This window comes from Antarctobacter heliothermus, assembly GCF_900188425.1.
GTDB lineage: Bacteria > Pseudomonadota > Alphaproteobacteria > Rhodobacterales > Rhodobacteraceae > Antarctobacter > Antarctobacter heliothermus.
In genome coordinates, this window is sequence record NZ_FZON01000002.1 from 114,818 (window position 1) to 171,007 (window position 56,190).

Annotated in this window: 55 protein-coding genes (2 of these 55 only partly in view); 32 read left to right on the forward strand and 23 right to left on the reverse strand. The window is 64.2% G+C overall.

Annotated elements, in window-relative coordinates; genetic code table 11:
- Nucleotides 1–140 carry the end of a hypothetical protein gene (locus tag CHB90_RS01690; RefSeq protein WP_089276115.1) on the forward strand. The gene continues 2,491 nt to the left of window position 1, outside the view, so the window shows 140 of its 2,631 coding nt (coding positions 2,492–2,631); its start codon lies off the left edge, out of view; its stop codon occupies nt 138–140.
- 127 nt (nt 141–267) lie between these two features.
- Here the strand turns inward: CHB90_RS01690 and CHB90_RS01695 are convergent, their stop codons facing one another.
- Together CHB90_RS01695 and CHB90_RS01700 are read right to left on the reverse strand one after the other, a co-directional pair.
- Nucleotides 268–1,428 carry a beta propeller repeat protein gene (locus CHB90_RS01695; RefSeq protein ID WP_089276185.1) on the reverse strand — a complete coding sequence of 387 codons (1,161 nt, stop codon included), beginning with the start codon at nt 1,426–1,428 and terminating at the stop codon, nt 268–270.
- 73 nt (nt 1,429–1,501) lie between these two features.
- Nucleotides 1,502–2,503: a hypothetical protein gene (locus CHB90_RS01700; protein ID WP_089276116.1), complete on the reverse strand. Its 1,002-nt coding sequence runs from the start codon at nt 2,501–2,503 to the stop codon at nt 1,502–1,504.
- Between the two features lie 96 nt (nt 2,504–2,599).
- Here CHB90_RS01700 and CHB90_RS01705 point away from each other — a divergent pair, with 96 nt between their 5' ends.
- Complete coding sequence (locus CHB90_RS01705) at nt 2,600–3,178, forward strand: hypothetical protein (RefSeq protein ID WP_089276117.1); 579 nt, start codon at nt 2,600–2,602, stop codon at nt 3,176–3,178.
- Nucleotides 3,179–3,531: 353 nt separating this feature from the next.
- Here CHB90_RS01705 and CHB90_RS01710 read toward each other — a convergent pair whose 3' ends face one another.
- Nucleotides 3,532–4,224, reverse strand: coding sequence for a metal-dependent hydrolase (locus CHB90_RS01710; RefSeq protein WP_089276118.1), 693 nt, complete (start codon nt 4,222–4,224; stop codon nt 3,532–3,534).
- A 110-nt stretch (nt 4,225–4,334) separates the two neighbouring features.
- Between CHB90_RS01710 and CHB90_RS01715 the strand changes: the two genes are divergently transcribed.
- From CHB90_RS01715 to CHB90_RS01735, 5 genes are read left to right on the forward strand one after another with little or no spacing between them, the layout of a single operon-like run.
- Nucleotides 4,335–4,985, forward strand: coding sequence for a ceramidase domain-containing protein (locus CHB90_RS01715; protein WP_089276119.1), 651 nt, complete (start codon nt 4,335–4,337; stop codon nt 4,983–4,985).
- A gap of 35 nt (nt 4,986–5,020) precedes the next feature.
- Entirely contained in the window at nt 5,021–5,308 is a 288-nt protein-coding gene (gene gatC / locus CHB90_RS01720) for an Asp-tRNA(Asn)/Glu-tRNA(Gln) amidotransferase subunit GatC (protein WP_089276120.1), read from the forward strand.
- Nucleotides 5,305–6,792: an Asp-tRNA(Asn)/Glu-tRNA(Gln) amidotransferase subunit GatA gene (gene gatA, locus CHB90_RS01725; protein ID WP_089276121.1), complete on the forward strand. Its 1,488-nt coding sequence runs from the start codon at nt 5,305–5,307 to the stop codon at nt 6,790–6,792. The genes gatC and gatA overlap by 4 nt, the downstream gene beginning before the upstream one ends.
- Before the next feature lie 32 nt (nt 6,793–6,824).
- Nucleotides 6,825–7,529, forward strand: coding sequence for a hypothetical protein (locus tag CHB90_RS01730; protein WP_089276186.1), 705 nt, complete (start codon nt 6,825–6,827; stop codon nt 7,527–7,529).
- Nucleotides 7,530–7,535: 6 nt separating this feature from the next.
- A complete protein-coding gene (locus CHB90_RS01735) occupies nt 7,536–8,231 on the forward strand; it encodes an N-acetylmuramoyl-L-alanine amidase (RefSeq protein ID WP_089276122.1) in 696 nt (231 codons plus the stop codon).
- Here the strand turns inward: CHB90_RS01735 and CHB90_RS01740 are convergent.
- Nucleotides 8,228–9,628: a helix-turn-helix domain-containing protein gene (locus tag CHB90_RS01740; protein WP_089276123.1), complete on the reverse strand. Its 1,401-nt coding sequence runs from the start codon at nt 9,626–9,628 to the stop codon at nt 8,228–8,230. The two genes, CHB90_RS01735 and CHB90_RS01740, sit on opposite strands and share 4 nt — an antisense overlap.
- Nucleotides 9,629–9,687: 59 nt before the next feature.
- On the reverse strand, nt 9,688–10,914 hold the full coding sequence (locus tag CHB90_RS01745) for a multidrug effflux MFS transporter (protein WP_089276124.1): 1,227 nt from the start codon (nt 10,912–10,914) through the stop codon (nt 9,688–9,690).
- Between the two features lie 177 nt (nt 10,915–11,091).
- On the opposite strand from CHB90_RS01745, the gene CHB90_RS01750 reads away from it, so the two are divergent.
- From CHB90_RS01750 to CHB90_RS01790, 10 genes are all read left to right on the forward strand, one after another.
- Entirely contained in the window at nt 11,092–12,624 is a 1,533-nt protein-coding gene (locus CHB90_RS01750) for an acyl-CoA carboxylase subunit beta (RefSeq protein WP_089276125.1), read from the forward strand.
- Nucleotides 12,625–12,743: 119 nt separating this feature from the next.
- Complete coding sequence (locus tag CHB90_RS01755; RefSeq protein WP_089276126.1) at nt 12,744–13,085, forward strand: hypothetical protein; 342 nt, start codon at nt 12,744–12,746, stop codon at nt 13,083–13,085.
- Nucleotides 13,086–13,240: 155 nt separating this feature from the next.
- Nucleotides 13,241–13,582 carry a DUF6497 family protein gene (locus tag CHB90_RS01760; protein WP_141135782.1) on the forward strand — a complete coding sequence of 114 codons (342 nt, stop codon included), beginning with the start codon at nt 13,241–13,243 and terminating at the stop codon, nt 13,580–13,582.
- A 214-nt stretch (nt 13,583–13,796) separates the two neighbouring features.
- Entirely contained in the window at nt 13,797–13,940 is a 144-nt protein-coding gene (locus CHB90_RS26455; protein WP_162846276.1) for a hypothetical protein, read from the forward strand.
- A gap of 132 nt (nt 13,941–14,072) precedes the next feature.
- Complete coding sequence (locus CHB90_RS01765; RefSeq protein ID WP_089276128.1) at nt 14,073–14,435, forward strand: hypothetical protein; 363 nt, start codon at nt 14,073–14,075, stop codon at nt 14,433–14,435.
- A 358-nt stretch (nt 14,436–14,793) separates the two neighbouring features.
- Complete coding sequence (locus CHB90_RS01770) at nt 14,794–15,012, forward strand: hypothetical protein (RefSeq protein ID WP_089276129.1); 219 nt, start codon at nt 14,794–14,796, stop codon at nt 15,010–15,012.
- A gap of 138 nt (nt 15,013–15,150) precedes the next feature.
- Complete coding sequence (locus CHB90_RS01775) at nt 15,151–15,357, forward strand: hypothetical protein (protein WP_089276130.1); 207 nt, start codon at nt 15,151–15,153, stop codon at nt 15,355–15,357.
- Between the two features lie 129 nt (nt 15,358–15,486).
- The gene (locus tag CHB90_RS01780; RefSeq protein WP_089276131.1) at nt 15,487–17,487 is read left to right on the forward strand and encodes an acetyl-CoA carboxylase biotin carboxylase subunit; all 2,001 of its coding nucleotides are present in this window, start codon (nt 15,487–15,489) and stop codon (nt 17,485–17,487) included.
- Between the two features lie 3 nt (nt 17,488–17,490).
- Nucleotides 17,491–17,904, forward strand: coding sequence for a hypothetical protein (locus CHB90_RS01785; protein ID WP_089276132.1), 414 nt, complete (start codon nt 17,491–17,493; stop codon nt 17,902–17,904).
- Between the two features lie 81 nt (nt 17,905–17,985).
- Nucleotides 17,986–18,495 (forward strand): hypothetical protein, encoded by a 510-nt coding sequence (locus tag CHB90_RS01790; protein ID WP_141135783.1) that lies wholly within the window; start codon nt 17,986–17,988, stop codon nt 18,493–18,495.
- Nucleotides 18,496–18,565: 70 nt separating this feature from the next.
- Here the strand turns inward: CHB90_RS01790 and CHB90_RS01795 are convergent, their stop codons facing one another.
- Nucleotides 18,566–19,006 (reverse strand): DUF4174 domain-containing protein, encoded by a 441-nt coding sequence (locus tag CHB90_RS01795; RefSeq protein ID WP_245823117.1) that lies wholly within the window; start codon nt 19,004–19,006, stop codon nt 18,566–18,568.
- Nucleotides 19,007–19,181: 175 nt separating this feature from the next.
- On the opposite strand from CHB90_RS01795, the gene CHB90_RS01800 reads away from it, so the two are divergent.
- From CHB90_RS01800 to CHB90_RS01830, 7 genes are all read left to right on the forward strand, one after another.
- Nucleotides 19,182–20,108 carry a hypothetical protein gene (locus CHB90_RS01800; RefSeq protein ID WP_089276134.1) on the forward strand — a complete coding sequence of 309 codons (927 nt, stop codon included), beginning with the start codon at nt 19,182–19,184 and terminating at the stop codon, nt 20,106–20,108.
- The gene (scpA, locus tag CHB90_RS01805; RefSeq protein ID WP_089276135.1) at nt 20,077–22,215 is read left to right on the forward strand and encodes a methylmalonyl-CoA mutase; all 2,139 of its coding nucleotides are present in this window, start codon (nt 20,077–20,079) and stop codon (nt 22,213–22,215) included. The genes CHB90_RS01800 and scpA overlap by 32 nt, the downstream gene beginning before the upstream one ends.
- Before the next feature lie 119 nt (nt 22,216–22,334).
- Nucleotides 22,335–22,817 (forward strand): MAPEG family protein, encoded by a 483-nt coding sequence (locus CHB90_RS01810; protein WP_245823118.1) that lies wholly within the window; start codon nt 22,335–22,337, stop codon nt 22,815–22,817.
- A 63-nt stretch (nt 22,818–22,880) separates the two neighbouring features.
- Entirely contained in the window at nt 22,881–23,492 is a 612-nt protein-coding gene (locus CHB90_RS01815) for a VOC family protein (protein WP_089276137.1), read from the forward strand.
- Between the two features lie 120 nt (nt 23,493–23,612).
- Nucleotides 23,613–24,302, forward strand: coding sequence for a molecular chaperone DjiA (locus CHB90_RS01820; RefSeq protein WP_089276138.1), 690 nt, complete (start codon nt 23,613–23,615; stop codon nt 24,300–24,302).
- Nucleotides 24,303–24,312: 10 nt separating this feature from the next.
- Nucleotides 24,313–25,323: an endonuclease/exonuclease/phosphatase family protein gene (locus CHB90_RS01825; protein WP_089276188.1), complete on the forward strand. Its 1,011-nt coding sequence runs from the start codon at nt 24,313–24,315 to the stop codon at nt 25,321–25,323.
- Nucleotides 25,324–25,363: 40 nt separating this feature from the next.
- Nucleotides 25,364–25,765 (forward strand): hypothetical protein, encoded by a 402-nt coding sequence (locus tag CHB90_RS01830; protein WP_089276139.1) that lies wholly within the window; start codon nt 25,364–25,366, stop codon nt 25,763–25,765.
- Nucleotides 25,766–25,773: 8 nt separating this feature from the next.
- On the opposite strand, the gene CHB90_RS01835 is transcribed toward CHB90_RS01830, so the two are convergent.
- From CHB90_RS01835 to CHB90_RS01860, 6 genes are all read right to left on the reverse strand, one after another.
- Complete coding sequence (locus CHB90_RS01835) at nt 25,774–27,321, reverse strand: Ppx/GppA family phosphatase (RefSeq protein ID WP_089276140.1); 1,548 nt, start codon at nt 27,319–27,321, stop codon at nt 25,774–25,776.
- Between the two features lie 130 nt (nt 27,322–27,451).
- Nucleotides 27,452–28,750: a flagellin gene (locus CHB90_RS01840; protein WP_089276141.1), complete on the reverse strand. Its 1,299-nt coding sequence runs from the start codon at nt 28,748–28,750 to the stop codon at nt 27,452–27,454.
- Nucleotides 28,751–29,156: 406 nt separating this feature from the next.
- Entirely contained in the window at nt 29,157–31,331 is a 2,175-nt protein-coding gene (locus CHB90_RS01845; RefSeq protein ID WP_089276142.1) for an RNA degradosome polyphosphate kinase, read from the reverse strand.
- 59 nt (nt 31,332–31,390) lie between these two features.
- Nucleotides 31,391–32,104: an HdaA/DnaA family protein gene (locus CHB90_RS01850; protein ID WP_089276143.1), complete on the reverse strand. Its 714-nt coding sequence runs from the start codon at nt 32,102–32,104 to the stop codon at nt 31,391–31,393.
- Nucleotides 32,101–33,189 (reverse strand): AI-2E family transporter, encoded by a 1,089-nt coding sequence (locus CHB90_RS01855; protein WP_089276144.1) that lies wholly within the window; start codon nt 33,187–33,189, stop codon nt 32,101–32,103. Before CHB90_RS01855 ends, CHB90_RS01850 begins: the two co-directional genes overlap by 4 nt.
- Before the next feature lie 196 nt (nt 33,190–33,385).
- A complete protein-coding gene (locus tag CHB90_RS01860; protein ID WP_089276145.1) occupies nt 33,386–34,900 on the reverse strand; it encodes a pentapeptide repeat-containing protein in 1,515 nt (504 codons plus the stop codon).
- A gap of 235 nt (nt 34,901–35,135) precedes the next feature.
- Between CHB90_RS01860 and proS the strand changes: the two genes are divergently transcribed.
- The 4 genes from proS to CHB90_RS01875 all read left to right on the forward strand — a co-directional run bounded on the left by proS (nt 35,136) and on the right by CHB90_RS01875 (nt 37,799).
- Nucleotides 35,136–36,485, forward strand: a complete 1,350-nt coding sequence (proS, locus tag CHB90_RS01865; protein ID WP_089276146.1) for a proline--tRNA ligase — start codon at nt 35,136–35,138, stop codon at nt 36,483–36,485.
- Nucleotides 36,486–36,519: 34 nt separating this feature from the next.
- Nucleotides 36,520–36,981 carry a hypothetical protein gene (locus tag CHB90_RS01870; RefSeq protein WP_141135784.1) on the forward strand — a complete coding sequence of 154 codons (462 nt, stop codon included), beginning with the start codon at nt 36,520–36,522 and terminating at the stop codon, nt 36,979–36,981.
- A gap of 20 nt (nt 36,982–37,001) precedes the next feature.
- On the forward strand, nt 37,002–37,169 hold the full coding sequence (locus tag CHB90_RS26460) for a hypothetical protein (protein ID WP_170940962.1): 168 nt from the start codon (nt 37,002–37,004) through the stop codon (nt 37,167–37,169).
- Nucleotides 37,170–37,259: 90 nt separating this feature from the next.
- Nucleotides 37,260–37,799, forward strand: coding sequence for a DUF2937 family protein (locus tag CHB90_RS01875; protein ID WP_089276148.1), 540 nt, complete (start codon nt 37,260–37,262; stop codon nt 37,797–37,799).
- Between the two features lie 56 nt (nt 37,800–37,855).
- On the opposite strand, the gene glmM is transcribed toward CHB90_RS01875, so the two are convergent.
- The 8 genes from glmM to CHB90_RS01915 form a co-directional block, all read right to left on the reverse strand.
- Nucleotides 37,856–39,199: a phosphoglucosamine mutase gene (glmM, locus tag CHB90_RS01880; protein ID WP_089276149.1), complete on the reverse strand. Its 1,344-nt coding sequence runs from the start codon at nt 39,197–39,199 to the stop codon at nt 37,856–37,858.
- Nucleotides 39,196–40,209, reverse strand: a complete 1,014-nt coding sequence (gene folP, locus CHB90_RS01885) for a dihydropteroate synthase (protein ID WP_089276150.1) — start codon at nt 40,207–40,209, stop codon at nt 39,196–39,198. The genes glmM and folP overlap by 4 nt, the downstream gene beginning before the upstream one ends.
- Before the next feature lie 39 nt (nt 40,210–40,248).
- On the reverse strand, nt 40,249–41,187 hold the full coding sequence (locus tag CHB90_RS01890) for a dihydroneopterin aldolase (protein ID WP_089276151.1): 939 nt from the start codon (nt 41,185–41,187) through the stop codon (nt 40,249–40,251).
- 106 nt (nt 41,188–41,293) lie between these two features.
- Nucleotides 41,294–41,983, reverse strand: a complete 690-nt coding sequence (locus tag CHB90_RS01895) for a cell wall hydrolase (protein ID WP_170940963.1) — start codon at nt 41,981–41,983, stop codon at nt 41,294–41,296.
- Between the two features lie 172 nt (nt 41,984–42,155).
- Nucleotides 42,156–44,666, reverse strand: a complete 2,511-nt coding sequence (locus CHB90_RS01900; protein WP_089276190.1) for a putative PEP-binding protein — start codon at nt 44,664–44,666, stop codon at nt 42,156–42,158.
- A gap of 466 nt (nt 44,667–45,132) precedes the next feature.
- Nucleotides 45,133–47,358 carry a glycine--tRNA ligase subunit beta gene (gene glyS / locus CHB90_RS01905; protein ID WP_089276152.1) on the reverse strand — a complete coding sequence of 742 codons (2,226 nt, stop codon included), beginning with the start codon at nt 47,356–47,358 and terminating at the stop codon, nt 45,133–45,135.
- Entirely contained in the window at nt 47,359–47,895 is a 537-nt protein-coding gene (locus tag CHB90_RS01910; RefSeq protein WP_342744937.1) for a DUF6446 family protein, read from the reverse strand.
- Nucleotides 47,892–48,818 (reverse strand): glycine--tRNA ligase subunit alpha, encoded by a 927-nt coding sequence (locus CHB90_RS01915; protein WP_089276153.1) that lies wholly within the window; start codon nt 48,816–48,818, stop codon nt 47,892–47,894. The genes CHB90_RS01910 and CHB90_RS01915 overlap by 4 nt, the downstream gene beginning before the upstream one ends.
- Nucleotides 48,819–48,990: 172 nt before the next feature.
- Here CHB90_RS01915 and CHB90_RS01920 point away from each other — a divergent pair, with 172 nt between their 5' ends.
- Nucleotides 48,991–50,829, forward strand: coding sequence for a serine protease (locus CHB90_RS01920; RefSeq protein ID WP_089276154.1), 1,839 nt, complete (start codon nt 48,991–48,993; stop codon nt 50,827–50,829).
- Between the two features lie 293 nt (nt 50,830–51,122).
- Here the strand turns inward: CHB90_RS01920 and CHB90_RS01925 are convergent, their stop codons facing one another.
- On the reverse strand, nt 51,123–51,686 hold the full coding sequence (locus CHB90_RS01925; RefSeq protein WP_089276155.1) for a hemerythrin domain-containing protein: 564 nt from the start codon (nt 51,684–51,686) through the stop codon (nt 51,123–51,125).
- Between the two features lie 185 nt (nt 51,687–51,871).
- Nucleotides 51,872–52,894, reverse strand: coding sequence for a ketol-acid reductoisomerase (ilvC, locus tag CHB90_RS01930; RefSeq protein WP_089276156.1), 1,023 nt, complete (start codon nt 52,892–52,894; stop codon nt 51,872–51,874).
- A 150-nt stretch (nt 52,895–53,044) separates the two neighbouring features.
- Between ilvC and CHB90_RS01935 the strand changes: the two genes are divergently transcribed.
- From CHB90_RS01935 to CHB90_RS01945, 3 genes are all read left to right on the forward strand, one after another.
- Nucleotides 53,045–53,500 (forward strand): Lrp/AsnC family transcriptional regulator, encoded by a 456-nt coding sequence (locus tag CHB90_RS01935; RefSeq protein ID WP_089276192.1) that lies wholly within the window; start codon nt 53,045–53,047, stop codon nt 53,498–53,500.
- Nucleotides 53,497–53,952: an Lrp/AsnC family transcriptional regulator gene (locus CHB90_RS01940; RefSeq protein WP_089276157.1), complete on the forward strand. Its 456-nt coding sequence runs from the start codon at nt 53,497–53,499 to the stop codon at nt 53,950–53,952. Before CHB90_RS01935 ends, CHB90_RS01940 begins: the two co-directional genes overlap by 4 nt.
- A gap of 85 nt (nt 53,953–54,037) precedes the next feature.
- Nucleotides 54,038–55,162 carry an aminotransferase class V-fold PLP-dependent enzyme gene (locus tag CHB90_RS01945; protein ID WP_089276158.1) on the forward strand — a complete coding sequence of 375 codons (1,125 nt, stop codon included), beginning with the start codon at nt 54,038–54,040 and terminating at the stop codon, nt 55,160–55,162.
- A gap of 184 nt (nt 55,163–55,346) precedes the next feature.
- Here the strand turns inward: CHB90_RS01945 and CHB90_RS01950 are convergent, their stop codons facing one another.
- Nucleotides 55,347–56,190, reverse strand: the 3' portion of a protein-coding gene (locus tag CHB90_RS01950) for a UbiH/UbiF family hydroxylase (protein WP_089276159.1). 350 nt of this gene lie beyond the right edge of the window; 844 of the gene's 1,194 nt are visible here — the last part of the coding sequence; the start codon falls outside the window, past its right edge; the stop codon is at nt 55,347–55,349.

The window sequence follows — 56,190 nt, forward strand, 5'->3', positions numbered from 1 at the left end:
TCGAACTGTACCAGCATCAGCTTGAGCGCCACGACATGCTGCCTGCCGGGTACAACCAATATCAGGACGGCAAGACCTCTGCCCTGCGCGCCGCCATCGGGCGCTGCGCCTCTGATCCGGCCTGCTATACGCTGAAGTGAGTCCCGGAAATGGCCGGTCCAGGCGGTGCGCCCGACCCGGCCAATCGTTACCCAAAGGTAAAAACGTCTCTGTAACGCATTGATTTTTATGGGGCCGACTTCTGTCCACGCGTGGACAAAGGCAGGATCACCCCGCCGTCACCGTCTCCACACACAAGACCGTCGGCAGATGCCGCGCGATTTCGGACCAGCTGTCGCCCTCGTCAAGGCTGGCAAAGATCGACCCCGAATTTGTCCCGAAATAAACCCCCGGCGCGGCGGTCCGATCCGTGGCCATCGCCTGCCTCAGCACGGTGAAAAAGCAATGCGCCTGCGGCAGCCCCTCCCGGCACGCCTCCCAGCTATCGCCCCCATCCCGCGACCGCCAGACCACCGCCGAGGCGTCGGGCGGGAACCGCCCGGCACTGTCCCCGTTCAGCGGCAGCACCCACAGCGTCCCCGCCTGATCAGGATGCACCGCCACCGGAAACCCAAAGGTCGAGGGCAACCCCTCGGTGATATCATCCCAACTGCGCCCACCATCGGATGAGCGCCAGACCCCGTGGTGATTTTGCTGGTACAACAGGTCGCCGTCCCCTCCGGCGCGCACCAGGTTGTGGACGCAATGCCCGGTCTCACCGTCCCTCGGGGCCGCCGGGTGGGGGTGATGGCCGCAGGCCTCGGCGTTGGACAGCCGGTTGCGCCGGTCCCAGCTTTGCCCGCCGTCCTCGGTGGCAAAGACCCCCGCCGCCGAAATCCCCAGCCACATCTTGTCCGGGTCGGTCGGGTTCGCCACGATGGTGTGCAGGGTCAGACCGGCCGCGCCGGGGTTCCAACTGTCCGATGACGGATGATCGGTCAGGCTCTCGACCGCCTCCCAGGTCTCGCCGCCGGTTTCACTGACAAAAAGCGTCGCGGGTTTGGCCCCGGCGTACAGCCTGCCGTTGGCCCGGCCCAGCGACCAGATCGACTCCACCCGCCCACTGAAGGGGGCGGGTGGTTGCGGGTCCGCCCCGAAAAAAGCCGCCGTGTCCGGATCATTGCGGATCCATTCGTCCATGGTGCCGTCAGCCAGCTTGGTCAAAGCCCAGCTTTCGCCGCCATCGGTCGATCGCCACACGCCAGCCCCGTGAAATTCGCCGCCGCCCGCGGCCCAAAGCGCGCCGGTCTCGGGATCGCCAATCGCATGGTTGATCGTCCAGCCTTCGCAAAGCGGCCCGCTGACTGTCCAGTCGGCCCGCGCCGCATCTGAGCGAAGCAGGAACAATCCCTTGGTGGTGCCCGCAAGTACCGTGACAATATCCGACATGAAATCACCTCGTTCTGATCGCAAGGGCAGCATACCACGGTCGCAGGCGGGCAGAGTGTAAAATCCGGCGACCCTAGCGCATCCAGAAGCCTTCGCGCTTGATCTTGTTGCGGATCGCTTGTTCGCGCCGGGGCAGGTCATCGCGGTCAAACAGCGCGCGCACCTTTTGGCCGCGCCCCTGGTAGATCATCCGCTTGAAGGCATCGTATTCCTTGAGCACCTTCTTGATCCGGTTGGGGGCTGTGACCTGTTCCAGCACCTCGACCACACGGTCCGCCTCGCGCGCATAAAGCAGGGGCAGCACCCGGTAGTGACAACTGACCGCGCCATCCAGCAGGCCCTCGGGCAACGTGACCCGGGCGCCGCCCAACCCATGGATCACCAGCGGCAGGACCACCTGATCCAGCCAGGGGTCAAGGCTCTGGCAGACAAGCTCCACAGGGGGATCGTCGCGAACCGACAGGGCGTAGTCCAGAAACAGATCCCCGAACACCTTGGGGCACTTGTAGAAAAAGAAACCGGCGTTGAAATACAGATAGCGTTGCCAGTATTCATCCGGCCAATTCAGGTCGAGGCTGCTGTCAAAGTCCAGTCCGAAGCGGTCGTACAGCGCCTTCCAGGTTTGCGTGTAGCCCGGCCCGTACAGTTCGATCTGCGGCCATGTCCCTTCGCGCCGCAGCGACGCGGTTGGCCGGTCAAAATCGAACGGCACCCGCGACAACGGATCAAGGATCAGCGTGTCGGTGTCGAAAAACACAAACGGCTCTCCCTCGGGGAGCACGCGCAGCGCCTCTATCTTGTTGCCATAGGGGTAGGCGGCGCCGAATTGGCGGGCCTCAAAGGGGCGGATGTCTGCGCCCAGATCCTCCAGCAGGGCGCGCACCTCTGGCTGGCGAATGCGCGGATCGGACTCCCATAGCGGCCCCGGCGCAGGTTCGGCGACAATCAGGCGAAAGCGGTCCTCGCCCTGCGCCTGCAACGAGGCCGCAAACAGCACCGCCTCATAGGAGAGCCGCCCGGCCTGCGCCACGATCAGGATATTTACAGTTTGAGCCGCGCTGCCCTCGCGTGTCATGGTGAACCTGCCCGTTGCCCTTTTGTCGGCACTATAGGCGGGCGTGGCGCGCATCGAAAGCGGCCAACTTGGGGATTTTCAGACAGGACACGCCTTATGCTCGATCTCATTCTAGTTGTCATTGCCATTGCCATTGCCATTGCCACCGGCGGTCCGGGAGGGCCGGACGGACCGGCAGAGCGGGTCGAAACCGCCTCCGCGCCCAAGGTCGAGGCCGCCGATGCGCTGGCCCACTCGTCCGAGGCCCCGCCACCCAGTTCCGAGGCAGACCCGGCGCCTGTCCGCGTGCTGCCCTATACCGCCGAACAGCAGGTCGCCACGGGCCGGTTCACCACGGCGGTCGAGGTCAAGCCGATCCTGGGGGCCACCCGCGCCAACTGGATCGCGGTGCGCGAGTTCAACGGGCAGGATCTGGTCTATGTCACCCATCTCTGGGCGTGGCGCTGCGGGCTGGTGGCGATCCATGTGGGGATCAACGGGGCCGATCCGGAACCCTGGCCGCTGCCCGACTGTCACGAGGATACAAATGCACCCAACGCCATGCTGCCGGACGACGGGCTGCCCTACCGGGCCTTTCCGTTGAAATCGGTCGACAGCATGACGGTCGAGGTGATCTATGACGATCTGACAACCGAAAAAATCACCTTCAACCGCCAGGGGGCGTTGATGCCCTGAGCGGGTCGGGGACGGGACTTGCGGCCCCGCGGGCCGCATCGCCCGCCCACCAACCCTGTGGGCCGCATCGCCCGCCCACCAACCCTGTGGGCCGCATCGCCCGCCCGCCGACCCTTGGGGACGTGCCTTTGGCGCGGGTCGATTGCTTCGGGACTCTCCAAGGAACAAACCTGCGCCTGTTCCCCGAACCCGCCCTTCGCTGATTGATGCCTGCGACACCCCCCGGCAGGCGGCAAGGGCAAGCCGCGCTGGCGCGCGGGGCTGCGCCCCCTTGCCGCCCGCCGGGGGCCGCCGCTGATCGGCATCAGCGAGGGCGGCTCCGGGGAACAGGCTTGGGCGAACAGGCTTGGGGGTCAGACCGTGATCGGCTGCAGCACCTGCGGCTCGATCACGTCCACGCCGGGCAGGGCCTTTGCCAACGTATCGGCGGATTGTTCCAGCGCCGGGAAGGTGCGGTAGTGGCCGGGGATCACCGTCTTGAAGTCAAAGTATTCGTTCGCTGCCCATGCGGCTTGTTTCATGTCCATCGTGTAATAACCGCCCGCCGACAGGATGCCGATGTCGGGTTTGAAATAGGCGCCCATCCAGCCCATGTCGGCCATGATGCAGGTATCGGAAGAGTTATAGATCGTGTGGCCTTCGCCCGCGATCATGAACCCGGTTTCCATCCCCATGTAGCGGGCCACGCCCTCCACCTCCATCGAGGAGCTGTGCGAGGCAGGCACCATGGTCACCGCCACCTTGCCAAAGCGAACCGTTCCGCCCTTGTTGAAGGCATGGCCCTCGACCGCACCCATGCCGGTCAGTACATTGGCCAGCTCAAACATCCCCGACACCGGCGCGCCGGTCTTTTGGCTGATCTCGACGATGTCGTTGGTGTGGTCAAAATGGCCGTGGGTCACAAGGATCTGCGTCGCCCCCGCGATGGCGGCGTCTGTGTCTTGCCCCTCCATCATCGGGTTGCCGTTGATCCACGGGTCGATCAGCAGCACCTCGCCACCGATTTCGATGCGGAAACTGCCATGGCCCAGCCAGATGATTTGCATGAGAAACTCCTGTATTGGTTTGGGTCAAGCCTAGCATGACGGTGGATCAAGACTAGGTGTGTCCTGCGCCGGGATCGGTGCAAGGATGCGTATTCTCAGTGAGAAGACAGATGGACTGGACACGGGCCGTAGACGGCTATTGCGAGCGGTTGGGGCCGGAGTTCTGGTCAGAACCGTTGAACGCCGTGACCAACGCCGCCTTTGTGCTGGCGGCGGTGATTCTGTGGCGGCGCAGTTTTGGGTTTGGCCGGGTGCTCTGCGCGATTCTGGCAGGGATCGGCGTTGGATCGTTCCTGTTTCACACCGTAGCGCAACCCTGGGCCGGTGTCGCCGATGTGGTGCCGATCCTGATCTTCGTACTGGTCTATATCTACGCCGCAAACCGCGACTTTTGGCGGTTGTCGGTTTGGCCCGCCTTGGGCCTGACGGCGCTGTTCCTGCCTTTCGCCGCCGTCACTGCACCGTTGTTCGGTCTGATCCCCGGACTGGGTGGCACCGCCAGCTACGCGCCGGTGCCGTTGTTGATCGCCATTTATGCCGTGATGCTGCGCCACCGCGCGCCAGACACGGCGCGGGGTCTGGCCATCGGCGTGGCGATCCTGCTGGTCTCGATGATGGCGCGTATACTGGATGACCCGCTTTGCGCCCTGTTGCCCATCGGCACGCATTTCATCTGGCATCTGCTCAATGCGACGATGCTGGGCTGGATGATCGCGGTCTGGACGCGCCATGTGCTTGCGGCGCGGCAGGCGGGGCGCTAAAGCCTGCCCTAAATCCGGAAACGAATGAGGCCCCCATGTCGATCGACATCGAGACAGCGGCGCGCGTGGCAAAACTTGCCCGCATCAAGGTGGAAAGCGAAGATCTGCCCGCGCTGGCACAATCCTTCAACGATATCCTCGGGTTCATCGAGCAGTTGAACGAGGTGGATGTCGAGGGGGTAGAGCCGATGGTATCTGTCACGCCCATGCGTCTGAAACGTCGCACCGATGGCGTGACCGACGGTGACATGCAGGACAAGGTGCTGGCAAACGCGCCCGACGCGCGCGAAGGGTTCTTTGCGGTTCCGAAGGTGGTGGAATGACCGATCTGACCAAGCTGAAGATCGCCGAGGCGCGCGATGCGCTGCGCAAGGGCGACGTGACCAGTGCAGAGTTGACCGAGGCCTGCCTGAGCGCCATCGACAAGGCCGACGCGCTGAACGCCTTTGTCCACAAGACGCCAGAGATTGCCCGCGAACAGGCTGCCGCCGCCGATGCGCGGATCAAGGCGGGCGATGCGCCCGCGCTGTGTGGCATTCCGCTGGGCATCAAGGATCTGTTCTGCACCAAGGGCGTGGCGTCACAAGCGGCATCGGCGATCCTGGACGGGTTCAAGCCGGAATACGAATCCACCGTGACCAGCCAGTTGTTCGATGCGGGCGCGGTCATGCTGGGCAAGCTGAACATGGACGAATTTGCCATGGGCTCGTCGAATGAGACCAGCACCTATGGCAATGTGATCAACCCGTGGCGGCGCGGCAACGACGATGCGGCGCTGACGCCGGGTGGCTCGTCCGGTGGGTCTGCCTCTGCCGTGGCGGCGGATCTGTGTCTGGGGGCGACGGGCACCGACACCGGCGGGTCGATCCGCCAGCCCGCCGCCTTTACCGGCATCACGGGCATCAAGCCGACCTATGGGCGCTGCTCGCGCTGGGGCATCGTGGCCTTTGCCTCGTCTTTGGATCAGGCGGGGCCGATGGCCAAGGACGTGCGCGACGCGGCGATCATGCTGCAGGCGATGTGCGGCCATGATCCCAAGGACAGCACCAGCGCCGACCTGCCCGTGCCGGACTTTGAGGCGATGCTGACCGGCGACATCAAGGGCAAGACCATCGGCATTCCGCGCGAATACCACATGGACGGGATGCCGGCAGAGATTGACGCGCTTTGGGCCGAAGGGCGCAAGATGCTGCAGGACGCGGGCGCCAAGCTGGTCGACATCAGCCTGCCGCACACCAAATACGCGTTGCCCGCCTATTATGTGATCGCCCCTGCCGAGGCGTCGTCGAACCTCGCACGCTATGACGGCGTGCGCTATGGCCACCGCGCCAAGCTGAGCCATGGCGACGGCATCACCGAGATGTATGAAAAGACCCGCGCCGAAGGGTTTGGCGAAGAGGTCAAGCGCCGCGTCATGATTGGCACCTATGTCCTGTCGGCAGGTTTTTACGACGCCTATTACAACCGCGCGCGCAAGGTGCGGACACTGATCAAGAAGGACTTTGAGGATGTGTTTGCCCAGGGCGTCGATGCGATCCTGACGCCTGCCACCCCCTCTGCCGCCTTTGGTCTGGGAGAGATGACAGAGGCCGATCCGGTGCAGATGTATCTCAACGACGTCTTTACCGTGACCGTGAACCTTGCCGGTCTGCCGGGCATCGCGGTGCCGACAGGCGTGGACAAGCAGGGTCTCCCGCTGGGTCTGCAATTGATTGGCCGCCCGTGGGAAGAGGGCGATCTGCTGAATTGCGCCTACGCGCTGGAACAGGCCGCAGGATTTGTGGCCAAACCCGCGAAATGGTGGTAATTGCAGCCGCTAAAGAGCAGACAGGACGAATGATGCGGACCACATTCCTGATTTTGGCGGCGCTGGCCTTGGCAGCCTGTGAGCCCAGCGTACCCGACAGCGGTGCAACGGCCCCCGATCCGGGGGCGGGTGTGGGCTTTGGCAGCTATGACGATTACGCCACCCGGCGTGAGGCGCAGCTGAACGGGCAGACCGCGTCGATTCCGGCCGCACCGCGCGTCGAGGGCGGCCCGATCGACGAAAGCGATGTCGTCGCTGCTGCGGCGGCACGCGCGCTCAATTCCGGGGTGGACCCGGTTGATGCGGCCCCCGGTAACCCGGCCCCGCAGATCGTGGCCAATGCGCGCGGCATTTCCGGTGAGAACGACTTTACCGCCGTCTCCGCCACCCGCGACATCGCCGCCGATGCGGCGATGATCCAGCGCAACCGCTCTCAATACACGGTCGTCCAGCCCGAGGCACTGCCCAAGCGGCCCGGATCGGACGCGCCCAATATCGTGGAATACGCGCTGCGCACCACCAACCCGGTCGGCACGCCGCTGTACAAACGGTCGTCGTTCAATGGCGGGTCGCGGTCCCAACGGGCCTGCGCGGCCTATGCCTCGGCAGATCTGGCGCAAGAAGAGTTTCTGGCGCTGGGCGGACCGGAAAAGGACCGCAAGGCGCTTGACCCGGACGGCGATGGCTTTGCCTGTAGCTGGAGCCCGGCGCCCTTCCGCGCGGTACGCGGCGGCTGATCTTTCATGACGCCGGAGACGATCTGGCATCCGTCGCCGAACTTCGGTGACCGGCGCGGCTCTGTCGCGCCGGATATGGTTGTGCTGCACTACACCGCCATGACATCCGCAGAGGCCGCGCGCGACTGGCTGTGCGCGCCCGAAAGCGAGGTGTCCTGCCACTATGTCATCGCCGAGGACGGGCGGCTGTGGCAGTTGGTGCAAGAGGCGGACCGCGCTTGGCACGCCGGGCGGGGCTGTTGGGGGGCGGTTGGCGACATCAATTCGCACTCCATCGGGATTGAGCTGGCCAACACCGGCTTTCATCCATTCCCCGAGCCGCAGATGGCGGTTCTGGAGACGGTGTTGGCGGGCATCACCGCCCGCTGGTCCATCACGCCAAGGCGCGTTGTCGGCCATTCCGACACGGCTTTGGGCCGCAAGACCGATCCCGGCGGGCGGTTTGACTGGCGACGCTTGGCGCTGCGGGGGCTGTCCGTATGGCCCGAACAGACAGAATGCGCGCTGGATGAGCCGCGCTTTTGGGCTGATTGCACCGCCTTTGGCTATGAGGTGACCCCGCAAACCAAAGAGGACGTCCTGAACGCCATCCGGCTGCGGTTTCGTCCTTGGGCCAAGGGGCCGTTGGGCGCGGATGATTGTGCGGTTATGGCGGATCTTGCGGACCGGTTTCCGTGTCGTCGGTCGCCGCTGCGCGCCTAGTCCAACTGATAGGGCAGTACGTCGCGGCGATTGGGCGTGGTGGTCAGACGCTTTTCCAACGGCGGAACAGAGCGTTGGTGGCAATGGGTCCGCTCACAGATGCGGCAGCTGATGCCGATGGGTTCAAACGCGCTGGCGCGGGTGAAATCCAGATCGTCGGCATAGACTAGCGCGGCGGCGTGGCGCACTTCACAGCCGATAGAGATCGCGTAGCGCCGCACCGGCGCGCCAAAATGCCCGCCGGTCTTGGACACGTCACGCGCAAGGCTGATGTAGCGCACCCCGTCCGGCGTTTCCGCCAGCTGGCGCAGAAACCGGCCCGGCGTTTCAAACGCGCGGTGGACGTTCCACAACGGACAGGCACCGCCAAAGCGGGCAAATTGCAGCCGCGTGGCTGAGTGACGTTTGGTGATCGTGCCCGCCTGATCAACCCGGACAAAGAAAAACGGCACACCCTTGGCACCGGGGCGTTGCAGCGTCGACAGCCGGTGCGCCACCTGCTCGATCGAGGCGCCAAAACGCGCCGCCAGCAGTTCCAGATCGTGGCGGGTTTCCTGTGCGGCGGCTAGGAAGGCCTTGTAGGGCATCATCGCAGCCCCGGCAAAATAGTTGGCAAGGCCCAGCTTGGCGATGGCGCGGGCCTCTTCGGACTGGAACCGGGCAAGATCCAGCGTCGCCTCCAGCAGTTGATTCTGTCGGAACAACGCCACCTGCACCAGCAGTTGAAAGGTCTGCGTCTCGACCGGCAAGAGCGAGGACAGCACCAGTTCCTGACGCTCGTCATCAAAGGCGCGCATCGGAGAGGTCTGGGAAAACCGCACGGTGATCCCGCGCGTCTCCAGTCGGTCGATGCAGGCACTGCGGATCGTGGTCTCACCGGCGTGCAACTGGGCGAAATGCTCTGCCGCGCGGTCCACCGCGTCGATGTAGTTGTCGCAATAGTGGAAAAAGTCGCGCACCTCTTCCCACGGGCTGGGCTGCAACTGCGCGCCCTCACGGCCCAAGGCCTCATCCAGTGAGGCAAGCCGCTCATGCGTTTGCCGGTAGGCGCGGTGCAGGGCCAGAAAGGCGCGCGCCAGCACCGGCGCGTTGGAGGCGGTCAGGCGCAGGTCGGCCAGTTGCGGAGTCGTCTCTCCAAACACCGGATCGGCCAGCGCCTCACGCATGTCGGTGACCAGCCGTTCTGCATCGCCTTGGCCCAGTTCGGTGACGTCAAAACCGAACTCCTGCGCCAGTGCCAGCACTACAGTCGTGCTGACCGGGCGATTGTTGTTCTCCATCTGGTTGAGATAGGGCAGGGAGATCCCCAGCTTGGCGGCGAAATCCTTTTGCGTCAGGTGCAATCGGGTGCGGATGTCGCGCAGCTTGGCGCCGGCGTAAAGTTTCTGGGTGGCCATTCAGGGGGTGTTCCGGTTTTGCATCTTTGCTCGTTCGTTGCGCAAAGATGCAAATTTTGTCACGCCGCGTCCAGCCCCCGCAGCTGCCGGGCGCGTCGGATTACCACCAGGATGGCCGCCACAGAGGCAAGGCCGGAGAGGAACATCATCCACAACAGCGGCCAGGCGCCGCTTCCCGGTTGCAACAGCGCGCTGGCCAGTTGCGACAGCGCCGCCCCGCCGCCCAGCATGATGGCCCCCGCCAGACCAGAGGCGGTGCCTGCCAGTCCGGGACGCACCGACAGCGCGCCTGCGGTGGCGTTGGGAATGGTCATTCCGTTGCCCAATCCCACAAAGGTCATGAAACCGAAAAAGGTCCAGGCGTTGCCAAATCCAGTGGCGAAAACCACCAGCGACAGCGCCATGCCCCCGGACACGATGATCCCGCCCCACAGCACCATGGAATTGATCCCGATGCGGGACGAAAACCGTCCCGACAGGAAATTGCCAAGCGCATAGCCCACTGCTGGCGCGCCAAAGAAAAAGCCCAGAACCGTCGTCGACATTCCAAAGACCTCGATCCCGACGTAGGACGCGCCGCCGACGTAGGAAAAGAACGCGCCCGAGGAAAACGCGCAGGCCAGCGCATAACCCCAAAAGCGTGGGCTGCGGAACAGTTCGGGGTATTCGCGGAACTGTTGGCCCAGGGTCAGCCCGCTGGCGATCTTCGTCTCGCCCAGATCGCGCAGGCACAACGCGATCAGGGCAAGCCCGAGGACCAGCATGGCCCAGAAATTCGCGTGCCAGCCAAAGGTCTGCGCCAGCCATCCGCCCGCGATGGGCGCCAGCATCGGCACCAGCGACATGCCCATGGTGACGTAGCCAATCATCGAGGCTGCCTCATTCGGCGGATAAAGGTCTCGGACCACGGCGCGGCTGAGCACCATGGCGACCACGACGCAGGCCTGCAGCATCCGAAAGATCAGGAAAACCGTGATGTTGGTGGACAGCAGGCAGCCGATGGTGGCCAATGCAAAGATCACCAGACCACCCAGGATCACCGGCCTGCGCCCCAGCTTGTCCGAGATGGGACCGATGAACAGTTGCAGTATCGCGTTACCGGCCAGATAGCCCGACACAGAGAACTGCATGACCGCGTAGTCGGTTTCAAACCACTCCGCCATGATTTGCAAAGAGGGCACAAAAATATTCATCACCAGCGCGGACATGCCGGCCAGCAGAACGAGTGTGACAATATGCGGCGGGGTACTGCGGTCTAGGAACCGCACCGGATCTGTGGAATGCATGGCGGTATCGGTATGCCTCGAATTGGGGATTGTCCAATGCTTGCATGGGCTTTTGTGCGAGTTCGCAAGTTTGCAATATGCACGACATGACAATTTGCCTATTTGCAAATTTGCGAGGAAACCCTTGAGGCGCAGCGTTTCCGCTGTATTTTCGCGACAAACCGGAAGGGGTGGCAGATGAAAGATATTCTCCAGGAATTGCAGGATCGCCGTGAGAACGCCCGGCTGGGCGGTGGGCAGAAACGCATCGACAGCCAGCACGCCAAGGGCAAGCTGACAGCGCGCGAACGGATCGAGTTGTTGCTCGATGAGGGCAGTTTCGAAGAATACGACACCTTCGTGGCGCATCGCTGCACCGATTTCGGCATGGAAAACAACCGGCCCTACGGCGACGGGGTTGTCACCGGCTGGGGCACGATCAACGGCCGCATGGTTTATGTCTTCAGCCAGGATTTCACTGTGCTGGGCGGGTCGGTGTCCGACACCCACGCGCGCAAGATCTGCAAGATCATGGATATGGCGGTGCAGAACGGCGCGCCGGTGATCGGTCTGAACGACTCCGGCGGCGCCCGCATCCAGGAAGGCGTCGATGCCTTGGCAGGCTACGCGGAGATCTTTCAACGCAACATCGAGGCCTCGGGCGTGATCCCGCAGATCTCTGTCATCATGGGGCCCTGCGCGGGTGGCGCGGTCTATTCGCCCGCCATGACCGACTTCATCTTTATGGTGAAGGACACGTCTTACATGTTTGTCACTGGCCCGGATGTGGTCAAGACCGTGACCAACGAGATTGTCACCGCCGAGGAACTGGGCGGCGCATCGACCCACACCCGCAAAAGCTCTGTCGCGGACGGGGCCTTTGAGAACGATGTCGAGGCGCTGGCCGAGGTCCGCCGCCTTGTCGATTTCCTACCGCTGCACAACCGCGAGAAACCCCCGGTGCGGCCCTTCTTCGACGAGGTGGACCGGATCGAGGCCAGCCTTGATACCCTGATCCCCGACAACCCCAACATGCCCTACGACATGAAGGAGCTGATCACCAAGGTTGCGGACGAGGGCGATTTCTACGAGATCCAGCGCGATTTCGCGGGCAACATCCTGACCGGGTTCATCCGCCTCGAAGGGCAGACTGTCGGCGTCGTGGCCAACCAGCCGATGGTGCTGGCGGGGGTGTTGGACATCGACAGCAGCCGCAAGGCGGCGCGCTTTGTCCGGTTCTGCGACTGTTTCGAAATCCCGATCCTGACACTGGTCGATGTGCCCGGTTTCCTGCCCGGCACCTCTCAGGAATACAACGGTGTGATCAAACACGGGGCCAAGCTGCTGTTCGCCTATGGCGAGGCGACGGTGCCGATGGTCACGGTCATCACCCGCAAGGCCTATGGCGGCGCCTATGACGTGATGGCGTCCAAACACCTGCGCGCTGACGTCAACTATGCCTGGCCCACGGCGCAGATTGCCGTCATGGGGGCCAAGGGCGCGGCAGAGATCATCCATCGCGCCGATCTGGGCGATCCCGGCAAGATCCAGGCGCACGCGGATGAATATGAGGACCGTTTTGCCAACCCGTTCATCGCGGCGGAACGCGGCTTTATCGATGAGGTGATCCAGCCGCGCTCGACCCGGCGGCGGGTGGCCAAGGCGTTTGCCATGTTGCGCAACAAGTCCCGGCAGACGCCGTGGAAAAAACACAACAACATCCCGCTCTGACCGTCACGGAGATCCGGCATGACCACATTTCCAGATCAGGCGCGCCCAATCACCAGACGTGGCGCTGCGACCCGGCGCGGCCCGTCCGACGCTGGCGCTCTTGGCGGCAGGGGGGCCGTATGAGGCGCAATGGCTGGCATATCCTTGAAGAAGAGGGGCGCTATGTGCTGGCCCGTCAGTGGCCGCCACGTTTCGACGTGGCGGCGGCAAGCGGATTTCCGCCGGTACGTCCTGCGCGGCTCGCCCGGCAGATCCGGCAGGACTTGTGGCGCAAATTTCAGCACTTGCGCGGTTTCTCTCCCGTGGTAGAAGTTGCCGCAACGGAAGACGGTGTGATCGTGCGCGCCGGCGGACGCCTCTCGGGGCGGACCCCGGCAGACACGGAAACCCGCATTCGGGACCTGCTCGACGATCCGGCGCATCGCGCGCGATGGATGATCTGTGCGGGGGAGGACGCCTGATGAGGGTGTCACGGAACATAGCCCCGGGCGCGCCCGGGGCCAAGGCGGCCCCGACGGGAGGAGCCGCGGGTGTCACAACCCGCTGGTGTCGGGGCTGCCGCTTAAGATCCATACAAAGATCCATACATCTGGGTGTCGTGGTATTGGCGGGCTTGTTGGCCGCGCCTCTGACGGCGGCGCAGCAGATCCTGCCGACCTCCGGGCTGGAAATCGAACTTCACGACATCATCGCCCAACCCCCCGTCTGGCGGGTGCGATACATCGCTCCGAACCTGTCGCAAGACGGGGTGCTCTATGCCGATGTGGCCGGAGATATGGAGCTGTTGTGTACCCAGGATGCGCTTGTGCGGATCGCCGGGGAGGGCGGTGCGCCGTCGCAAATCGTGATCACCTTGATGTCCGCGCCGGTGGTTTTCGGCGAAATGACGCCGGGTGTCACACAATTTTTCGAAAGCTACTCGGTCGAAAGCGACCTCTGTATCTGGGAGGCTTTTTAATGACTCCACAATATCTTGCGACCCGACTCTCATGTGGACAAGTATTTGCGGCTTCTGGGTCACAGCGCGAATCGTTGCCAAGGGTGGCGTATCTTTTTCCGCAACCCTCGGGTAGGTTCGCTGGTGATTGCATCGAAGCAGTCAAAACCTCAGAACGGGGACAGGCAGGGCGCGCGCGCGCTGAATGTTTCGAAACACTAGACAGGAGTAGAAGATGTCCAAGAGCATCAAACTGCTTGCCATGTTCGCTGTCATCGCAGGCGTTTCCGCTTGCGCGCAGCAAGAAGAAGAAGAGTACATCGTTGTCGATCCCGAGCCCATCTCGGTCGAGCCGGTGTACACAGGCAAGTACAAGTAAGAACCTATCGGGGCGGACCAGTGCGTCCGTCCCGCTTTTCCGCACGACAGGGGCAGCGCGCGGACCACGATTGAGCACCACAGCTTTGTCGCGCCGAACCAGTGTGCGCGCCCATGTGCCGGAGGCCGGCACATGCTGAAGCATCGCGGATTTCCCGGCCGTCTGACCGGCACCGACTTTCAATTTGTTATCCGCCGCGCCAATCCCAAGGGCGCCTCGCCGATCACTCGCCGCGACCGCTATCGCGACCGGCGCCCGGCGGACCGCCGCGCCGACATGGCATTCATGGCCGCGCTCTGGCGTCACTTCGGCACCGACCCGTTCGAACGCGGCAATCTGGATGCCGGACGCCTGTCCTGGCTGTTTGGCCGCGAGGTTCTGCCCGTTGACGACCCCTTTGATCCAGAGAGCTATGACGCGCTTCTGGTGATCGACGAAGGGGCTGCCCGTGCCGCCTTTCCGGAGGCCTTCGACGAGTCGGAGGACTGGGAATGACCTTGGGCGTTTTCTTGCCAATTCACGGCCAGATTGCGCGGGCGCTCGCCGATGGTTTCTTTTCGCGCACGGAGGGCTTTGCAGCGCCGTCGGATTCTGCAAGCGTGGCGTTGGGTCGCGGCCCGGGTCCCATACAGTCCCTTCGTCCCCGCGCATCCAACCCCCCCTCGGGGCGGCCCGGTCTGTCCCCGGCCAGGTCGCCCCACCTTCTCCTGATTCTGAAGAAATCCGGCCACTGCCAAGGGCTTGGCGGATTCTCGCGCCCGCTCTCCCAAACGGGGAAATGGCACTGGAAATTCCCCTCTCGATGGTGTTCTCTCGGCTCCGAGCAGTCGATCAGAGATGAGGAGAACCTCACATGCAAAGACACACCACGACCCGTTTCCACCTTGCCCTCTGCCTTGGCGCAGCCGCAGTGCTGGCGGCCTGTGGCGACAACCTGGGCGAGCAGGCGGCCTATGGCGCCGGGGCCGGCGCGGTCTCGGCCGTTGCGCTGGACACCAATGTTCTCACCGGCGCGGCCGTCGGGGTTGCGACCAATATCGCCTATTGCAGCACCTACCCGTCGCGCTGCTGATCCCGCGCCTTGGCGGGTTGCCGCGCACCCTGCGCTGGAACCCGCCACCGCAAAAGATGCGGTACGGAACGATCTTTCGCCTGACACGTTGAAGCCCCATCATCCTGTCGAACCGACATGGATCAAGGAGGCTCCTTCATGCGTATCATCACTCTTTCCGCCGCACTCGCCGCAACTCTCGGCCTCGCCGCCTGTGAGGGCACCGATCTGGAACGCGGCGTCATCGGCGCGGGCATCGGCGCGGCAGGTGCCGCAGCGACCGGGCGCAGCGTGGCCGCTGGCGCGGCCATCGGTGGCACTGCCGGTGTCGTCTGCGACGACGTCACACCCGAATTGTGCCGGTAACCATTCTTTCGGCGCGCGCCTGACACGCGCCGCCCCCGTACCGTTTCAACGCCGTCCGGACCCATCGGTCCGGGCGGCGTTTGCATGTGCAGATGCGCGCCAAAGCGCCGCCAAGAAGAAGGGACAGACATGTTCGACAAGATCCTGATCGCCAACCGGGGCGAGATCGCCTGCCGGGTCATCAAGACCGCCCGCAAGATGGGCATCAAGACCGTCGCCGTCTATTCGGACGCGGACAAACACGCGCTGCATGTGGAAATGGCGGATGAGGCGGTCCACATCGGCCCCCCCGCCGCAAACCAGTCCTATATCGTGATCGACAAGATCATGGATGCCATCAAACAGACCGGCGCGCAGGCGGTCCATCCGGGCTATGGGTTCCTGTCGGAAAACCCGAAATTTGCGCTGGCACTAGAAGCCGCTGGCGTCGCCTTTATCGGCCCGCCGGTGAAGGCGATCGAGGCGATGGGGGACAAGATCACCTCAAAGAAGATCGCGCAGGAGGCCAATGTCTCGACCGTGCCGGGCTACATGGGGCTGATCGGCGACGCGGACGAGGCGGTCAAGATCTCCGGTGAGATCGGCTATCCGGTGATGATCAAGGCTTCCGCCGGGGGCGGCGGCAAGGGGATGCGGATTGCCTGGAACGACGAAGAGGCGCGTGAGGGCTTTCAATCGTCCAAGAACGAGGCGGCCAACAGCTTTGGCGACGACCGCATCTTTATCGAGAAATTCGTGACCCAACCGCGCCACATCGAAATTCAGGTGCTGTGTGACGCGCATGGCAACGGCGTCTACCTGCACGAACGCGAATGCTCGATCCAGCGCCGCAACCAGAAGGTCGTCGAAGAGGCGCCCAGCCCCTTTCTTGATCCCGAAACCCGCAAGGCGATGGGAGAACAATCCGTCGCCCTGGCCAAGGCCGTGGGCTATGCCAGCGCGGGCACGGTGGAATTTATCGTCGATGGCGACCGGAACTTTTACTTCCTTGAGATGAACACCCGTTTGCAGGTGGAACACCCCGTCACCGAACTGATCACCGGCATCGACCTTGTCGAACAGATGATCCGTGTCGCCAACGGAGAGCCGCTGTCGATCACGCAGGACGATCTGAAAATCAACGGCTGGGCCATCGAGAACCGCCTGTACGCCGAGGATCCTTACCGTGGCTTCCTGCCCTCCATCGGTCGTCTGACCCGCTACCGCCCGCCCGCAGAGGGGCCGCTGGGCGCTGGGATCGTGCGCAATGACACCGGCGTCTTTGAGGGCGGTGAGATCAGCATGTATTATGACCCGATGATCGCCAAGCTGTGCACATGGGCACCCACGCGCCTTGAGGCGATCGAGGTCATGCGCAACGCGCTGGACAGTTTCGAGGTCGAAGGCATCGGCCACAACCTGCCGTTTGTCGCCGCCGTCATGGACCATCCGAAATTCATCGCCGGCGAGATGACCACCGCCTTTATCGAAGAGGAATACCCGGAGGGTTTTGAGGGCGTGACGCTGGCCGAGGCGGAACTGAAACGCGTCGCCGCCGCCGCCGCCGCCATGAACCGCGTGGCTGAAATCCGGCGGACCCGTGTCACCGGACGTCTGGGCAACCATGAACGCCGTGTCGGCAGCGACTGGGTGGTCAGCGTGCAGGGCGCGCAGTTCGAAACCTCGATTGACGCAGACCATGACGGTGCCACGGTGTCGTTTGCCGACGGTTCCAAACTGCGCGTCGAAGGCAACTGGACCCCGGGCGACAATCTTGCCCGGATGACCGTGGACGCGGTGCCGCTGGTGCTGAAGGTCGACAAGATCACGCAGGGGTTCCGCCTGCGCACGCGCGGCGCGGATCTCAAGGTCAATGTGCGCTCTCCACGTCAGGCGGAACTGTCCGCGCTGATGATCGAGAAACTGCCGCCCGATACCTCTCGTCTGCTGCTGTGCCCGATGCCGGGCCTGATCGTAAAGATCAACGTCGAAGTGGGGCAGGAGGTGCAGGAGGGGCAGGCGCTGTGCACCATCGAAGCGATGAAGATGGAGAACATCCTGCGCGCCGAACGCAAGGGCGTGGTGGCCAAGATCAACGCAGGTCCGGGCGACAGTCTTGCCGTCGACGAAGTGATCATGGAGTTCGAATAACCCATGCTGCGCCACGCCCTCCGCATCTGGCTCATGCACAGTCTGGCCTTTCTGGCCGGGCTGGTGGTGTCGGGGGTCGTGGCGGTCGGACTGTGGTTTCTGGTCCCCAGCGAAGGCGGAAATGCGCTGTTGTTGGGCACGGCTCTGGGGGTCTCCATCATCTCGGTGGGGACCGGATACGCGATCTATCTGGCGCTGGTTGCGGCGCTGCTGGGGGTGGTGCCGGGCTGGGGATTTTACCTGTTCGGGCCTCTGGTGGTGCTGGCGGTCATGGCGCTGGTCTTTACGGCGGTCTATTCCGGGCTGCTTGCGGTGGGCGGCGGCAGTCTTTTGGGCTACGCGCTGCTGTATCTGGGCGGCGGCGCGGCGCTGCACCGGCTGGTTGCCGAACTGGGAGAGGTGGAGGACACGCCGTGATCCGCCCGCCGGCAACATATCCTCAACCCCTCTGCACTACGCTTGCGCCAACGGTACGGTGGAACGGGGCAGGGCAGTTTGGTGCGACGGGTCGGGATACTTGTGGCGGTGGTGACGCTGTTGGCGGGCTGTTTCCGGCTGGAAACAGAGGCAGAGGTGCGCGCGCATCTCAGAACCTGGGTGTTTCTGGCGCAAACGCGACACTTTACCGTGCGGTCGACCTGTACGGCGGCGATCTTCGACACGATTTCGGGCGAGGTGCGCAGCAGCGGGCCGGTGCGCCGGGTCGAGGATCTGGGCAACGGCCAGCGGCTGCTGTCCGAGGGGCGCACGGTGGCCTTCGAATTGCCGGGACTGACCCCCAACGCGGTGTCAGAGGCGCTGATGTCGGTGAACCTGTCAGAGGGGCTGGGCCTGATCTCCAGCTTTGTGGGACCATCACAGGCCTGCATGACAGAGGCGTTTCAGAACGACGTCTATCTTGCGCTGATGTCGCCCGACACGGTGATGATCTACGATCCGGCCCGCAACGCGCTGGTGCTGCTGCACCGGCCCTCGCAGATCGCCTTTTACCTGCGCGGCAACGTCTGACGCTGGGCCAAATCGTTGGGCAAAGGCGTGTCCCGACGCCCTTTCCTGTCTCTGAAACAGCCGCTGTGCCCTACCTGGTGCGCACTTCCTGCTGGCGTAGCCGCAGCTTGTCGATCGAGCGCGAGATTTCGCGTACCGACCATGGCGCCGGTTTGCGGGCCACGATGGTGCCATCCTTGGCGATGATCGCCAGCATGAAACCGCGCGGGCGCAGGGTTTGCCGCACAGACGAGCGCGCTGCCGGATCGGTGTCGGTGATGATCACCACGTCACGCTCATCCAGCGCGTCCAGCCGTTCCGACAGCAGGGCCATCTGCTCGACATACGTGGGGTCCGCCGCGTTGTCGGCAAAGACGACCACCGGGCGTTTCAGCCACAGCCAGTCCTCCAGAGACGTTTCCGAGGCGGGCAAGATCATCTCGAACGGTTCGTCCGAGGTTTCCGCCCCTTGCGCTGCCGAAAGGCTGGCAAAGCCACCCACAAAAGCTGCCGCGATCAGTCGTTTTACCATTTTCATACAAAACGATATAAGTCGCCGCCGACCGGCTGCACAGCCATTGCGCCATTCCATCTGCAAAAATTTTATCTTTAACGGCATCCCAACCCGGCCCTGCGCAGGGTCACCCCAGTCTGAAGGCCCCGGTGCACTGCGCGTCGGCGGGCCGCGCCATGGGGGCTGCGACACGATGGATGTCATTTTGCATATCGGTGCGCATCGCACCGCCACCACCAGTTTCCAAAGTTATCTGCGCGCCAACCGGGCAGAGCTGGGGGCGCAGGGGATCGGGTTCTGGGCGCCGTGGCGCACGCGCGGCGGGTTGCTGAACGGCATCGCCGACCAGCCCTGCGCCGCGCATGAACCGCAGCGCGCGCTTGGCCGGGTTGCGATCAACCTCGAAGGGGCGCGCCGCAACGGGGTTGCCGTGCTGGTGGTCACCGATGAGAACATGGCCGGGACGCCGCGCCGCTGCCTGCGGCGGCGCGCGGTCTATCCCGGCGTCGGCGAACGGCTGGCGCGGCTGTCTGCGGCGTTTGGCGGGCCGACCCGCGTTACCTTGCAGATCCGCGCGCTGGATGCCTGGTGGGCCTCGTGCATCGCCTGGCTGGTCCCGCGCGGCGAGGATCTGCCGGACCCTGCCACGATCGAGGCGATCAGCCGCGCGGCCCGCAGCTGGCGCGACGTGATCACCGACATCGCCTGCGCCTGTCCCGGCACCGACATCCAGATCACCGCCTATGAGGCGTTTGGCGACCGGCCAGACCTGCTGTTGCGGGTGCTGACCGACCGACGCACCGTGCCCGTCGCCCGCCCCGGCAGTTTTGTCGAGAACCGCCGCCCGGACATGGCGGGCCTGCGCGCCGTGCTGGCCGACCGGGGCGCGGCACTGCCCGACGCGCCACACACCACGCGGTGGAGCCCGTTCAACACTCCCCAGGCCACCCGCCTGCGCGAAATCTATGCCGACGATCTCTACTGGCTGCGTGCCGGGGCGGATGGTCTGGCCACACTGACAGAGGACCCGGAGCCCGCGAGACCTAGGCTGAACCTGGCCGCGGCTGCCATGAAGAGAGGAACACCCGATGACGGACCTGCCCGAAAGCTGGCGCGCTGATGCTGAAAAGGAACTGCGCGGTCGCCCGCTGGATGATCTGACCTGGAATACCCTTGAGGGGATCGAGGTCAAGCCGCTCTATACCGCCGCCGACACAGAGAACCTGCCGCATATGGGCGACCTGCCGGGGGCAGAGCCGTTCACCCGTGGCGTCAAGGCGACAATGTACGCCGGGCGCCCCTGGACGATCCGTCAGTACGCCGGTTTCTCCACCGCCGAGGACTCGAACGCCTTTTACCGCAAGGCGCTGGCCGCTGGACAACAGGGCGTCTCTGTCGCCTTCGATCTGGCCACGCACCGGGGCTATGACAGCGACCACCCCCGCGTGGTCGGCGACGTGGGCAAGGCCGGTGTCGCCATCGACAGCGTCGAGGACATGAAGATCCTGTTTGACGGCATCCCGCTGGACAAGGTCAGCGTGTCGATGACCATGAACGGCGCGGTGATCCCGGTGCTGGCCAGCTTTATCGTCACGGGTGAGGAGCAGGGCCATGACAAGTCGATCCTGTCAGGGACCATTCAGAACGACATTCTGAAGGAATTCATGGTCCGCAACACCTATATCTATCCGCCCGCGCCCTCGATGCGGATCATCTCGGACATCATCGAATACACCTCGAACGAGATGCCGAAATTCAACTCGATCTCGATCTCCGGCTATCACATGCAAGAGGCGGGCGCGAACCTTGTGCAGGAATTGGCGTTCACGCTGGCCGACGGCAAGGAATACGTCAAAACCGCCATCGAGGCGGGCATGGACATCGACAAGTTCGCCGGACGGCTGTCGTTCTTCTTTGCCATCGGCAAGAACTTTTTCATGGAGGTGGCCAAGCTACGCGCCGCCCGGATGCTGTGGCACCGCATCATGACCGACCTTGGGGCAAAGAACCCGCGCTCCAAGATGCTGCGCACCCATTGCCAGACCTCCGGCGTGTCGCTGGCCGAACAGGACCCCTACAACAACGTGATCCGCACGGCGTATGAGGCGATGTCAGCGGTGCTGGGCGGCACCCAGTCGCTGCACACCAACGCACTGGATGAGGCGATTGCCCTGCCGACGGAGTTTTCCGCCCGCATCGCCCGCAATACCCAGCTGATCCTGCAAGAAGAGACGGGGGTGACCAAGGTCGTCGATCCGCTGGCGGGGTCGTATTACGTTGAAAAGCTGACCCATGATCTGGCCGAAGAGGCGTGGAAACTGATCGAGGAAGTTGACGGCATGGGCGGCATGACCCGCGCCGTGGAATCCGGCATGCCCAAGCTGCGGATCGAGGAAACCGCCGCCCAGCGTCAGGCAGAGATTGACCGGGGCATCGACGTGATTGTCGGCGTCAACAAGTACAAGCTGGACAAGCAGGATGACCTCGACATCCTGGATATCGACAACGGCAAGGTGCGTGAGGGGCAGGTGGCCCGGCTGGAGAAAATCCGCGCCACACGGGATGAGCCCGCCTGTCAGACGGCACTGGACGAATTAACCCGCCGCTGCAAGGCGGGCGGAAATCTGTTGGAGGCCGCCGTCGAGGCGGCGCGCGCGCGGGCATCCGTGGGGGAAATCAGCATGGCAATGGAAAAGGAATTTGGCCGCCACCGGGCCGAGGTCAAGACGCTCGCCGGGGTTTACGGTGCGGCATATGAGGGCGACGAAGGCTTTGCCGCGATCCAGAAATCGGTCGAGGATTTCGCCGAGGCAGAGGGGCGCCGCCCCCGGATGCTGGTGGTCAAGATGGGTCAGGATGGCCATGATCGGGGGGCCAAGGTGATTGCCACCGCCTTTGCCGACATCGGCTTTGACGTCGACGTGGGGCCGCTGTTCCAGACCCCGGAAGAGGCGGCACAGGACGCCATCGACAACGATGTGCATGTCATCGGCATTTCGTCTCAGGCGGCGGGTCACAAGACGCTGGCCCCGCAACTGGTCGAAGAGCTGAAGCGGCAGGGCGCAGGTGAGATTCTGGTGATCTGCGGCGGGGTGATCCCGCATCAGGATTATGAATTCCTGTACAACGCGGGTGTGAAGGCGATTTTTGGCCCCGGCACCAATATCCCCGAAGCGGCGCAGGACATTCTGCGGCTGATCCGCGCCGCCAGCGCCGACAAGGCCTGAGCAGTTTCGGCGCGCTGAGGCGCGCCGACCAGCGCGCGCCCGTGCCGGGCGCGCGCATCGGGGGCTGCGCCCCCGTTTTGGGGTATTTGAACAGAAAAGAAGCAGGCAGCGGGATGCCCATGTCCAAACGTGTGAAAATCCTGATCGGTATGGCACTGGGCGCGCTTTGGGGCGTTCTGTTGATCTGGCTGGGTCCGGTGTGGAAAGACACGGGGCTGGTTCTCGCGCTGGCAGTTGCGGGAGGATGCATGGGTCTGCCGCTGATGGCCGTGATCGGGCGGCTGGCGCAGCGGCGGTTCTTTGACGATGCGATCATCGACGGACAGGCGCTGACCGGTGCTGCGGGCATCGACGCGCGCGTCTTGTCGAACACGGTCGAGCAGGTGGTGCTGGCGGTTTGTGTCTGGCCGCTGGCCGGGTTTGTGCTGGGCAGCGGCACGGTGCTGAGCCTGGGAGTGGGCTTTGTGCTGGCGCGACTGGCGTTCTGGATTGGCTATCACGTCTCACCGCCGCTGCGCGCCTTTGGCTTTGCAGCCACGTTTTATCCGACGGTCCTGGCCGCCCTTCTGGTGCTGCGCGAGGCCCTGCAACTGGTGGTCTGAGGCCCTGTTCATCCGCGCCCTGCGCGGCTAGGTTTCGCGCAGGACACATCCGCGAGGCGCCTCATGCTGGAACTGGATCATATCGCTGTGCTGGGCCGCTCTTTGCCAGAGGCGGTGGCCCATGTGGAGGGCGCGCTGAGCCTGTCGATGGGACCGGGTGGGCGGCACGCGCGCTATGGCACCCACAACCGGCTGATCGGGCTGGCGCCAGGGGTCTACCTGGAGGCCATCGCCATCGACCCGGATGCGCCCGCACCACCCGATGCGCGCTGGTTCGGGCTGGACCGTTTTGACGGGTCCGCACGGCTGGACAAGTGGATCGCCCGCGTGCCCGACATCGACGCCGCCATAGCGGCGCTGCCGATGGCGGGGCGGCGCGTGGACCTGGAACGCGACGGGCTGCGCTGGTCGATGGCGGTGCCAGAGGACGGCGTCCTGCCCTTTGACGGCCTGTTCCCGGCGCTGATCCAGTGGCATGTCGCCACGCCGCCGGGGCAAAGCCTGCCCGCCTCCGGTCTGACGCTGGAGCAAGTGGTGGTGGCCCACCCGGAGGCCCCCGCGCTGGAGGCATTGCTGGCCCCTCACCTGAACGCGCCGCTGGTGTCGTTCCAGACCGCATCACGCTCCGGCCTGAGCGCCCGTCTGCGTGGCCCGGACGGTTCGCGTCAATTGTGACGACGGGTGTGCCCTGATTGTCAGCGGCGTAGTCCCGGCCACCGGCAGAACCTTGCGCCGATGCGGAAAATTCTCTGATCCGCTCCTGACACTCTGTGCCAGAGCGCGTAAACTGATCCCATGTCGATCTGGTCCCGCATCTCTCAGGCCATTCAGGCGCTCGCCTCTGGCGAAGGGCTGGCCGCCGTCTTTGACCGGCTGCGCGCGCCGCCGGAACGCGGCGTCGCCTTTACCATTGCCGTGATCGCCCTGTCCGCCAAGATGGCCAAGGCCGACGGGCTGGTGACGCGCGATGAGGTCACCGCCTTTCGCGAGGTGTTCCAGATCGCCCCCGAGGATGAGGCCGGCGCCGCGCGGGTCTTCAACCTCGCCCGGCAGGACGTCGCCGGGTACGAGGAATACGCCCGCCGCATCCAAAAGATGTTCGGCGACAGCGCCGGGACGCTCTGCGACCTGATGGAGGGGCTGTTCCATATTGCCATGGCCGATGGCACCTACCACCCGGCAGAGGATGACTTTCTGTCCAATGTCGCCGCCATCTTTGGCATCGACGATCTGCAATTCCGCGCGCTGCGGGCGCGGTTTGTCCCCGATGCGGTCCCCGATCCCTATAGTGTGCTGGGGGTTGCGCCCGACATGCCGATCGACCAGATCCGCGCCCGCTGGCGGCAGCTGGTCCGGGACAGCCACCCGGATCTGATGATGGCGCGGGGGGTGCCGCAAGAGGCGGTCAAGATCGCCGAGAAACGCCTGATCGACATCAACCGGGCGTGGGAAGAGATTTCCACCACCGCGCGTGAACCTGCCTGAGGGCGGGGCGATGCGGCTGGCCAGCTACAACGTCGAATGGTTCGATTCCCTCTTTGACAACAAGGGCCGCCCGCTGATCGACGATGAGATCGGCGGGCGGCACCGGATCACCCGTGGCGACCAGCTAGAGGCGCTGGGCCATGTCTTTCGCACCCTGAACGCCGACGCCGTCATGGTGATCGAGGCCCCCGACACCAGCCGCCGCCGCTCCACCACCCGCGCGCTGGCCAATTTTGCCGCGGCCGCAGGGCTGCGCACCCGCGACGTGGTGACGGGGTTCGTCAACGACACCCAGCAGGAGATCGCGCTGCTGTTCGACCCGGACGTGCTGCGTGTGCGCCACGACCCCCGGCACAGCCCCTCTGCGCCGCGCTTTGACGCCGAACTGGAGATTGATCTTGATATCGACGCCCGCGCCGACCGGGTGACGTTTTCCAAGCCGCCGCTGGAACTGGCGGTCGAAACCCTGTCGGGGCAACGGCTGCGGATCATCGGCGCACATCTGAAATCCAAGGCCCCGCATGGCGCGCGCGGCCATGACGCGATCATGAAGCTGGCCATCGCCAACCGGCGCAAACAACTGGCGCAGGCGGTCTGGCTGCGCCGCCGGATAGAGACGCATCTGACAGAGGGCGAGGATGTGGTCCTGATGGGCGATCTGAACGACGGTCCCGGCCTTGACGCCTACGAGGGGCTGTTCGGTCGCAGTTCGGTCGAGATCCTGCTGGGCACGGGCAACGGGGCGGACCGGCTGCTGTATGATCCGCACGCCTCCGAGGCGCTGCAAAGCCGGTTGGGCGCACAGCCCAGCACGGCGCGGTTCTACATCTACGAAGAGAAACGCTATCTTCAGGCGCTGCTGGATTACATCATGATCTCGCCCGCGTTGCGGATGTGCGCGCCGCGCTGGCGCATCTGGCACCCGTTCGATGATGCCGAATGCTGGCAGGACGAGTCTTTGCGTGGCGCGTTGCTGGTGGCGTCGGACCATTTCCCGGTGACGCTGGATATCGACCTGTAGACATCTTCTCAGACGTGCGGCCCGCGCCTATATTGGGGACATGAAACAGCTTGCCATGCCCGCCCTCGTGCTATCGCTCCTTGCTGCGCCGGTTGCCGCGCAACAGGAGGATGACGGTCTGAACCTTATGGAAGAGGGGGCTAAACTCTTTCTGCGCGGGTTGATGACCGAAATGGAACCGGCCCTGAAAGAGCTTGATGAGATCACCCGGGAGATGGAACCGCGCCTGCGCGATTTCGCGGCAGAGATGGGCCCGGCCTTGGGGGATCTGCTGGAAAAGGTCGAGGACTGGACCGTCTATCACCCGCCCGAAATGCTGGACAATGGCGACATCCTCATCCGCCGCCGTGATCCGCTGGTGCCAGAGACGCCTGATGTCCGGCCCGGTCCCGGACCCGAAACCCCGCCCAAATCCGTACCAGAGGAAAAGATCGACCTGTAAGGCGGGCCTCAGCCGATCCTGACCTCGCGGGTTTCGGCCCCCAGCGCATCGGCCAGCGATTTGTACCGCGACTCCGCGACCTCGCCATAGAGCGGCGAGGTGCTGGCGTTCAGGTGCAGATCCAGCGCCTGTGTTTCGGGGTCCCAGGCCAACCGTGGGCCGGTGCCGTCGGTCCGCAGCGTCCACAGCATCGCGCCAAAGCGCAGCGCCTTGCCCAGCACCTCGGCCTCGGTCTGGTGGGCGTCGTCCAGCAGCGCGTACAGATCCTCGAACCGGGTGCCTTCGCGCTTGTTGCGATAGCGGTGCAGCAGGGCAAGACCCAGGAACACCCGTTCCCAGTGTTTCAGCCCGCCCAGATTGGCGCGGGTGGCGTTGTCGAAACAGACTTCGGCACGGTAGTCGGGGTGTGCGCGCCAACTGACGTCGTGCAGCAGGCAGGCCGCGTGGATCAGCCGCTTGCGCGAGGCACTCGCCTCTGGAAACAGCGGCAGCACAAATTCATACAGCGCCGCGCCAAAGCCGGGCATCCGCGCGTCCTTGGCCTCGCCAAAGCGGCAGGCCTCGATCAGCGGATCGCGGTCGCGCAGGTCTTGGGGCATCTGCTCATACAGCAGGCCCTCGCGGATGCCATAGCTGGAAATCGCGATGTCCATCGGCTCGAAGGTTTCCAGCAGGCGCAGCAGCACTTCGCCCGCATAGGGCACCAGCGCCATGCGCGTGGCCGAGACGCCGCAGGCCTTGCGCAGGGTGTCGTGATCCTCGGTTGCCTCGATATAGGCGACCGTTTCGCGCACCGCGTCCGCATCCATCCGGTATTCGTGCAGCACCTGCAGGGGATAGCCGCGCCTGTGCATGTCGATCCGCGCGATGGCGCGCCAGCTGCCGCCGACCAGAAACAGCCGGTCGCGTTGGGTGCCCATGTGCTCGGCCAGCCGCTTGAGCTCGCGCTTGATCTGTTTGTCGCGGCCCTTGCGACCATCGTCGATGTCGCGCAGTTTCAGCGGCCCCAGCGGTGACGTCACCCGCCGCCCGACCTGGCCGTCGTGGATTTCAGCCAGTTCCATCGACGATCCGCCGATGTCGCAGACAAGTCCATAACTGCCGGGCCAACCCAGCAGCACGCCTTGCGCCGACAGCCGCGCCTCTTCGGCGCCGTCGATCACCCAGACCCGCAGGCCGGTGGCGGCCTCCAGGATCTGCCGGAACTCTGCGCCGTCCTCGGCGTCGCGCATGGCGGCGGTGGCGACCACCGTCAGGTCGGGCAGGTCCATGCCCTCGGCCAGCGCCCGGAACCGCAGCATGGCGCGCAGCGCCCGTTCGCGCCCCTCGGGGTTCAGACGCCCGGTTTCGGCCATCCCGGCCCCCAGGCCGCACATGATCTTTTCGTTGTAGAAATAGGCCGGACTGCGCGCCGCACCGTCAAAAACCACCAGCCGGACAGAGTTGGACCCGATGTCCACCACGCCCACCCGGGCCAGTGCCCGCGCCTTCGGATCATCGAAGAGAGGCCGCCCGAACGGGTCCCAGTGCCCGTGTGTATCGTCTTGCCCGTCCATGCGAATCCCGATCGATTTCCGGGTTTATCACCCGCAAGAGCGCAGCGGGTCAATCGAAAGGCACCAGCCCTTGCACGGTCGTGTCCGCGATACTCAAGGGCTGGTGCCGGATTTCAGGGGCCGCGCCGCCTTAGCGGAACAGCGACAACAGCGACTGCGGTGCCTGATTGGCGATCGACAGCGCCTGAATGGCCAGCTGCTGTTGCACCTGCTGCGCCTGCAACTTGGCAGAGACCTCTTCCAGATTGGCATCCACCAGGGTGCCGATGCCGGATTTCAGCGCGTCGGTCAGGCCGCTGACAAACTCCTTTTGCGTTTCCAGCCGTCCTTCGGCAGAGCCAAAGGCGGCGGCCGAGTCGATGGCGGTCTGGATCAGCCCTTCCATTTCTGTCAGCGCCGCGTCAGCCCCGGCCTGGGTAGTGACATCGATATTGGCCAGTTCCGCCAGCCCGCCGCCGATGGTGCTGGTGGCGTCAGCGGCGTATTGGTTCACCGTGACGGAAAAGTTGTCGCCGACCTGATCGGCACCGGTAAAGGTAACCTGGTTGCCGCTGGCGGCGGCACCCACCGTGCCCTCGTTGCCGGCACCCAGATCGTCGCTGACGTATTTGTTGAAGGCCGCCGCCAGACCGGCGGCCACGTCTTCCATCGTGTCGCCGTCGCGCGCCACATAGCTGATGTCGTTGCGCCCGGAGGTGTTGCCGGGGGCATTGGCCGCTGTGGCGGAAATTTCGACCGAAAATCCGGTGCCTGCCGCGACCGTCGTCGTGGCGGACGCGCCAAGGGTGGTGGTGCCGGTGGGGGCGGTGCCGGCGCCGGTCATGGTCGCCGCCGCGCCGTCACCCGTGCCGGTGATGTCATTGGCGGCACCTGTCATCGCCGTCAATCCGCTGCCGATGCTGGCCTGACCCTGGCTGAGATCCTGCTTGGCCACGCGGATGTCGCTGGAGGTGACCCCCGTCTGGGACCGGTTGATCGAGGCCAGCACGTTGATCCCGCCCGACCCGGCGGTCTGCTCGGTGTTGGACAGCATTGCCTGACCGTTGAACTGCGCCGCGCTGACGATGGACCCGATTTGTTCACGCAGGGCGACAATATCGGTCTGGATCTTGGCGCGGTCGACGTTTTCTTCCTGTGCGGCGACAACCTTGCCCTTCACCTCTGTCAGCAGCTCGGCAACGGTTTCCGCGCCTTGACGCCCGACTGAAACGGTGGACTGGCCAAGGTTGAGACTGTCACTCACCCGTTTGAAGCCCTGAACATCGGCCTCCATCGTCTTGGAAATCGCCCAGACGGCGGCGTTGTCCTTCGACGAGGCCACTTTCTTGCCCGTCGAAATCTGCATTTGCGTGTCCGCCATCGAGGCGTTGATCGACTTCAGCGTTTGCAGGGCGGTTGTGGCCCCGTGATTGGTGTTGATGCTCGACATAAAGCTATCGCCTTTCTCGTCAGACGGCGCTTTTCGCGCCGGGAAGACCGGGGAAATGCCCGGTCCGGGAAGCGCCTTTCTGACGGTGCGGGAGAATCGCGACCCCGCGCCACGAGATGTCTCGTGCAAGGGCCAATGTCCGTCGTCCGCTTTAACTGTCCTTTAACGATTTGCGGCGGACTGGGGGCCATATTGGGGCAAAAATGCGTCAGGGATTTGAGTCACTTGATCACCCCTTGCGCGACTGCCCCGGCGATAGTTTCCAAAATGGAAACTACTGCCTGTCGGATTCCCCACGGGGCAGGGCACCGGGGCGACGTCTGCGGGTGGAATCCACCTGCGCCGCACAAAAAAGGCGCCCCATTTGGGACGCCCTTGTTGACGAAATCGAAACAATTGAGGCGGCTCAATCGCTGGTATGGGTCAGCTTTGGCACGTCCGACGCGCCCGCCGATCCGCGTCCCGACAGGGACGGGTTCTCCATGAAAAAGCGGTGGCAGTTGAACGAAAACTCGCCTTCCGGCAGCGTGTACCTCTTAAAGTTGCCCGACGGCTCCATGACCCAGCTTTGCGCTGTATCGGCAAGGTTCGCCGCCATCACCTGACTGACGATCTGCGCCTTGACCGTGGGGTTCTGGATTTCAACGCCGGTTTCAACCCGCCGGTTCAGGTTGCGTCCCATCCAGTCCGCCGAGGATATGAACACCCGCGCCTTTTTGCTGGGCAGCCCGTGGCCATTGCCGAAACAGGCAATCCTCGAATGCTCCAGAAAGCGGCCAATGATGGATTTCACCCGGATATTGTCGGACAGGCCCTTGATGCCGGGACGCAGACCACAGATGCCCCGGATCACGCAGTCGATCTTTACCCCGCCTTGGCTGGCGCGGTACAGCGCGTCGATCATGTCCGGTTCGATCAAGGAATTCATCTTGATCCAGATCTGCGCCGGGCGGCCCGCCTTGGCGTGCTCGATCTCCTGATTGATCATCTCGATCATGCCCGCTTTCAGCGAATGCGGTGAGATCAGCAGGTTTTCCAGCCCCGCAGGCATGGCGTAGCCCGACAGATAGTTAAAGATCTTGGCCGCATCACGCCCCAGCGCCGCGTCGCAGGTAAAGAACGACAGGTCGGTGTAAATCTTCGCCGTAATGGGGTGATAGTTGCCGGTGCCCCAGTGGGTGTAGGTCACCAGCCGGTCGCCTTCGCGGCGCACCACCTGAGAAATCTTGGCGTGGGTTTTCCAGTCAAGAAAGCCATAGACCACATGCGCGCCCGACCGTTCCAGACGGCGCGACTGACGGATATTGGCGGCCTCGTCGAACCGCGCCTTCAGCTCGACCAGCGCGGTAACGGATTTGCCCTCTTCGGCGGCATCACACAGCGCATCCACGATGGGCGAATTTTTCGACGTCCGGTACAGCGTCTGCTTGATCGCAACCACATCGGGGTCCAGCGCCGCCTGCTTGAGGAACCGCACCACCATGTCGAAGGTCTCATAGGGGTGGTGCAGCAGCATGTCCTTCTGCTTGATCGCCTCGAACATGTTGCCGTCGTGGTCCTGCACCCGCTCGGGCACGCGCGGCGTAAATGACGGCCACAGCAGATCGGGCCGCGCGTCGATCACCAGTTCCTTGGTGTGGGCGACGCCGACCATGCCTTCGAGTTCGATGACCTCGTCGTGGCGTACATGCAGGGCGTCCATGACGATCTTGCGCAACCCGTCGGGAGAGCCTTTGGAGATCGTCAGGCGGACAACCTCACCCCGGCGGCGGCGTTTGAGGGCAACCTCGAACTCGCGCACCAGATCTTCGGCCTCTTCCTCGACTTCCAGATCGCTGTCGCGCAGCACGCGAAAGCCAAAGTGATCCTTGATCCGGTAGCCAGGGAACAGGCTGTCGATGTGCAACAGCAGCACTTCTTCCAGCTGGATAAAGCGGTGTTCGCCGTCTGCTGCGGGCAGGGACATGAAACGGTCGATCTGCGCCGGGATCGGCAGCAACGCCTGAAGCGAGCGTTTGTCGCGCGTCCGTTCCAGTTGCAGCGCCAGACAATAGCCCATGTTGGGGATAAACGGAAACGGGTGCGCCGGGTCGATGGCCAGCGGCGACAGCACCGGAAAGACATTGGCCAGAAACGCCTCGGCGAGAAAGCTGACATCGCCCTCGTTCAGCTCTGTCCGGGTCACGATAGAGATGCCCTCATCTACCATCAGCTCGCGCAGTTCGGTCAGCACGCGCTGCTGTTCGGCCATCAACAGGCGCGCGTCTTCGTCGATCAGCACCAGTTGTTCGGCAGGGGACAGGCCATCGGCGGCGGGGGTCGTGTTGCCCGCATGGGCCAGTTCCCGCAGACCCGCGACGCGCACGGTATAGAACTCGTCCAGATTGGCCGCCGAGATCGACAGAAAGCGCATCCGCTCCAGCAGGGGGACGCGTGGGTTCTCGGCCTCTTCCAGCACACGCCAGTTAAAGCCGAGCCAGCTGAGCTCACGGTTAAAGAAACGCCCCGGTCCAGTCGGGTCCAGATCCGGCAGGTCGGTGGCGGGCGGCAGCGGGGCTTTGAGAAAGTTGGCTTGGGTCATGGAGCGTATATGCCTCCGCAAGTGAAACAGGTTAATGACGGCCCGGCGGTGACGGGGCCTTAGCGCGGCGTGCCGCGGTCTTCTGATCCCGGCGGCACCACCTGCGCCAGCACGCGCGCCGCCATCGGGCGCGACACCCGGCGTTGGTCCGCCAGCGCGACAGCGTCCAGCGCCGCCACGATCCGCGCCGCCGCAGCATAGCTGCGCGGCATGTGGCGCACCAGATAGGCAATCACCTCGGGCGCGGGCACGATCTGGCGGTCGGCAAACAACTTTGCCAGCAGGGCGGCCAGCAGGGTGTCGTCCGGCTCGGTGATATGGGCGACCTGCGCGCTCATCATCCGGCTGGCCAGATCGGGCAGCGACAGGTTCCAATACGCCGGCGGGCGGGTGGCCGTGATCATCAGCGCGCCGCCATTGGACAGCACCAGATTGTGCAGATGAAACAGCACCTCTTCGTCCGCACGCTGCCCGGCGATCTTTTCAAGGTTCTCGACGCAGACCGGCCCCTCGGCCAGCGCGGGGATATCGGCGCAGCACAGCGCGTCGGCATCGACGATCCGCGCCTCTGCCATCTGCGCCCAGATATGCGCCAGATGGGTCTTGCCCGCCCCCTGCGGCCCCGCAAGGATCAGCTTTTGCGTCGGCCAGTTGCGCCAGTTCTCGACCTGCGCCACGGCCAGCGCGTTGGACGGGCTGACAAAGAAATCCTGCCACCCCAGCGCCGTCCGCGTGGGCAGGGGCAGGGGCAGTTGCCCGGAGTCCCCGATCATCTGTCGTCGCTCTCGAAAAAGCTGTCGTCGCCCCCGGTGATGCCGCGAAACAGCCGTGAGCCGACATATTGCCCGGCAAGGAACCGCGCGATCACCCCCAGCGCCGCCGCCAGCGGCACCGCCACCAGCAGCCCGACAAACCCGAACAGCGACCCGAACACCGACAGCGCCAGCAACAGCCAGACCGGGTGCAGCCCGATCGAATTGCCCACAAGGTTCGGCGTCAGGATATTGCCCTCGATGAACTGGCCCGACTGGAAGATGGCGTAGACCGCCAGGATCCACCACCATTCGCCCCAGAACTGGAACAGCGCCAGACCCACCGCCAGCACGCCGCCCACGATGGCCCCGACATAGGGAATAAAGGTCAGCAGGCCGGCGATCACGCCCACCACCAGACCAAATTGCAGCCCCACCAGCCACAGCGACACCGCGTAGTAGGTGCCAAGGATCAGACAGACCGATCCCATGCCGCGGATGAACCCGGCCAGCACGCGGTCGATCTCCTTGGCCAGGTGGCGGATCACCGGGCGGTGATCCAGCGGCACCAGCTCATCGACCCGCGCCACCATGCGGTCCCAGTCCATCAGCAGGTAGACCGCGACCACCGGCGTGATCAGGAACAGCGCGACAAAGTTCAGCAGCGTGCCGACAGAGGTCAGCACCGCCTGGATCAGCTGCCCGCCGGTCTGCTTGATGCTCTCGCCCAGATCCAGCAGGGTCGAGCGCACAACGCTGCCCTCATCCATCATGTTGGGAAAGCGTTCCGCCAGAAAGCCTTGCAGGTCGCGGAACAGTTGCGGCGCGAACTCGAACAGGGAAATGGCCTGCTGGATCAGCAGCGGGATCACCGCCAGCGTCATGATGACAAAGACCAGCAGCATGGCGACCGTGATCACCGCCGTCGCCGCGCCCCGCGTCAACCCGACCCGCTCCAGCCAGTCGGCGACGGGGTCAAGGCAATAGGCGATGGCGCCGCCCAGGACAAAGGGCAGCAGGACATCGCCCAGAAACCACAGCACGACGGCAAAGCCCGCCGCCGCGACGGCCCAGTACTTCATCTGATCTTGGACGGGCAGAGCCATGAATATCCTTTCGTATCGCCCTACATCGCCCGCTTATTGCCGTGATTCAAGGGAATGCGCGGGAAAGGCGCATGAAATCTGGGGAGGATCATGTGGAGAACTGGCCTTGCCACGCCCCCAACCAAGCCACGCGGCCCTTCAGCCCGCACACCACACCGCACACCACACCGTAGGGCGGGGTTCACCCCGCCGCCTCCTACGGTGGATCGGGCGGCTCATACCCCTCGGGATCGTCCTGCCATTTCTTCCATTCGCCGTGAAAATTGTGCTCGCCATCAATCGGCAATTCCCACGTCGGCCAATGCTCCGGCCTCTCCCTATCCTCGGGAAGGTCCACACTGGCATCCCCGAACATCCCATTGATCTGCGCCTGCGACAGCGGCACATTGGTATAATCAACCGATCTGACCGCGACGGATGAGACATCCGTCGCGGTCAGATCGGTTGTGGCGTCCATCCGCGCCTGCGTGAGGACCGCCCCCTCCATCCGCGCCCCCCAGAGGACCGCCCCCTCCATCCGCGCCTGCGTGAGGACCGCCCCCTCCATCCGCGCGCCGGTCAGATTTGCCCCGGACAAGGTCAGCTTGCTCAGGTCCGCTTTTTGCAGGTTGGTGTTGCGCAGGTCGGGGCGATAGCCGCGATAGCCGGAAATCTTCGCCTTCCAGCCCTCCAGCCGGGCTTCGTAGGCCTCGATCGCTCCCTTCGGATGCGGTTGATCCTCGGGCGGGTCCGGCAACTTCGGGCAGGGCGTGTCAAAGACCCACTCTGCCGTGTCCAAGGCCTCTGGCAACCATCGCGCCTCAACCCGCAATTGATCCACATCCCGCCGCCCGATGATCCGCAGTGCCAGCGCAATATCCGCACGCGGGCCGTCCAGCGATTGCGCCCATTGCGACGCATTGGGATTACGCATCAAGCCAACGTCCAACCGCGCATTCCGCCACGCCAAATGCTTTTTCCGCTCTTCCTCACTCGCATCCTCCGCCAACGGTTCCCACTCCATCAACGGAAAATCCACTGCGTCCTGTGCCGGTGCATTCTCCCGCACATAGGCGCAGAGGATCTCCATCACCCGCACATGGTCACGCCCCTTGTCGTACCTCGTGCTGTCCTGCGCGATCCGCTCCAGCGACAACAGCCCGCCGATCCGTACCTCGATATTGGGGACGGTGCGCTGGGCTTGAACAGGGGTGTTGTCCTTGTCCAGGGTGTAGCGAACCTCAGTTTTCTCCGCCCCCAGCTGCTCGACCGCTTTACTAATGCGGTCGGTCATATGTCCCTGCTCCGACGTTCGCGTCTGGCGTTCCGTCGTCCAGACCCGGATTAGTGCCAGAGGTGCAGAGACAAGCGCGCCCAAGGCGGTGATCAGGCCGACAAAGCCCAACACATGCCAGCGCAACTCTGTGCCATCCTTGGTGTTGTACAGCGTGGCATCGAAATCCATCGCCAGCGCGCCCAGGGACCGCAGGATATACCCGACAATCAGCAGCCAGATGGGTGCCAGGAGCACCGCCAGCACGCGCAGTCCCGTCAGCGTCGCGGGTTCCTCGTTTCTTTCGGTCCGTGACTTTTCCCGGAACCCAATAAACAGAAACGCAGCCAGCGCGGCGGCAAGGACGGCAATCGCAACCGTCTGCACCAGCGGCATGGAAAAGAACGCGACCGCCTGCATCAGATTCTCGCCCAATGAGGTCACGTTCTCACTATCCATCTCGCAAAATCCCCGATGCCAATGCGCATCACTCTGGCCCAAGTCGCCCCCTCCGGGAAGGGGGCAAATTCCGCCAGAGTCTTAAGACAACGTAAAACCATCTCTGTAACCCCTTGATATTCCACACCCGCAGGTCTGTCCACGCGTGGACACCCCTGTGCCGCCCCTGCCGCCGCTTGCTTGCCCCCCATCAACCCGCTACGAGGGGAAAAATCGCTTGCCCAGAGGTCACACCATGCGCCTGTCCCGCTATTTCCTGCCCGTTCTCAAGGAAACGCCCTCCGAGGCGCAGATCGTCAGCCACCGCTACATGCTCCGCGCGGGCATGATCAAACAGGCCAGCGCCGGGATCTATTCCTGGCTGCCGCTCGGCTTCAAGGTGCTGCGCAAGATCGAGGACATCGTCCATCAGGAGCAGGCCCGCGCCGGTCACATCGCCATCCAGATGCCCACCCTTCAAAGCGCCGATCTCTGGCGAGAGTCGGGCCGCTACGATGACTACGGGCAGGAAATGCTCCGGATGCAGGACCGCCACGGCCGCGACATGCTGTTTACCCCCACCGCCGAGGAACTGGTGACAGATATCTTCCGCAGCCATGTGGGCAGCTACAAAGACCTGCCGCTGACCCTCTATCAGATCCAGTGGAAATTCCGCGACGAGATCCGCCCCCGTTTCGGCGTGATGCGGGGCCGCGAATTCCTGATGAAGGACGGCTACAATTTCGACCTCACCAAAGAGGACGCGCTGCACGCCTACAACCGCCACCTCGTCAGCTACTTGCGCACCTATGAACGCATGGGCCTGCAGGCGATCCCGATGCGCGCCGACAGTGGTCCCATCGGCGGCGACGACACGCATGAATTCCTCGTGCTGGCGGAAACGGGCGAGTCCGAGGTTTTCTATGACAGCCAGATCACCGACCTGAAATTCGGCGACCGTGAGATTGATTTCGACAGCCACGCCCAATGCCAGGCCGTGCTGGAGGAGTTCACCTCACGCTATGCCCGCACCGATGAGACCCACGACGAGGCGCTGTTCAACCAGATCCCCGAGGACCGCCGCCGCACCGCGCGCGGCATCGAGGTTGGTCAGATCTTCTACTTCGGCACCAAGTATTCGGAACCGATGGGTGCCACCGTGCAGGACAGCGACGGCAACAAGGTGCCGGTTCACATGGGCAGCCACGGCATCGGCGTGTCGCGCCTGCTGGGCGCCATCATTGAGGCCAGCCATGACGACAAGGGCATCATCTGGCCCGAGGGCGTGACGCCGTTCCACGCCGGGATCGTGAACCTGAAGCAGGGCGATGCCGAGGCCGACGCCGCCTGTGAGGCGCTGTATGCGTCGCTGACCGCGCTGGGGCTGGAGCCGCTCTATGATGACCGCAACGAACGTGCGGGTGGCAAGTTCGCAACGATGGACCTGATCGGCCTGCCGTGGCGGATCACCGTCGGGCCGCGCGGGCTCAAGAACGGGGTGGTCGAGCTGACCTCGCGCCGGACTGGCGAGAGCGAAGAGCTGCCGCCCGAACAGGCCATCGAAAAGATCGCGGCGATTTACAGCAAGGTGCTGCCGGGGGCATGATCCTGGGGGTGAATGCCCCCGATTGGAGATGCCCATGCGCCTTGCCTTGTTGACGTCCCTTGTCATCCTTGCCAGTCAGGCGCCCGCCGAAACCGTCGGGCGCTTTGGCGTTCATGCCGTCCTGCCGGGGGGCTATACGCTGGACCCGCCGCCGGACAATGATGACGGGCGGGTCTTTACCTACGACGACGGGGCGGAGATCGTGCTGTGGGGCAGTTGGCCCATGGCACCGATGGACAGGGAACGCGCCGACACGCGCGGCTATTACCTCAGCGATGGGGCGCAGATCACCTATGACGCCGCCGGGGCGGGCTGGTTTGTGCTGTCCGGCTTTGAGGATGAGATAATCTTTTACTTGCGTGTTGAAGAAGGTCACACCTGTGGCGGAGAGACGGCGCTGGCCCATCTGGAGCTGCGGTATCCGGTGACACGCCGCGCGCACTACGACCCACAAGTGGCGGGGATTGCGGGATCGCTGGGCTTCGGCCCTTGCTGAGGGCGCTATGTCTGGCATCAATGACTTGGGCGACACCCGCGCTGGCGCAATCCGATCGTGTGGCACTGGAATGGGACCGCTGGCTTGCGGCGCAGGGTAATCCGCCCGGCGTGCTGGTCTTTCTGATCGAGGACCATGAGCTGCTGGCGCAGGACAATGCCTTGGTGCGGGCGGTTTTCGCCGACTGAGGCGCGGCCTGGCATTTCCTCTCGTCTCGCAGGTGGGTTTCTGCCACCATGCGACCAGAGATCGCCCGACAAGCGACGGGAGGCAGGCAGATGTTTTTGCGGTTACTGACTCTGGTCGGCGGACTGACCGGCGCGGTGGGCCTGTCCCAGTTTCCCGAATTTTCGCAACAATACATGCAGCGCCTTGGCGGCGCGGTGGATGAGCTGGAACGTCAGGTCACGCGCTATGAGGCGGATGCGGCGCAGGTTGGCATGCCTCTGGACGCCTATCTTGTGGCGCTGGGGGACGAGGGCGAGATGGCCCGGACCCAGGCCGGCAATATGACATCTGACATCGCGCGCTATCACCGATTGGCGGCGGCACTGGACACATTGGAAGGGGCGGGGCCGTTCATGCGGGCGCGTCTGGCGTTTGACATGATGCCCGACAGCGAGGTCGCCGCCCGCGCGCTGGAGGTGTACAAACCGGCCATGCCCGTGACGTTCGAAGGCGCGGTTTTTGCCGGGGCAGGGTTCCTCAGCGGCTGGGCGGTGCTGGCACTGGGGTTAGCGATCCTGCGGCGGTCCTGGCGGATGATGTGGGGCACCCTTGGCGGACGCGGGCAACGCCCCAACAGGACGGAACCCTGACCGACCCGGATGGCCGCAGTCAGAGTCCCGGGTCACGCCCGGGACGGTGTGGCGTGTCAGGCGACTGCCTCAACCTCGGCCACGATGCCGTTGACGACCTGGCTCAGCAGGGCCTCATCCTCACATTCCGCCATGACGCGGATCAGGGGCTCTGTCCCCGATTTGCGGATCAGCAAACGGCCCTTGCCGGTCAACATGCCCTCGGCATCTGCAATCGCCTTCTTGACGCTGTCAGCGTCCAGCGGCAGCGGACCCGCGCCGTAGCGCACGTTTTTCAGCAGTTGCGGCACCCGCGCAAAGCTCTGCGCCAGTTCCGAGGCCTTTTTGCCGGTGCGCACCATCTCGGCGAGGAATTGCAGCCCCGCCATCAGCCCGTCGCCGGTGGTGGCGTAATCGGTCATGACGATATGGCCCGATTGTTCACCGCCCAGGTTCCAGCCACCCGCGCGCATTGCCTCGACCACATAGCGGTCGCCGACCTTGGTCCGTTCCAGCCGCAGGCCGCGATCGCCCAGGAACCGTTCCAGACCCAGGTTCGACATGACGGTGGCGACCAGCGTTCCGCCCTTCAGGCGGTCCTCTTCGGCCCAGCGGCTTGCCAGCAAGGCCATGAACTGATCGCCGTCGGCCACGCGGCCATTTTCGTCGATCATCAGGATGCGATCAGCATCGCCGTCCAGGCACAGGCCGACATCCGCGCCGTGGCGGCGCACTGCCTCGGCCGCAGCCGCCGGTTTGGTCGATCCGCAATTGTCGTTGATGTTCAGACCGTTCGGGTCGGTGCCTACTGTCACGACATCCGCGCCCAGCTCCCACAGGACTTCTGGCGCGGTCTTGTAGGCGGCACCATTGGCACAGTCCACGACCACCTTGATCCCGTCCAACCGCAGGCCGGGCGGCAGGGTACTCTTGACCCGTTCCTGATAGCGAAAGCGGCCATCGTCGATGCGCCGCGCACGGCCGATATTTCCCGGTTGCGCAGGGCGCGCGCCCTCTTCGACCATCGCCTCGATCTCGGCCTCGACGCCATCGGACAGCTTGAACCCGTCGGGGCCAAAGAACTTGATCCCGTTGTCCGCCGCCGGGTTGTGGCTGGCAGAGATCATGATGCCCAGATCGGCGCGCATCGAGGTGGTCAGCAGACCCACCGCCGGCGTCGGCACCGGTCCCAGCAGCAGCACGTTCATGCCGGTCGACGTCAGCCCCGCCGTCAGCGCGTTTTCGAACATATAGCCCGACAACCGCGTGTCCTTGCCGATCACGACCCGGTGTACGCCGCTGTGTTCATTGCGGAAATACCGACCCACGGCGGCGCCCAGCATCAGCGCCATCTCTGCGGTCATGGGAAAGGTATTGGCGGTCCCACGGACACCGTCGGTCCCGAACAGCTTGCGGCTCATGGATAGGTTCCTTGTGAAATGGCCCGCCAGACAGCGAGCGCCTGTACGGTCTCAGAGACATCATGGACACGCACAACCTGCACCCCCTGCGCCGCCACGGCCTGTGCCACGGCGACCGATCCAAAGGTGCGCTCGGCGGGTGTCTCTGCGCCACTGATCGTGCCGATGAATCGCTTGCGCGACGCGCCGACCAGAACGGCGCAGCCGATCCCGTGGAACAGCGCGATGTTCTGCAGGATCGTCAGGTTGTGTTCGATCCGCTTGCCAAACCCTATGCCCGGATCGACCAGGATGCGGGAACGTGGAATGCCGGTTTCCACCAGCATGGCAACTTGCGCGGCCAGAAAGTCATAGACGTCCAGCAACACGTCATCGTAGCGCGGGTCGCTCTGCATGGTTTCGGGATCGCCACGGGCATGCATCACGCAGACCGGCAACCCGTGATCGCGGCAGTACCGCGCCAGCATCGGGTCAAAGGTGAACCCGGAGACATCGTTGACCAACGCCGCACCGGCGCGCACGGCGGCCTCGGCCACCGAGGATTTGCGCGTGTCGATCGAGATTGGCGTGGTGATCTCTCGGCTGAGCGCGGTGATCACGGGCTCGACCCGGGCAATCTCGGCCTCATGTGGCACGGTAAAGGCACCCGGGCGCGTGCTTTCGCCGCCGATGTCTATGATGTCAGCGCCCGCGTTGGCCATTTCATGCGCGCGCTGAACGGCCCTGGAGGCGGTCTGGTGCACGCCCCCGTCCGAAAAACTGTCCGGCGTGACATTGAGGATGCCCATGACCCGGGGATGGTCAAACACCAGTCCGGCCATCGGCGGGCGCGGTGTCGAAAGACGCGCGCGCCAGTCGTCGGGAATCTCGTCGACAGAGACGGTTTGCGGCGCGGAATCGCGGGACAGGCGGACGGCGTGCGAAAACCAGCCCGGCCCGCCCGCAAGATCAAGCGCCTCGGCGGGACGGGGGCCGTCAAAACGGACAAGCGGGCGAAAATAAACGCACATGACGACTGACTGACCGATAAGTCCGGGCTTGGCAAGCGGTTAGAAAAGCGCGGCGCCCTCTGGCAGCGCGCGTGCTGAAACGGGCGGCGACTCGGGCAACTCTTCGCCGATGACAAGCAGTTCGCAGGCTTCCAGCTCACCCGCGAACCAGCCCGCCAGCGCGACGGAATCGCGTGGCTGGAACCGTGGGCCTTCGGTGGAATCCAACACGATTTTCGAGGGTGCCCAGACGCAGATCTGCCCGTGCCGCATGGCCCAGTCCAGTTCGGTTCGCGTGGCCACCACCTTGGCGCGTGGATCGCGGGCGGCAAGGCACCAACCGTTCTGTTCGATCGCCAGCAGATCAATCCGGCGCTGGGTCATCTTGTGGCCGGTCTGCGGCACCGGAAGATCGGGCCGTCCGACACACAGGATCAGCGGCGCGCGGCGCGACTCCAACTCATCCAGCCAGTCGGTCAGGCGCGGATCGGCGATGGCGGCATTCGACAGGAAGACAACGCGCGGATGCGGGCGTTCCTGTGCCACTGCCTCGGCCATGGCGTTCAGGTGATCGGCCACATCGCGCCGGGCGCGCACGATTTCGACCCCCAGCGCGCCGGGGCCGCGATCCAGCTTTTCGATACGCACAAAAGCGCGCAGCGCCTGCGGTTCCAGCAGGATCCGTTCGGCGATGCGTTCGGCCAGCGTTTCCAGCAGGTTAAGCCGCTCTGCCGCCAATTCATGTTCGATCGCCTCTGTCACTCGGTCGTAGGACAGGATGCGGTCGACATCATCGTCCAGCGAGCCGGTAAAGGGGATCACCTCGACTACCACGTTGAATTGCACGCGCTGCGTGGTGCCGCGTTCGGCCTGAAAGGCGCCGATTTCGACCTCGACAACATGATCGCGGACAGAGATCCGGTCATGCGGCGTGTCGCCGGCGGTGGCGATGCTGCGTGCGGACGGGTGGGCAAAGGCTAGGCGAATATCACTGGGCATGGCGGCCCCTCTTGGAATGCGTCGCGGCGCAAACTACGAAAAAGGGCACACAACGGCCAGCCGCGCGCGCCCCTTTTTTGTCCGCTGGCGACGGATTGCCGAGCGTCTACTGGCCGCGCCAGGTGTGGCGGTAAAAGATGTGCACGCCATGGGCGTAGGTCTTGGTGTATTTCCGCGACCAATCGGGCGACACCCATGTGGCATGGTAGTGCGTGGCCCCCTTGGTGAACCCCTTGCTTTTGCCGTCCAGCGCCGCGCGGGCCACCTTGCCGACGCGATCCCAAGAGCGCGGATCGTCAATATGCTCGGGCCGGCCATCGCAGGTATAGGTGAACTGGCAGGCGAACTTGCGCCCGGTGCCCTGATTGACAACACCGCAGATCGAGCTCGGGAACCGCTTGGACGCGACCCGGTTGATGATCACCTCGGAGACGGCAAACAGGCCCTCGACAGTTTCGCCGCGTGCCTCGAAGTACAGCGCCTCGGCCAGACAGCGCCATTGCGCGCCGCCCTTGGCCTTGGGCTGTCGGGCGACCCAGGCCTCGTCATATTTTGTGGCGCTCTTGCCCGTGACCGCGCCGGCGGCAACGGGAATGGGCGTGACCGGCGTCACGAGCCCCTTGAGGTGGTTGGTGCCCACACGCGCCAGCGCACGGCTTTCGAGCGTCATCAGCGTCTGGGCGCTGCGGGCCGGATCAGCAGCAACCGGGCCGGACACGGTGGTCAAAGGAGCGGCAGCCAGAGTGAAGGCCGCAAGAATCAAGCCCCGGCGAAGGGCAGTGGTCAACGCTTTCATGTCGAAAATTCCCCCAATCGAACATGCGTTGCGTGGTGCCTCACGTCACACAACGGAAAAATCCATACAGAAAAATGATCAGCCGGTAAAGATTGCGGCATGTCGCGGCGCAGGCCAAAGGCCACGCGGCCCGCCAGATCCGGCGAAAGACCGGCGCGGCGTCCTTGATTTCCTAGGGTTTACGGCCTGCGGACAGGCCCCTGTCATGCAGCGCCAGATGCGCGGCGGCAAGCCGGGCAACCGGCACCCGAAACGGCGAGCAGCTGACATAATCCATGCCAGCGGCACGGCAAAAGGCAATCGATTCGGGGTTGCCGCCGTGCTCGCCGCAGATCGACAGCGTGACAGTCTGGTTGGTCGACCTGCCGCGTTGCACACCTGTGGCGATCAACTCGCCTACGCCGTCGACATCGAGCACATGAAACGGGTCTTCGCTGAATACGCCTTGTTGCACATAATCCGACATGAACCGCCCGGCATCATCGCGTGACAGCCCATAGGTCATCTGGGTCAGGTCGTTGGTGCCGAAGGACAGAAAGTGCGAATAGGGCGCAATTTCATCGGCGCGCAGGCAGGCGCGCGGGGTTTCGACCATCACCCCCATGCGATAGGTAAAATCGCGTCCGCGTTCGGTGCGCACCGCTGCGGCGACCGCCTCGATCCGGGTGCGGACCAGCTCGACCTCTCGTTTGGCGGACACAAGCGGCAACATGATCTCTGGCACAACCGGCGCGCCCTCGCGGCTGGCGTCCAATGTGGCCTCAAAAATGGCGCGCGCCTGCATGTCGTAGATCTCGGGCACGGTAATGCCCAGCCGCACGCCGCGCAGCCCCAGCATGGGGTTGTACTCACCCATCGCCTCGACCCGGCGGGTCACGTCCGAGACCGGCAGGTTCAGCGCCTCGGCCAGGTCGCGCAGGCCGGCGCGGTCGGTGGGCAGAAATTCGTGCAGCGGCGGATCGAACAGCCGGATGCAGACCGGAAGCCCCTCCATGATGCGGAAAAGCTCTGTAAAGTCATTGCGTTGCATGGGCAGCAGCAGCGCAAGCGCGGCCTGCCGATCCTCGACCGTATCGGCAAAAATCATCTCACGCATGGGCGTGATCCGGTCGGCCTCAAAGAACATGTGTTCGGTTCGGCACAGCCCGATCCCCTGCGCGGCAAAGTTGCGCGCGGTGGCGGCATCTGCGGGCGTGTCGGCATTGGCGCGCACCCCGATGTCGCGCGCAGCATCCGCCCAGGCCATCAGCGTGTTGAACGCCTCGTCCAACGCCGCCTCGACCATCTCGGGGCTGCCACGCAGCACCTGGCCCGATGTCCCGTCCAGTGTGATTACATCCCCTTCGCGGTAGGTGCGCCCGTCCTCGCCCTGCAGCGTCTTGCGTTGCAGGTTGAAATTCAGCCGCGCCGCGCCGACGACGCAGGGCAGGCCAAGGCCCCGACCAATGACGGCGGCGTGGCTGGTCATGCCACCGCGTTCGGTCAGCACGCCTGCCGCTGCGTGCATGCCGCGCACATCCTCGGGCGAGGTTTCGCGGCGCACAAGGATGCAGGGCTCGTTGCGCGCGGCACTGGCCTGTGCCTCGGACGAGGAAAAGACGATCCGCCCGGTGGCGGCACCGGGAGAGGCGGCGACGCCCCGGCCGATGACCTCACGGATGGCTTCTGGCGCCACCTGACGGTGCAACAGTTCACTGACGGCGCGGGGTTCGATGCGCAGAACTGCGTCTTCCGGGCTGATGATGCCCTCTTCGGCCAGCCGCACGGCGATGGCCAGCGCGGCGCGTGACGATGCCTTGACCCGGACCCCGTCGAGGATATGCAACTGCCCGTTCTGAATGGTAAATTCGATCTGCATTTCGGCGCGCAGATGGCGGCGCATCAGGTCGGCGTGTCGGGTGAGCGCGGCAAACGCCTGCGGTGCCAGTTCCTCTAGTGAGGGGCCGCGCGGGTCGCGGGTCAGGTACAGGCTTTCACTGCCGCCCTGCAGCGCCTCGCGGCCCTGGCTCTGGCTGAGATAGCGTCCGGTGATCTGGCGCGTCCCGGTGTCCGAATTGACCAGTTGCAGAACGCCTGAGCCGGATTCGCCGCGCCCCAGTCCCAGCGCCATTTCCTGCACCACGAGGCCCAGACCGGCATCCACCGGCGCGCCCTTGGCCTGTCGCAACAGCCGGGCCGAGGTGCCCTCCCACGCGCGGGCCATGCTGCGCAGCACCTCGCGCAACTGGCGGGCGGGATCCTGGGGAAAGGGCTCTTCGGCCTCTTCCTCATAGGCGCGCAAGGCGGCGGCGAGACCGGCGGCGCCAGTGTCCTCGATCTCATCGAACAGATCGGGGTCCAGCCGTGCGACATGGATCGCGTAGGCTTGGACAAACCGCAGGTAGAGCCCGGCGGCGGCTTCCTGGCCGATACGGTCGGCCAGCTCGACCGCGCGGGCGTCGTTCATGCCGATGTTCAGGATTGCGCCGGGGCCGCCCCAGTCGGGGTCTTCGGACGAGGGGCGCACGCACAGCAGTGTCCCCGTTTCAAAAGCATCGACGAGGGCCGGCATGTCGGGGAACCGACCGGCGGCGATGCGGTGGACGGCGTCGAAGGACAGCGCCACGGTGCGCGGGACCGGCAGGTCGAGCCGCACAAGACGCTGAAGGCATTTCGCACGTCCGCCATGGGTGGGCGTGGACATCGGCGCATCTGGGGTGATGACCGTGATGTTCGGGTTCTGGTGATCGGGTTTCTGCACTGCAGCACCTCCGGAGTGAGGTGCAGCATAGGCGCTGCGGACGACTTGGCAAGGCGGGAAAAGGGTACGGGGCAGGGCCTGTGCGGCGCTGCAACAAGAGGGGTCTTTTGGCACGGTTTCAGACTTGCGCCTTTGGCCCCGTTTCAGACTTGCGCCTTTGGCCCCGTTTCAGGCACGCGCCTTTGGCGCGGGCGCGGCGGCGCTCCCACCCGCCCCCCCTGCGCCGCCGCGCGGCCTGTGGGACGGTGCCGCGGCGGGTCTGCCGGGGGCGTATCCTGCCAGGGCAGAAAAAATGGGTATTTTTGCAAAGAAGAAGCTGAAGGTCGCGCGGCCCGTCGGCTGGGGAACCTGTGATGATCCCGGTGTTCTGGCCCGGTGGTGCCAACGCCCGGGGGGCGCTGGTCTGGGGTTATCCCTCGATCCTGGTCAGGTCGGCGACTTGCAGGCAGGTGTTGCGGATGCTGGCCAGCATGTTCAGGCGGTTGCGGCGCACCACCTGATTGTCGGCATTCACCTGCACCGCCTCAAAGAAGGCGTCGATCGGCGCGCGCAGGTCGGCCATGGCCGCCATCGCGGTTTCAAAATCCTCTGCCGCCATCGCCGGGGCGATCCGCGCCTCTGCTGCCTGCAAAGCCGCAAAGAGGGCGCGTTCCTCATCGACCTCGGCGAATTTCACATCCGCGCCAAAGCTGTATTCGACGCCGTCCTTGTCCTCGGCCTGGGTGAGGATGTTGTTGGCGCGTTTGAACCCGCTCAGCAGGTTGCCGCCGTCCTCTGTGTCAAGGAAGGCTGATAGGGCCTGCGCGCGTTTGACCACCAGCGCAAGATCGTCGCGGCGTTCCATGGCAAGACAGGCGTCGATCACGTCGTGGCGGATGCCCTCGGCGCGCAGGTGGACCTTGAGCCGGTCATGGATGAAGGACAGCAGGTCATCGCTGAGGTCGGGGGTATGGTCTACCACCTTGTCGATCCATGCCGGGCGGGATTGGCCGAGATGTTCGATCAGTTCCCGTACCGCCGAGCCAAACACGCCGTGACGGGCGATCTCTGACAGCAGTTCCTCGCGCAGGTCGACTTCGCCGTCGTCGCCGTTGGTGACGATCTTGTGGCGCAGCAGTTGCGCGTCGATCAGCCGGTCAAGGTGCAGGCGCAGGCCGTTTTCCAGTACCAGGCGGATCACACCCAGCGCGGCGCGGCGCAGGGCAAAAGGGTCCTTGGAGCCGGTGGGTTTTTCATCGATGGCCCAAAAGCCGGTCAGCGTGTCCAGCTTGTCCGCCAGTGCCACGGTGACGGACACCGGGGCGTCCGGTACATCGTCCGAGGGGCCAAGCGGCGCGTAGTGGTTTTCGCAAGCGGCAGCAACAGAGGCGTCAAGGCCTGCGGCCTGCGCATAGTAGCGGCCCATCAGGCCCTGCAGTTCGGGAAACTCATAGACCATTTCCGAGCTGAGGTCGGCCTTGGCCACATCCGCCGCCTGCGCGGCAAGACCTGCGTCCGCGCCCACCATTGGCGCGATTTCTCGCGCCAGCCCGGTGATGCGGGCGATGCGGTCGCGCTGGCTGCCCAGCTTGTTGTGGAAGGTGACGTTGCCCAGCCGTTCGGTCCAGGCACCGAGTCCTTCGCCCTTGGCGACGCGCAGGTCATTTTCCCAAAAGAACTTGGCATCCGACAGACGCGCCGCCAGCACCTTTTGGTTGCCCGCAAGGATGGTCGCGCCATTGTCCGCCGTCTCTATATTGGCGACGGTAATGAATTTCTCGATCCGGCCGGACGTAGGGTTCCTGACCGAAAAGAACTTTTGATGCTCTTTCATCGAGGTTTGCAGCACCTCTGGCGGCAGTTCGAGGAAGGCAGCCCCGATGTCCCCCATCAGAACCACCGGCCATTCGACCAGCCCGGCGACTTCGCGCAGCAGGCCGGGGTCTTCGACCACCTCCATCCCCTGCGCAAACGCCATATTGGTGGCATCATGCCAGATCGTATCGGCGCGGTCCTGCGCCGACAGGATCACATGGGCGCGTTTCAGGCGGGTTTCGTAATCCTCGAAGCTGGTGACGTCAAAGGTGCCGTCCGCCATAAAGCGGTGGCCTTCGGTGGTCTGGCCCACCGGGATGCCGTCGATGGTCAGCTCGACCGGGTGATCGCCCGCCTCATCGGTCAGCAGGCACAGGATACGGTGCAGCGGGCGCACCCAGCGCAAGGATCCCGCGCCCCAGCGCATCGACTTGGGCCATGGGAAACCGCGCACCGTCTGTTCCAGCACATCCGCCACGATCTGCGCCGCCGGGCGGCCGGATGTGGTGACGGTGGCGTAGTAAAAGCTGCCCTTTTTTTCCGTGCGTTCCTCTAGCTGGTCGCGGGTCACACCCGCGCCGCGCATGAAGCCCTCCAGCGCCTTGTCCGGTGCGCCGACCTTGGGGCCACGGCGTTCCTCGCGCTGCGTCGGGCTTTGGCCCGTCAGGCCGTGCACGGTCAGTGCAAGACGGCGGGGGGTCGAGAACGCCTGCGCGCCCTCATAGGTCAGGCCTGCGTCGACCAGCCCGTCTGCCATCAGTTTTTTCAGGTCTTCTGCGGCCTTGGCCTGCATCCGGGCGGGGATCTCTTCGGAGAAGAGTTCGATCAGCAGATCGGGCATTTATTGATCCTTCTCGAAACTGGCGCGGTCCGGGCAGTCATCGCCCAAAGGCGTCCCGTCATAGGCCTTGTCACCGCAGTCGTTGATTTCGTGCCAGACATAGCCATGCCCGTCCTCGGTGATCGCCACGACGCGGTCTATTCCGTATTCGATGTTGCGCTGACCGACAAAGACACCCGCCTTGCCGTCTGCGATGGTGGTGCCGATGGTTTCGGCGTCGAAACAGTCGAACCAGCCGGGGGCGACCCGTGGCTCTGCGCCCTCATAGGGTTCATAGGTCACGGCGGCCTGGGCCGGTGTCACGTCCGTGGTGAAACAGGCGCGGTAGCGGATCGGAGAGCTGTCGGCGTCGATGGCGCGAAAATCGCTGTGGGGCAGGGCGGTACGGTCGCCGTCCAGCGTTGTCACCAGCACGTCGTCCGGTCCGGTGGCGGGCAGCTCTTTGTAGAAGTGATAGACCTGAAGGTAGTACATCGACACACCCGCGATCACGCCGCAGAGCACGATGGCCAATACCATGAGCTTGCCTGCGGTCACGCGGCACCTCCGGCCCTGGTCGTCACAAAGGCGTCGGCGCACATCTTGGCCAGCGCCCGCACCCGTCCGATATAGGCCTGCCGTTCGGTGACAGAGATCACGCCGCGCGCATCCAGCAGGTTGAACACATGGCTGGCCTTGATGCACTGGTCATAGGCGGGATGCGCCATGATGATGCGCTTGCCGGTCTTGGGGTCCTGATGCGGTGCGTCCAGAACGCGGGCGCATTCGGCCTCTGCCTCCTCGAAATGGCGCAGCAGCACTTCGGTGTCGGCCACGTCAAAGTTCCAGCGCGAATATTCCTCTTCGGTCTGGCGGAAGACATCGCCGTAGGACAGCGGGATCGGCGCGTCCGGATCGTTGAACGGCATGTCCATGACGTGATCGACGCCCAGCACATACATCGCCAGCCGTTCCAACCCGTAGGTCAACTCCCCGGACACCGGCGCGCAGTCATGGCCGCCGACCTGCTGGAAATAGGTGAACTGCGACACTTCCATACCGTCGCACCAGACCTCCCATCCCAGACCCCAGGCACCCAGTGTCGGGCTTTCCCAGTCGTCCTCGACAAAGCGCACGTCATGCAGCGCCATGTCGATGCCGATGGCGCGCAGTGACCCGAGGTAGAGTTCCTGCAGATCGGGCGGCGAGGGTTTGATCAGCACCTGATACTGATAGTAGTGCTGCAGCCGGTTGGGGTTTTCGCCGTAGCGGCCATCGGTGGGGCGGCGCGAGGGCTGGACATAGGCGGCAGCCCAGGGATTTGGCCCCAGCGCGCGCAGGGTTGTGGCCGGGTGAAAGGTGCCCGCGCCGACCTCCATGTCGTAGGGTTGCAGAATCGCACAGCCCTTGGCCGCCCAGTATGTCTGAAGGCGCAGGATGATTTCCTGGAAACTGCGTGGCTTGTGCAGGCTCTCGGCCATGTCAGCGCTCCCTTTTTTCGGCTGGCGTCTGATTAGGCCGGTGCGCCGACAGGGTCAATCTGATACGAGGGGCACGCCTCACGCCCTTTTTGCGTGCATGTGCCGGGTCTTCTGATAAGACTCGGTCGGTGGATAAGGTTGAGATTGTAAACCCAAGGGGTCCATAACACCCATGATACAAAGACTTTTTTCGGTTCTCTTCGCGCTGGTTCTGACCGCGTCGGGGGCTATGGCGCAGGACGGTCCGGTGCCGCAGGCGGCGGACGGCATCGTCTATATCCAGGTCGAGGCGCGCACATCGCTGGCCAGTGCACAGATCAGTGTGCGTGAGTACGCTGATCGGCTGGACGACGTGAACGGCTTTTCGCTGGGCGGCGGCTGGTACGGTGTGGCGCTTGGCCCTTACACGCGGCCGCAGGCGCAGGGCAAATTGTCCGAGCTGTTGCAGGCGCGGCGCATCCCGGTCGACAGCTACATCGAGGCGCGAGAGGCCTATGGCCAGCAGTTCTGGCCGGTGGGCGCGCGCAATGACGGCGCGCCGGTTGTGCCCGTTCCGCAAGACCCCGTTCCACAAGACCCTGTGCCGCAGGATCCGACCCCTGCGCCAGAGGTGCCAGAGGCGGTTGTGACGGCCCCGGTGTCCACACCCGATCCGGCCCCGGTCGTTGCCCCGGAATCGCAACCCCTGCCGGAAGAAACGCTGCAAGAGGCGCGGCGCTCTGAGGCACAGCTGACGCGGGATGAACGCGACGCATTGCAGATCGCATTGCAATGGGCCGGTTTCTACAACGGGGGCATCGACGGTGCCTTTGGGCCGGGCACCCGCGCCTCGATGTCGCGCTGGCAAGAGGCGAACAATTTCGACCCGACCGGCGTGTTGAGCACCCGGCAACGGGCGGAACTGCAACGCCAATACAACGCCGTGCTTGAGGGTATGGACCTGCAAATGGTCGAGGACGCGCGCGTCGGCATTGCCATGCAACTGCCGCTGGGCGCGGTCGAACTGGACCGCTACGAGTCGCCCTTTGCGATCTACAAACCCAAGACGGACATCGGTGCGCGCGTGATCCTTGTCAGCCAGCCGGGCGATGAAAGCAGCCTTGCCGGTTTGTACGAGATCATGCAGACGCTGGAGATCATCCCGGTCGAGGGAGAGCGCACACGCGATCGTCGCGGGTTCAACATCATCGGTGAGAATGACCGCATCGTCGCGCATTTCGAGGTCGGCCTGCAAAACGGTGAGATCAAGGGCTTTGGCCTGATCTGGCCCGCAGGGGATGAGGAACGGCGCAGCCGCGTGCTCAAGATCATGCAGGACAGCTATCGCCGGATCGACGGCGTGCTGGACCCGGCCTTGGTCAGCGATGACGGGCAGGCGATCGACCTTGTGTCGGGCCTCAAGGTGCGCACGGCCAAGGCAAGCGCAACGGGCTTTTTCATCGAGGCGCGCGGCACGGTCCTGACCTCGGCGTCGCTGGTGGCGGGCTGTGAGCGTGTCACCCTGAACGGCGTGCATGATGCGAGGGTTCTGGCGACCGATGAGGCGCTGGGCATCGCGGTGCTCAGCCCGGTGGAACGGCTGGCGCCGCGCCGGGTGGCACAGTTCCGGTCCGGTGAATTGCGGCTGCAATCCGAAGTGGCGGTGGCGGGCTTTTCCTTTGGCGGCGTGCTGACCGCGCCGACGCTGACCTTTGGCACGCTGGAGGATCTGCGCGGCCTGAACGGTGAGGACGGGATCAAGCGGTTGGCGCTGTCGGCGCTGCCCGGTGACGCAGGCGGTCCGGTCTTTGACTCCGGCGGCACCGTGCTAGGGATGCTGTTGCCCAAGGATCAGCCGGGGGGCCGCGTGCTGCCCGAGCAGGTCAGTTTTGCCACCAAGGGTGAGCGTATCCTTGATTTCCTGCGCAACAACGGCATCCAGCCGGTGGCGCGCGGCGGGTTGACCCCGCTGGCCCCCGAGGATCTGACCGCCATGGCGGCAGAGATGACCGTGCTGGTCAGCTGCTGGTAAGCCACGGCATACACGACATGGGCGGATCGCAGCCCGAACGCCGCCCCGGTCAACCTGACCGGGGCGGTTTTTTTGTGTCTTGCCCCTGGTGGGCTATGAAAGGACGGCGGCCGCCGAAAACGGATCATCCGCGCCGGGGTGCCAATCCCGGCCCTGGGGGGCGTGTGATGCCCCATCCTGCGCAGATCGAACGGACCCCGAGAGGGTGGGGCGCTGATCCTGTTTTCATGGTCGACCGCCGGTGGTTTTGCCGCAGCGTGGTTAACAACGTGCTGCGGCAGCGTGCGGTGCCCCTAATCGCGCAGGCGGTGGTGCAGCAGGATCGGCACCACCAGATCCTCTTCGTCGGTCAGGTGCCGGTTCAGAAACCCGCCTAGCGTTTCGGCCATATCGCGCACGGGGCGCGCCTCTTCGGCCATCTGGCGCGGGTCCAGTGTGGCCAGTTGCACGGTCCGGTTTGCGGCACGGGTGAACCGATCCAGCAGGCTGTCCAGCGCCACATGATCGCTTTCCAGCATCTGCAAGCCATCGGCAAAGCGGGCGTCGGCACCTTCCAACTCGGGAAAAAACTTGCGGTCCTCCCATGTGTGATGCCCATGCAGGTTGCGCACCAGCAGGTTGCCAAAATACGCCAACCGTCCGGCATAGACCTGTGCGTCGGTCGAATTGTCCAGAAAGCGCTCTGTATCGTCCAACACGATCTGACCCAACTGGCGAAAGCCCTGATGGGCGCGCATCCAGTTGCGGGTGCTGTCGGCGAGGTGCGGATGCCTGTGCCAGCCATCGCGTGGCAAGGTCCGCAGCAGGGTCTGCATGGCGTCTGGCAGACCGCTGCGGGTTTCGATGTCGTAAGTCATGCCAAGGAAATGGGGGATCTGTTATTGTATAACAGGTCTCTGGGCGCACAGCAAAGGCGCGGCGGCGCACCGCCGCCGTTGCCCGCGCCGATCAAATGGTTGGCACCGATCAGAGAGTCTTGCGGCAAAAGAAAAACGCCCCGCAAGGGGGCGCTTTCCAGTGATTGCGATAGAGCGGAAAAGGCTCAGTTCTTCGACTTGTCGACCATCTTGCCCGCGGAAATCCACGGCATCATGGCGCGCAGCTTTTCGCCGGTCGCTTCGATCATGTGTTCGTCGTTGATCTTGCGCGTCGCTTTGAACGACGGCTGGCCAACGGCGTTTTCCAGCATGAAATCACGCACGAACTTGCCGGTCTGGATGTCGGTCAGAACCGCTTTCATCCTCGCCTTGGTCTCGTCATAGGGCAGGATGCGCGGGCCGCTGACATACTCGCCATACTCAGCCGTGTTCGAGATCGAGTAGTTCATATTGGCGATGCCGCCTTCATAGATCAGGTCAACGATCAGTTTGACCTCATGCAGACACTCGAAATAGGCCATCTCCGGCTCATATCCGGCCTCGACCAGTGTCTCGAACCCCATGCGGATCAGCTCGATCAGGCCGCCACACAGAACCGCCTGCTCACCGAACAGGTCGGTTTCGCATTCCTCGCGGAAGTTGGTCTCGATGATGCCGGACCGGCCGCCACCGATGGCCGAGCAATAGGACAGGCCGATTTCCAGCGCCTTGCCCGATGCGTCGTTGTGAACCGCCACAAGGCAGGGCACGCCGCCGCCTTTGGTGTATTCGCCGCGCACGGTGTGACCAGGGCCCTTGGGGGCCATCATGATCACGTCGACACCCTTGGGCGCCTCGATCAGGCCAAAGTGGATGTTCAGACCGTGGGCAAAGGCAATCGCAGCACCTTCGCGGATGTGATCCTTGACGTAGCGGTTCCAGGTGTCGGCCTGAAGCTCATCGGGCATGGTGAACATCAACACGTCACACCATGCTGCGGCCTCGGAGATGCCCATGGTTTTCAGGCCTTCGCCCTCTGCCTTGGGGATGGAGCCAGATCCCTCGCGCAGGGCGACGACGACGTTTTTGGCACCGCTGTCGCGCAGGTTCAGCGCATGGGCGTGGCCCTGCGACCCGTAGCCAAGAATGGCAACTTTCTTGTCCTTGATCAGGTTCACATCGCAGTCGCGGTCATAGTAAACGCGCATTGGGCATTCCTTCCGTATCTTGTTTTTATGTCGTCGTGTTGTTGTGGCGGGCACCCTACCGCCCGCACGGTGAGAGTGGTTGCGTTTTTTGAACTATTTCCCCAAGTATGGGTAAAATCATTCCCCATAATGGCCAAAGGTGGGAAATTCATGCTGGATGACACGGACCGACGCATTCTGCGCCACATGATGGCAGAACCCGACATGGCCGGTGGCGCGCTTGCGGACCGGGCCGGGGTGACGGCCTCGACACTGGCGCGGCGGCTGGAGCGGCTGAGGAGCGCCGGCATCCTCAAGGGCGTGCGCGGGGTAATCGACTGGCGCGCGCTGGGCTATGAGGTCGAGGTGTCCTTGCGCGTGACCTTGGACAAGACGCAGAGCCGGGCGTTTGACGAATTCATCGCCGCTGCGCGCGAGGTGCCGGAGGTGTTGGAGATCCAGACCTTTCTCGGGCAGGTGGACGTGCGCCTTGCGGTGATCGCCCGCGACATGGGACACTACCAGCAACTCTACCGGGAGCGTCTGCTGACCCTGCCGCATATCGCCGACATCGAGGCGCTGATGCATGTGGCGCGGGTCAAGGAACAAGAGGCGCTGCCGCTGTGATTGCCCTTGATGAGATCGACGGCGCCCTGGTGCGCGCCCTGGCGCAGGACGCGGCTGCCTCTGCCGGAGCCTTGGGGCGCGACCTGGGCCTGTCACAACCGGCCTGCTGGCGACGGATCAAACGTCTGCGCGAGGCCGGGGTGTTTCGCGGCGCGCGGCTGGATCTGGACGCCCCTGCGCTGGGGTTTGGCGTGACGGTCTTTCTGGGGGTCAAGCTGGCCACCAAGGGGCGGGTCAGCCTGGAGGATTTCGAACGCGCCGCCACCGCCATCCCGGAGGTGCAGATCGTCGAGCAGGTGCTGGGCCTGTTCGACTACCGCCTGCGCGTTGTGGCCCGCGACATCGCAGATTTCGAGCGGGTGCTGCGGCGGCGTGTCATGACGCTGCCCGGTGTCGGAAACATCGACGCCAATGTGCTGCTGAGCGAGGAACGGCGGCCCGGTCCGTTATGAGGACTGCGGCGGCCTGACACACTCATGTGGCTTGCACGCGAGTGTGGGCGCGATAACACGGGATGTGAAATCAGGAGGAACCGTCATGGCCTTGCGCGACGATATCGACCCCACGGGGATGGAAGAATTCTCGGTCGTCTTCACCGACCGCTCGCTCAACCACATGTCTGCTGCCTTTCAACAGGTGATGCGTGACATCTCTGGCATGTTGAAAGAGGTCTACAACGCGGACGCCGTGGCGGTCGTTCCTGGCGGCGGCACCTACGGGATGGAGGCGGTCGCGCGCCAGTTTGGCCAAGGGGCCAATGTGCTGGTGGTGCGCAATGGCTGGTTCTCGTTCCGCTGGTCGCAGATCTTTGACGCCGGTGGATTTGGCGATGAGACCACAGTGATGAAAGCGCGGCGCACTGGAAACGCGGTGGATGCGCCCTTTGCCCCGGCCCCGATCGAAGAGGTCGAGGCCAAGATAGCCGAGATCAAACCGGATGTGGTGTTTGCCCCGCATGTGGAAACCTCTGCCGGTGTGATCCTGCCCGACGACTATGTGACCCGGATGGCCAAGGCCGCGCACGACGTGGGCGCGCTGATGGTGCTGGATTGCATCGCCTCGGGCTGCGTCTGGGTCGACATGAAGGCCACCGGCGTCGATGTGCTGATCTCGGCCCCGCAAAAGGGCTGGTCCGCCACGCCCTGCGCGGGCCTTGTGATGATGTCCGAACGCGCCTTGGCGCGGATGGAGGACACCACCTCGGACAGTTTCGCCGTGGACCTCAAGAAATGGCGCCAGATCATGAAGGCCTATGAAGACGGCGGCCATGCCTATCACGCAACCATGCCGACAGACAGTTTGCGCGCCTTCCGCGACACGATGATTGAGACCCGCGACTATGGCTTTGCCAAGCTGAAAGAGGCGCAATGGGCACTGGGCAACGCCGTGCGAGCGATGTTTGCTGAAAAGTGCGTGACGTCCGTCGCCGCCGAAGGGTTTGGCGCACCAGGTGTGGTGGTCAGCTATACCGCTGAACCCGAGATCAAGTCCGGCAAGGCCTTTGCCGCGAAAGGCATGCAAATCGCAGCCGGAGTGCCGCTGCAATGCGATGAGCCAGCGGAATTCTCGACCTTCCGCATCGGTTTGTTCGGTCTGGACAAACTCTATGATGTCGATGGCACGGTGGCGCGGTTGCGCAAGGTTGTCGACGAGGTTCTGTGACGTCAACGGCGATAGGGGCGTCATGCCGGAGGCATGCTTGCAGCATGACCCCCGTCTCCCTACGGTCGACTCCCCCGGGATATTTCGGGACAGAAGAAACTGAGCGGATGTGCGCTTCTTCTCGGTCCAAATACTCCGGGGGTGAATGCGCCAAAGGCGCAGAGGGGGCAGCGCCCCCTTTTTGCTATCCGCGCGCGCCCAGGCCAAGGCGCATGAGCGAGGTGCGCACCGGCTTGAAGCCGTAGAGGGCATCAAGACCCCTGGCACGGATGTCGCGCAGCGGTTCCTTTGACAGTTGCGAGATGCGGTTGAGCGCAGTAATTCCGGCCACGCGGGCCCGAATGTCGGCGACGCGGGTGCGGTGGTAGGTGTCCAGCATCTGGCGGTCGCCGAGCCCTTCTGGGCGTGCCACTGCCAAATCGCGCAGCGCGGCGAGATCCTTGAGGCTCATGTTCAGGCCCTGTGCGCCGATGGGCGGGACCACATGGGCGGCCTCGGCAATCAGCGCAAGGCGTTGAGACGTGAGCCGGTCGGCCTCTTGTGCGATGATCGGCCAGATGGTGCGGCGCGAGGCCAGTTTCAAAGGGCCGAAAAGGCCACATGACCTGGAGGTCATTTCTTCTTCAAAGGCGGATTGATCGAGTGTGTACAGCCGTTCGGCACGGGGGCCGTCCTCCATCCAGACCACGGCCGAGCAGGGCTGGCCGTCAAGATCGGGCAGCGGGACCAGAGTAAAGGGCCCGCCGGTGCGGTGGATCTCTGTCGAAACGTTGCAGTGCGGGATCGGGTGGGTGACGGCGAAGGCCAGCGCCTTTTGGCCAAAGCGCGTGGTCTTGACGCCGATGCCCGCTGTCTGTCGCATCGGCGAGCCGCGACCGTCTGCCGCCACAACCAGGCGCGTGCGGACTTTGCTGCCATCGGACAGGGTCACGCGGGCCTCGCCTTCGCGAGTGAACAGGGCGGTTGTTGCAGTGCCGGGCCGGAAATCCACGTTGGCCAGTTCCCCCAGGCGTGTGGCCATTTCACGC

Coding starts and splice junctions, on each gene's coding strand:
- CHB90_RS01695 (WP_089276185.1), bottom strand. CDS start 1,428: ATGTCGGATATTGTCACGGTACTTGCGGGCACCACCAAGGGATTGTTC.
- CHB90_RS01700 (WP_089276116.1), bottom strand. CDS start 2,503: ATGACACGCGAGGGCAGCGCGGCTCAAACTGTAAATATCCTGATCGTG.
- CHB90_RS01705 (WP_089276117.1), top strand. CDS start 2,600: ATGCTCGATCTCATTCTAGTTGTCATTGCCATTGCCATTGCCATTGCC.
- CHB90_RS01710 (WP_089276118.1), bottom strand. CDS start 4,224: ATGCAAATCATCTGGCTGGGCCATGGCAGTTTCCGCATCGAAATCGGT.
- CHB90_RS01715 (WP_089276119.1), top strand. CDS start 4,335: ATGGACTGGACACGGGCCGTAGACGGCTATTGCGAGCGGTTGGGGCCG.
- gatC (WP_089276120.1), top strand. CDS start 5,021: ATGTCGATCGACATCGAGACAGCGGCGCGCGTGGCAAAACTTGCCCGC.
- gatA (WP_089276121.1), top strand. CDS start 5,305: ATGACCGATCTGACCAAGCTGAAGATCGCCGAGGCGCGCGATGCGCTG.
- CHB90_RS01730 (WP_089276186.1), top strand. CDS start 6,825: ATGCGGACCACATTCCTGATTTTGGCGGCGCTGGCCTTGGCAGCCTGT.
- CHB90_RS01735 (WP_089276122.1), top strand. CDS start 7,536: ATGACGCCGGAGACGATCTGGCATCCGTCGCCGAACTTCGGTGACCGG.
- CHB90_RS01740 (WP_089276123.1), bottom strand. CDS start 9,628: ATGGCCACCCAGAAACTTTACGCCGGCGCCAAGCTGCGCGACATCCGC.
- CHB90_RS01745 (WP_089276124.1), bottom strand. CDS start 10,914: ATGCATTCCACAGATCCGGTGCGGTTCCTAGACCGCAGTACCCCGCCG.
- CHB90_RS01750 (WP_089276125.1), top strand. CDS start 11,092: ATGAAAGATATTCTCCAGGAATTGCAGGATCGCCGTGAGAACGCCCGG.
- CHB90_RS01755 (WP_089276126.1), top strand. CDS start 12,744: ATGAGGCGCAATGGCTGGCATATCCTTGAAGAAGAGGGGCGCTATGTG.
- CHB90_RS26455 (WP_162846276.1), top strand. CDS start 13,797: ATGTCCAAGAGCATCAAACTGCTTGCCATGTTCGCTGTCATCGCAGGC.
- CHB90_RS01765 (WP_089276128.1), top strand. CDS start 14,073: ATGCTGAAGCATCGCGGATTTCCCGGCCGTCTGACCGGCACCGACTTT.
- CHB90_RS01770 (WP_089276129.1), top strand. CDS start 14,794: ATGCAAAGACACACCACGACCCGTTTCCACCTTGCCCTCTGCCTTGGC.
- CHB90_RS01775 (WP_089276130.1), top strand. CDS start 15,151: ATGCGTATCATCACTCTTTCCGCCGCACTCGCCGCAACTCTCGGCCTC.
- CHB90_RS01780 (WP_089276131.1), top strand. CDS start 15,487: ATGTTCGACAAGATCCTGATCGCCAACCGGGGCGAGATCGCCTGCCGG.
- CHB90_RS01785 (WP_089276132.1), top strand. CDS start 17,491: ATGCTGCGCCACGCCCTCCGCATCTGGCTCATGCACAGTCTGGCCTTT.
- CHB90_RS01795 (WP_245823117.1), bottom strand. CDS start 19,006: ATGGTAAAACGACTGATCGCGGCAGCTTTTGTGGGTGGCTTTGCCAGC.
- CHB90_RS01800 (WP_089276134.1), top strand. CDS start 19,182: ATGGATGTCATTTTGCATATCGGTGCGCATCGCACCGCCACCACCAGT.
- scpA (WP_089276135.1), top strand. CDS start 20,077: ATGACGGACCTGCCCGAAAGCTGGCGCGCTGATGCTGAAAAGGAACTG.
- CHB90_RS01810 (WP_245823118.1), top strand. CDS start 22,335: ATGTCCAAACGTGTGAAAATCCTGATCGGTATGGCACTGGGCGCGCTT.
- CHB90_RS01815 (WP_089276137.1), top strand. CDS start 22,881: ATGCTGGAACTGGATCATATCGCTGTGCTGGGCCGCTCTTTGCCAGAG.
- CHB90_RS01820 (WP_089276138.1), top strand. CDS start 23,613: ATGTCGATCTGGTCCCGCATCTCTCAGGCCATTCAGGCGCTCGCCTCT.
- CHB90_RS01825 (WP_089276188.1), top strand. CDS start 24,313: ATGCGGCTGGCCAGCTACAACGTCGAATGGTTCGATTCCCTCTTTGAC.
- CHB90_RS01830 (WP_089276139.1), top strand. CDS start 25,364: ATGAAACAGCTTGCCATGCCCGCCCTCGTGCTATCGCTCCTTGCTGCG.
- CHB90_RS01835 (WP_089276140.1), bottom strand. CDS start 27,321: ATGGACGGGCAAGACGATACACACGGGCACTGGGACCCGTTCGGGCGG.
- CHB90_RS01840 (WP_089276141.1), bottom strand. CDS start 28,750: ATGTCGAGCATCAACACCAATCACGGGGCCACAACCGCCCTGCAAACG.
- CHB90_RS01845 (WP_089276142.1), bottom strand. CDS start 31,331: ATGACCCAAGCCAACTTTCTCAAAGCCCCGCTGCCGCCCGCCACCGAC.
- CHB90_RS01850 (WP_089276143.1), bottom strand. CDS start 32,104: ATGATCGGGGACTCCGGGCAACTGCCCCTGCCCCTGCCCACGCGGACG.
- CHB90_RS01855 (WP_089276144.1), bottom strand. CDS start 33,189: ATGGCTCTGCCCGTCCAAGATCAGATGAAGTACTGGGCCGTCGCGGCG.
- CHB90_RS01860 (WP_089276145.1), bottom strand. CDS start 34,900: ATGGATAGTGAGAACGTGACCTCATTGGGCGAGAATCTGATGCAGGCG.
- proS (WP_089276146.1), top strand. CDS start 35,136: ATGCGCCTGTCCCGCTATTTCCTGCCCGTTCTCAAGGAAACGCCCTCC.
- CHB90_RS01870 (WP_141135784.1), top strand. CDS start 36,520: ATGCGCCTTGCCTTGTTGACGTCCCTTGTCATCCTTGCCAGTCAGGCG.
- CHB90_RS26460 (WP_170940962.1), top strand. CDS start 37,002: ATGACTTGGGCGACACCCGCGCTGGCGCAATCCGATCGTGTGGCACTG.
- CHB90_RS01875 (WP_089276148.1), top strand. CDS start 37,260: ATGTTTTTGCGGTTACTGACTCTGGTCGGCGGACTGACCGGCGCGGTG.
- glmM (WP_089276149.1), bottom strand. CDS start 39,199: ATGAGCCGCAAGCTGTTCGGGACCGACGGTGTCCGTGGGACCGCCAAT.
- folP (WP_089276150.1), bottom strand. CDS start 40,209: ATGTGCGTTTATTTTCGCCCGCTTGTCCGTTTTGACGGCCCCCGTCCC.
- CHB90_RS01890 (WP_089276151.1), bottom strand. CDS start 41,187: ATGCCCAGTGATATTCGCCTAGCCTTTGCCCACCCGTCCGCACGCAGC.
- CHB90_RS01895 (WP_170940963.1), bottom strand. CDS start 41,983: ATGAAAGCGTTGACCACTGCCCTTCGCCGGGGCTTGATTCTTGCGGCC.
- CHB90_RS01900 (WP_089276190.1), bottom strand. CDS start 44,666: ATGTCCACGCCCACCCATGGCGGACGTGCGAAATGCCTTCAGCGTCTT.
- glyS (WP_089276152.1), bottom strand. CDS start 47,358: ATGCCCGATCTGCTGATCGAACTCTTCTCCGAAGAGATCCCCGCCCGG.
- CHB90_RS01915 (WP_089276153.1), bottom strand. CDS start 48,818: ATGGCCGAGAGCCTGCACAAGCCACGCAGTTTCCAGGAAATCATCCTG.
- CHB90_RS01920 (WP_089276154.1), top strand. CDS start 48,991: ATGATACAAAGACTTTTTTCGGTTCTCTTCGCGCTGGTTCTGACCGCG.
- CHB90_RS01925 (WP_089276155.1), bottom strand. CDS start 51,686: ATGACTTACGACATCGAAACCCGCAGCGGTCTGCCAGACGCCATGCAG.
- ilvC (WP_089276156.1), bottom strand. CDS start 52,894: ATGCGCGTTTACTATGACCGCGACTGCGATGTGAACCTGATCAAGGAC.
- CHB90_RS01935 (WP_089276192.1), top strand. CDS start 53,045: ATGCTGGATGACACGGACCGACGCATTCTGCGCCACATGATGGCAGAA.
- CHB90_RS01945 (WP_089276158.1), top strand. CDS start 54,038: ATGGCCTTGCGCGACGATATCGACCCCACGGGGATGGAAGAATTCTCG.